The sequence below is a fragment of the Pseudomonas cichorii genome, from assembly GCF_015471405.1.
Lineage (GTDB): Bacteria > Pseudomonadota > Gammaproteobacteria > Pseudomonadales > Pseudomonadaceae > Aquipseudomonas > Aquipseudomonas serbiensis.
Window position 1 is genome coordinate 1 of record NZ_BLVZ01000016.1, and the last position, 57,134, is coordinate 57,134.

Sequence of the window (57,134 nt, forward strand, 5' to 3'; positions counted from 1 at the left end):
CGTAGGCGTTGGCCGCTGGCGTCGTAGATATAGCGCTCGCTGTCGTCGACGCCGGACTCGCGCACAACCGGCCTTACCTCCTGCAACTGGTTACGAAGGTCCCAGCTCAGGGTTTGCCCCGCTTGCAATGCCAGCAGGTTGCCGTTGCCATCAAAAGCTGCGGCGATGTCTTCTTCGCTGGGCGGTTGGTTATTGATCACTGGCAGGCTGCGATTGCTATGCAAAGCGGTCACCAGAGTCCGGGAATGATTTTGCGACCCGACATGAGTCAACTGCTTCAGATTGCCACCCGCATCGTAATCGTAGGTCTGCGTGTAATTGGCCAGTTGTGCGGGGTCTGCTGGGCTCTGAAAATCTGCAAAGACGGGGCCGTGATTGACCGTCGCCAGCTCTCGCCCCGTGGCTTCTGTCAGTTGATACAGCGTGTCGTATTGATACGTTGAAACCGGCTCTATGCGCTGATTGGCGAAGTACCGGATCGGCTGGGCACGATCTTCGATGCGGATGACATTACCCGTCGGGTCGTAGTCGTAAGCCAGGCCCTGCAATAACTCACCGGCGCTGCGTATCGCTTTCAACTCAAGCAGCCAGCCGTCTTCATCACCATACCGAGCAGTGGTGATTACGCCATTACCTGCCGTTTCCGACTCCACACGGCCTTGAGCGTCGTAGAGAATCTCATTGACCAGTATCTGCTCAGGCTGCCCGCTGAGTTGCAAATGGCAGGAGTGCAACTCACCTGCCACCGTTTGGGCAAAGCGCTGAACATTCCCCTGCGCATCGGTTTGCCCGATGACCTCGCCGAGCGGGTTATAGGCCCAGCTCGTGGTCGCGCCGCTACCGGATTCCAGCAAGGCGTCGCGCTCTGACAGCGATTCGGGCCAGTCGGGGCCGGTGAAGTCCTTGAGAAAATGCTGCGTCTGCTCGATCACTGCGCCGGTCAGGCCAAACTCGATATTAGAACACGTGCCTGCCGGGTCGTCGTGACGAATCAACTGGCCGCACTGGTTGTGGGGAACTGAATCAACATCGCCATACGCCAGACGCTCAATGCAGCGGTCATTTTCAAAAACACCTGTTGGTCTGAGCAGTTCATCATATTCCACACGCCGGACAGTGCCTCGACTGTCCCAGGCTTGCAGCACTTCGCTACTTTCGCTCAGCAACGAAACCCGCCAACCGGCATCGACGCTTTCGCTGGCCAGCACTTGAGCACTGAGGGAATGAACATTGACGAGATTGGCTGGCGCGCCTTCTTCCCAGAGCCTGGGATCGTGGCTGCCAATCGGCCGGCCAGCCGGATCAAAGAGCGAGCGATTGATACGCAAGGCAGGCGCATCATTGGCTTGCTTGCGGTACCAGGCCACGGAGCGCACAGACAGACGCCGCGGATCAACGACCGCGAGCGTCGGTGTGTCTCGATGTAGATCTGCGGATAAGCCATCCATGGCGTGAACCTCTGCCAGTCACTGCATGAAGGCTAGTTCAGCGGTTGCCAGCGCAGAGAAAGTTTCGGATAGGTGGAGTTTTAGGCGGCAAGCTATAAGCCTCAAGTTTCAAGCAACTTACTCACGTGCTGCCCGAAATTACAATCTGTAACTTATTTCTCAAAAAACCTTACGCCTTGAAACCATTAATTCTATACATATCCGTCTGTCGCCTCCTGTAACAAATAACAGTAGACATATTCTTCAAGACACTCTTAACCTTGTTCAAACATCATGACATGGAAGTAACATCTGGCCATCAAATAGACACCTACCACCCCGCATTAAAAACCCATATACCCTTTATAAATTTATTTCAGGATGAAATTAAATGAGCACTACCAAAAGCAAATCAGACGTTATAAACCTGCAAATCCAACTGAGTGACGCCACTCCCTCCGAGGCTATCACGGTGCCTTATGTACGCGAGGCAAACGAAACTTCAGAACTGGATGTCAGCATTGCAAACAGAGGGTTCACTCTGGTACTTCCGGCCTTCAAGGAAGAGATCTTTGATGAGCTGATCATGACTTTTTCCACACTGGACTATAGCGCTAATATCAACTCGAACTTGATTACGTTCAAATCAGGGGAGGCCTCGATTGATACCGTGACAAAAGACCAAATCACCGGCACGTTCAAGCGCGGAGACAAAGCCAGGATCCGGGTGTTTCTCAGGGTCTATGGTGACATCTGGATGGCCGGTAAAGACTCCATCGAGTACAACATCGTTTAAATGCTGCCGCGTGAATAGTTAACAGGTCAGGAATCCTTCGGGCTATCTAGCCACTCACCCCTGCAATGGGTAAAAGCCTGGCCCGGACAAGTGGCAGGTAAGCGTCAAGTTTCAAGCTATAAGCCTCAAGCCAATTGCGAACTTGTAGCTTGTAGCTTGTAGCCACACATACTCCCCCACTCGTCGCCCCATGTCATAAGCCTCGGCAAACAGGCTTGACTGAAAGTTACCGGGCTTGCTTAAGCCTCTCGACACGAGAGTAGCGATAAGACAGCACGTAATTACCAATCGATATAACACACCTATAAAAACACTCTATCTTTCAGGACAGTCAAAAATGAGCAGCGAAGGCATAGACGTTACTGGCGTAACGGTCGAGATCAACACCCCCGAAAATCCATCTGAAACCACACAATTCACAATACCGTTGAGTGACGGGGCCGTCTCCGAGTCTGTCACACAGCCCTATATACGCGAAGCAAACGAGCGCGCAGAACTGAGCGCCCTCATCGCCAACAAAGGGTTCACGCTTGTACTACCGGGCTTCGAGGACGGGGCATTCCATGAAGTGTTGATGACATTCTCCACCCCGGACAACAGTGGCAAAATCATCTCGACCCGGCTCAACCTTGAACAGGGAAAAGATTCGATTGATGCCGTCAAACAGAACGAAATCCTCAAGGCGTTCAAGCCTGGCGACAAGGCCAGGATTCAGGTCTTTCTCAGCATAACGCCTGATATCTGGGTGGCGGGCAAAGAGTCCATCGAGTACAGCATTGTCTAGGCTGCGACCTGAAGAATTAACCTCGACACAACAGGGACAGGCAGAATATCCCGTCATTCATGACTGCCATTGGTAAAGCCCACCTGCCTTTCGGTACGATGCCAGCTTCCATGCTGACGAGATGCACATCATGCTGATTGGTATTGTGCTTATCCTGACCTGGCTCATCCTGCTGCTGCGCTATCCGGCAAAGGCCTTGCCGGTATCACTGGCGGCTGCCGCAGGCCTGGGGGTAGTCGCTACCGTCGTGATCTGGCAGGACAGCCGCGAAGCGCGTCAACTGGAGCGCCTGGGGTTGCGTCTGGATTACGCGCCGCAACAATGCCCGGCAGGCAAACCCTTGCTGGTGCTCATCGACAATACCAACACGGTTCCCCTGCGCGAACTACGCTGGCGCGTGGCGGCCTATGCACCCGGCGATACCGTGAACCTCGCTGAAGATGCCTACACTGCACCGCATTACAGTGGCCCCGGTGTATTGCAGCCGGGCAGTCAGTGGCAGGACTGCCTGCCGTTGCCGCCGTTGCGGCCGGGCTATCGCCCACAAAGCCTGGAGTTTCGTCCCGAACATCTACAAGGCAGCTTCTCGGATTAAGGAAAACCAAATGCCCACAGCACTTATCACCGGCTGCTCAAGCGGCATTGGCCGGGCTCTGGCGGACGCTTTCAAAAACGCGGGCTATCAAGTCTGGGCCACGGCGCGCAAGGCTGAAGACGTCGCCAGCCTAAACGCTGCCGGTTTCAGCGCCGTGCAACTGGACGTCAACGACAGCGCCGCCCTTGAACGTCTGGCCACCGACCTTGAACAACAAGGCGTCGGGCTGGATGTGTTGATCAACAACGCCGGTTATGGCGCCATGGGGCCACTGCTCGACGGTGGCGTCGAAGCCATGCAACGGCAATTCGAGACCAATGTGTTTTCGGTGGTCGGCGTCACCCGAGCACTGTTTCCAGCCTTGCGGCGCAGCAAGGGGCTGGTGGTGAATATCGGCAGCGTCTCGGGGGTGCTGGTCACGCCATTTGCCGGCGCCTACTGCGCATCCAAGGCAGCGGTACATGCACTGAGCGATGCCTTGCGTCTGGAACTGGCACCGTTTTCGATTCAGGTCATGGAAGTGCAGCCCGGCGCCATCGCCTCAAGCTTCGCGAAAAACGCCACTCATGAAGCCGAGCAACTGATCAGCGAACAATCCCCATGGTGGCCCATCCGCGAAGGCATTCGCGCCAGAGCCAAAGCCTCCCAGGACAACCCGACACCCGCTACCGACTTCGCCCGGGAACTGCTCAAGGCCATCCAGCAGACAAACCCGCCCCGCCTGCTGCGCCTGGGCAACGGCTCGCGGGTCTTGCCGCTGATGTCATGGCTGCTGCCCAAAGGGTTATTGGAGGGAGGGTTGAGGAAGCGCTTCGGGTTGGACAAGGTGTTGTGAACTCGCGTACGGGCTGCCCCCTTCTCCCTCGAACCAACTCTCCCATGACTCGCCAGCGGGCGTGATAATTCTCAAAGGGATATACAGAACAGATCTCGATTTCTCGTACAACCGAGTGGTTTTTTCGCGCAGGAATTGACTCCCACGACGAGACATGCCACATAGCCATTATGCGCAAGAAGTTGCGCACTTTTTTGTGCATATCCTGTGGATAGACCTCTACAACCCTTGTAATTAAAAGCTCACAGACGAGTGCGCAAGAAGTTGCGCACCACTGCGCAACTTCTTGCGCACTTTTAAGGGGTTTTCCATGTGAAAATCATGAAAACCCGACAACAAAACACTTATCTATCTGATTTATATAGTAAATATATTATCTGGCACGAAGCTTGATCTGTAATCGCCACCCACCTGGCGAATTCGCCTCCCGGGACACTCAATGTTTCAGCAAGGAGAGCACCCATGGCTACACCCGCGTACATGTCCATCACTGGCGAAAAACAAGGCCTGATCACTGCCGGCGCATTCACCGCCGACTCCGTGGGCAACACCTTTCAGGAAGGCCACGAAGACGAAGTAATGGTCCAGGCTTTCCATCACGACGTGATCATCCCGCGTGACCCTCAGTCCGGCCAGCCTACCGGCCAGCGCGTTCACAAACCTGTGAAAATCACCAAAGTGTTCGACAAGTCCTCGCCTCTGCTGCAAGCGGCACTGACTTCCGGCGAGCGCCTGAGCAAAGTCGAAATCAAATGGTTCCGCACCTCCGCTCAAGGTACTCAAGAGCACTACTACACCACCGTTCTGGAAGACGCCATCCTCGTCAGCTCCAAGGACTACATGCACAACTGCCAGGACCCTGCGAACGCTCATTTCACGCACCTGGAAGACATCGAAATGACCTACCGCAAAATCACCTGGACCCACGAAGTGTCCGGTACTTCGGGCTCCGATGACTGGCGCTCGCCTGTCGCCTGATAACGGCTGACGCTTCAAGCATCGACCAGCTTCTGCTGGTCGATGTTGTTTACGCTCTTCCAGAATTGAGGAACAAGGGATGTTCGCGCCGGCCAATCAGACTCACTTCAGCCTGACCATAGAAGGACTCAACAGCGACCTTCAGGTCCTGTCCCTCACCGGCCGGGAAGCCATCAGCCAACCGTTCGTGTTCGACGTCGAACTGGTCAGTGAGCAGCCGTCCCTGGACCTCGAAACGCTCCTGCACAAACCTGCCTTCCTGCAACTTTCGCCTGACGGCAGTGGCATTCATGGCCAGATCTATCGCGCCGCCCAGGGTGACTCCGGCAAACGCCTGACCCGCTACTCGGTGACCCTGCGCCCGCAGCTGTCCTACCTGGCGCACCGCATCAACCAACGTATCTTCCAGAACCTCAGCGTGCCGAAAATCATCGCCCAGGTCCTTGAAGAACATGGCATCCAGAGCAACGCCTACGCATTCACAGTCGGGTCGGTTTATCCCGAGCGCATCTACTGCGTTCAATACGATGAATCGGACCTGCACTTCATCCAGCGCCTGTGCGAGGAAGAAGGGATTCACTACCACTTCCAGCACAGCAGCACGGGCCACAAGCTGGTGTTCGGCGATGACCAGACGGTGTTCCCGAAACTCGCACCCGTGGCCTATCAGCAAGACTCCGGCATGGTCGCCAACGACCCGGTGATCAAGCGCTTCGACATGCGCCTGGAGACTCGCACCAGCCGCACCACCCGCCGCGACTACGACTTTGAAAAACCACGCCTGACGCTGGAAAGCGAAAACCGTGGCGACGCCCTGCCCGACCTTGAAGACTACGACTATCCGGGCCGTTTCGTGGACCGCGAGCGTGGCAAGCACCTGGCCAGGCGCGCCCTTGAAAGGCATCGCAGCGACTACCAGCTCGCCGAAGGCAAAAGCGATCAGCCGCTGCTGGTCAGCGGCCACTTCCTTGCCCTGACCCAACACCCCAAGGCCAAATGGAACGACCTGTGGCTGCTGACGGAAATCTTCCACGAAGGCAAACAGCCGCAAGTGCTGGAGGAGTCGGTCAGCAGTGACACGACGACGCTCAAGGACGACTTCCATCAGGGCTATCGCAACCGTTTCCAGGCCACGCCCTGGGACGTGCCGAACCGCCCGCCGCTGAGCCACCCCAAGCCGCGCATCCTCGGCAGCCAGAGCGCCGTGGTCACCGGGCCGAAAGGTGAAGAGATCCACTGCGACCAATACGGCCGCGTCAAAGTCCAGTTCCATTGGGACCGCGAAGGCCAGGCCGACGACAAGACCAGTTGCTGGCTGCGCGTCTCCTCCGCCTGGGCCGGCGCCCAATACGGCGGCATCGCCATCCCGCGCATCGGCATGGAAGTGCTCGTCACCTTCCTGGAAGGCGACCCCGACCAACCGCTGATCACCGGCTGCCTGTTCCACAAGGAAAACGTCGTCCCCTATGAGTTGCCTGCGAACAAGACCCGCAGCACCTTCAAGACCCTCAGCTCACCGGGCGGTGGCGGCTACAACGAGCTGCGCATCGAAGACAAGAAAGGCCAGGAACAGATCTACCTCCACGCCCAGCGCGACTGGGACGAGAACATCGAGAACGATCAGAAGATCCGTGTCGGCAACGAGCGCCATGACACCGTCGAGCAGAACAGCTACAGCGAGTTCAAGGCTGAGGAGCATCACACGGTCTATGCAGACCGGAAGGTCGAGACGAAGGCGAATGACCATTTAACGGTGGCCGTTAATCAGCACATCAAGATAGGCACCGGCCAGTTCATCAATGCAGGCCAGGAAATCCACGTCAGCAGCGGCATGAAACTCGTGCTCGAAGCCGGCAGCGAACTGACCCTGAAAGCCGGTGGCAGCTTCATCAAGATCGACGCCAGCGGCGTGACAATGAGCGGGCCGGTGATCAACGTCAATGCTGGTGGTAGCCCGGGCAGCGGGACGGGTGCAGCGCCGTTGTTGCCGGGGCCGTTGAAGCAGGCGGATGCGGATAAGGCTGGGAAACTGCTGGTCCCGGCGCAGCGTCAGGCATTGATGCAGAAGAAGCCGATTTGTGCGGTATGCGAAGCTGCCAAGCTGGAGGCACAACAAGATGCTTAAGTCCGAATGGGCGCTAGAGCATGGCCTGCCCAAAAACCTGCCATGGAATGGCACGGTCGGTTTGCTTCTGGATGGTGTCAGCATCGAAAAGCTTCCACAGCATCTTTATCAATGGTCGGATAACCCAGTGTTTGAGCCGCTCTTTCTGGGTACACAGTGGGCCGAACTGGGTGATATTTCTCCTTGCCTCGTCCAGATAAAAACCCAGAACAATCCGATCCTGATGCAATTCCTGAGCGCAGCGCCCAAGGAATGGGGCTACCTTGTTTTCAGCGATCAACCTTGGGACAGCATGCTCACGCACTTACGCTGGCTTACCAGCGTGATGCATCCGCAGGGCGAAGAAGTGCTATTGCGTATAGCCGACCCAGCCGTAATGCATGCGTTGCTCGCACATGCCAACAACAGCAAGGATCCGATGCTGTTCGGCCCTTGTGCACAGGTCGTCACCGCCGATGCAGCGCTGGGTTGCTGGCATGTAGACCTGCGACCAGGCAAGGCTCTGGAGCCCGACCGCAGCAAGCTCTACCGCTTGAGCGACGATCAACTGAGCCAACTGGATGAAGTGAACTTTCGCAGCATCGTCCTCCGGCTCGATGAACACATGCACGAATACTTCCCGTCCTATCAGGCTCAAATGACGCCCCTGCAACGCTGGGAACATCTGCATACCCTGGCGTCGACTTCTTATGACCGAGGCTTCAACACCGAACTCGACATCACCCTCTACGCCAACATTCACGGGTTCCTTGGTGAACGAGCGCTGGAAGATCATCCAGACCTCGATGCAATTCTCAAGACCCCATCGGAACAAACGCCCGCTCAGCGACTCGAACGGGTCGCTGATATTGCACAGGAACGGGCTGAAGCCTTCAACAGGAGCCAAGGATGACCACGCCAACATCGGCCGGCAAAAGCCCGAACAACGTCGCAAAGAGCCGGGACGATGGCAAATGCGCCATGGGCGGCTGCCCCCTGATGAAAGCCAAGATTCAGCTCATCCCTCTGCGCTACGGCCTCGTCGAACGACTCGACCCGTCCAGCGAACTGGCAATGCCTTACAAAACCACTTCACGTCCATTGGGCATTCGCCTGATCCGCGACGGCTGGCTCTACGTCATCGTCGACAAGAAGCCTCAAGTCATCCTTCATGAATACCGGATTCAAGATGGCATCGTGACCCAATTGTTGTGGAACAAAAGCGAGGTCAGCGCCGATAAACGCACAAGCAACGTAGGCGAAGCCGCGCTGGTCTTCCCGCGCTCGGACACTCTCTATGTCAACTACTCCGAAGTGCAATGGACTGCCGCCAAATGCGCGCAGGTCATCAAGCACAAATCCGAGCGTGAGCACTTCATGCAGAAGGTCAGTCTTGCCAAGGCCGACCCGGAGAAAGGTGCAGCCAACCTGCTGACACCCAAGCAGGCAGAAAAGTGGGTAGCGGAGATTGCAGAACAGCCAAGCAAGACACCCGCGGTCGCAGGTGCCAAACCCGAGGAAAGCAAGGACTACCTCTGGGAGCAAGCGACTCAATTCAAGAAGACTCAACTCGGTGTACTGAAAAAGCAGGTCAAGGCCGAATACGAGCAGGACCACTTGTATCTGGTTCTGGAAGATGACATTGGCGTGCTGCGCGATCTTGCCGAACATCAGGATCTGGTCTCGGGCTGGATAAGTGACTGGAGTAATTCGCAGGAGACGCAGAAGAAATATGTCATGGGTTGCTACATCGAAACCCTGTACACCGTGACCGGCGACAACATTCTCAAGGCGTCGCAGAGCGATCCGCGCTTTGACAAGCTCAAGGATGAAACGAACGCCGAGCAACGGCAAACCATCGCTGATTACGTCAACCATAAAAACCAACAGAAGTTTGCCAATTTATGGTCAACACCGGTAAGCGTTGCCAGAGCAAAGATACGGATGCGAGAAAGCCTGGGGGCGCTCTATCCCAAGTACGAGGATCTGATCGAAACCATTGATGACAATGCCGAAGAGGCACTTGAAGGTGCAAAGATGGGTCAACAAGGCATCAATGACCTGGTTAACCGAACGCCCATGGAAGCATTCATCAAGGAACAACAAGCCCATCTGGAGCGTTGGAACAAACAGCTGGATTTGATCACCAAAGATCGCATCAAGCTGGTGACCGAGGAACGCTTCCACCGCTCAGCCTGGTATTTCGATCCAAAGCCTCAAGGACAACTGCATGAACTTCTGGCAACTGAGTATGCAGCTCTCAAGGATATCTGCCGGACCGACAGCGCCACTGAAAAACTTGCCAAACTGATTGAGCAAAAACCCGGACTTTCCTTGCCCGCGTTTATCACACTGAGCCAGGCTGACCAGAAAGACTTGCATGCAAAGCTTATGTCATTCATTAAGTCCCTGCGTGACACCCTCATGGTCAAAAACGATTATGCCGGTGCACAGCAGCTTAGCGGCAAGTTTGGCAATCTGCTGGCCGAGCATCTGCCAAACTCCCTGCAGCTTACCGATACCGACATAATGCTCGGCCAGCTACGTGATACCACTTACGATCCAGCGAAACAGTTACGCCTGGCAGGTGCACTCGATGATGCAATGCAGAGTTTGCGCAGTGGTCAGCCGTTCGACCCATCAAAAGTACTGCGCAATATTCCAGGGGCCTCCTGGATAAATATTTTGCAGGCCTTCAATAAAACCGGAATAACGCTTCAGTTCTCCTCGGCCAGCCAGGTCAAGAAATTCAATGAGGATGTCGCAAAACTGACCGAGCTCCGTCAGAAAATGCGATCACTCAAAAATCAGATCAAACAGACCTTGGCCAAAGAACATAAAGGCCAGGCCCCCAAAGGCAGCTACAAACCACTGGCAGCTCAACGCAAGGCCCTGCAACAGGCTGTCTTGCCCCTTGAAGGAAGCGTTGCTCAGGCCATGAGTCCCGTCGGTGATGGAGCGGGCAAAGCGGGCTTCAAGATCGCCGGGCTTAACAATGCCCAGTTGCTTGAGTTCGAGAGAATGGCGGCCGACTATCGGCTCAATCGTCCGTTCAAGGGAGTCAGCAGCGATATTTTCAAGCCTGTAGGGGGGGATTTATTTGCTTCGGCGGCGGCGGTTTTACAGATTATTAACTTTGTTACTGTTTCTAGCGAGCTCCTCAAGAAAAAGGAAGTAGACGCCTCCGATAAATTGAGTTTTCTAAATGCTCTTTTTTCAATGATCGGTGGAACTTTTGCAGCAGCACAAGGTATTGCAATCACAGGCCTTACGGTCGCCATTGGTAATTACGCAAGCAGGGCTGCTCAAATCAAAATGGCGGCGAGATTAGGAAAACTTACTGGTGGCTTGGGGCTCACGGCTTACCTTTCTAGCGCTGCCGCAGCTGGCTTCAGCATCGCGGGTGAAAAAGGGTCCTACGCACGCTGGTCAGAAGCATTGCGATCAGGTAACGGAGCGACATTAGCAGGAGCAAGCATGACTCTGGCCGGGGACTCCGGACAAGTGGTTGTCAATGGTTGGGCTGCAGCCAGAACCGCCCAATATTCCTACGGCGCAGTGACAAGTGTTACCCAGGCACGTGCGCTTGCTTGGGTGACAGCAGGTGGAAAACTGCTGAGCGTCGCCGCCCGTGCCAACTTGATTGGTCTGGTGCTCACAGGTCTCCAACTCGGTGGAGAATGGCTGTATAACCGCAACAATAAAACCAAGCTTGATAAATGGTTGCTGGAAAGCACGTGGGGTAAACAGAGCAAAAATCGAAACTTGTCTGAAGAGCGTCTCTCGCTTGCCGAGATTACCTCCTCGCCAACGGTCTCGCTAGAACACATCAATAACAAGCCCATGCTCATCGTGCGCTTTCCCGGTATAACAGCCAAAGAACTCAACGACGTGAACTTCGGCCTCAGCGCCTATTTTCTGCAAAATAGTCAACGCAATGACTGGGAAGCCTGGAGCGAACCGTTTCTGTACCAACTCGATCTGCTGAGTGCTCCCGACGCCCCGCTCAAATTAGGTCTGGAAATATTCCAGAACCAGGCCAATGCACAGCATGGTCTGGCTATTGTCTTGAAGTATCACCCGGTTCCCGGCGATACGGCTTACCGGGAGAAACGTTTTGAAACCACGTCGCTGGGTGGAAAGGATAACAAGCTGCTTTCAGAGGTTACCGTATTGAGGACTCGCACCACTGATGCTCCATGGCTACTGGTGAACAGCGATGTTCTATAGCCATCCCACTCGCCTACTACCTGGTTGAATCTATGTCTTCCAAACCCGATCAAAACGACGAACTTGACCTGAAACACAACTGCCCCAAGGCGGGTGAAATACGTCGTTTTGCCACCGGCGAAAGTGTGTTTCTTTCACCACTCCCCGTGCCTACCGGACACCCCCCAATGGATCTCGGGGGAAGTTTTCTTGAGGTCAATGACGTTTACTTAGACATGGGAAGTAGCAATCAAGGCAAGTCTTATCAGGCTCGACTGTGTGTAATGATGCCTATGTTTATGCTTATCGTATGCCTTATTGTGGCTCCTGTTTTAGCAGGTTTCGGAACATTTTTTAATCCGTTTGGGAGGACGTTCTGGTATTACTTCAGTGATTTCTTTGTATTCGGATTATGGTGTTCACTTTGGACAGGAGGTGCAGCAGCACTCATTGGTACATACGCCGTCGTCAGCACCACACTCGCTAAAGCCCGTACTCGACCGATACGCTTCAACCGTCAGCGCCGGGAAGTCTGCTATTTTCCGGACGGCTCCAATGAACCGGTCATTCAGCCTTGGGAAGACACCGTAGCATGGGTTTCGGTCAGCACCGGTTTTACCGGGGTGGGCGTGATGAGCAGTTACACCTTTGGCATGGCTATCGACGATCCGAAAAATGACAAGGTGCATTTTCTTCGGCAAGTCGTCATGACACCGATTCACGGGCTGGCTAAATGGGAAGCCATTCGCGTGTATATGGAAAAAGGCCCGGACTTCTGCCCCGGTAAGGCTACGCACGAAGGAGCACATACCTTCGATAAAGAACGCGAAGATATGCGCGAGGAATACCAACATAAAGAACGCTCCGCGTTAGGCGTTGGCTGGTGGTATTTAACTCATATCGTCACCCTGTGGCGCGTGCCGTACTGGATCGCCGCATGGGACCAGCGCTACACCATGAAAGCCCTGCCCGACTCCATTGCCGACTGGTCAAAACCGCTGCCCCCTGAACAATGGGCCACACCAAGCCCGGCCCTCAAACAGCAAAGCGCAGACCTCGAAAAAGCCTTTGCTCAGGGGCAGGATTTCATGACGTATTTCAAGGCCGACCTGAGCAATAACACCACAACCGCGTAGGAGCGACTTCAGTCGCGAATACTCTATACCAGACGCAGGTGATGGGCCGGGTTCACCGGCCTCTTCGCGAATAAATTCACTCCTACGGTGCCTGCACATTTTGGTTGAAACCTATGCCCTCCAACCCAACACCGCACGACGAACTGGACCTGAAACACAACTGCCCCAAGGCGGGTGAAATACGTCGTTTTGCCACGGGCGAAAGTCTTTTCCTGTCCCCTCTCCCGGTGCCTACCGGACAAATGCCCATGGACTTGGGGGGAAGTTTTCTAGAGGTTAATGACGTCTATCTGGATGTAGGCAGTAGCAACCAAGGCAAAGCGTTTCAAGCTCGAATAGCTGTGATGCTACCGATGTTGGCAATCATCGTATGCCTTTTCCTACTACCCGTTTCAATGGGGATTTTTGGAGAGCTCTTTAATCCATACGGAAGGAACTTCTGGTATTACTTCAGTAAGCTCTTTGCATATGGATTATGGCTTTCACTTTTGGGTGGAGGCATGGGTGCCCTCATCGGTCTTTACGCCGTCGTCAGTACAACCCGAACCAAAGCCCGTACTCGCCCGATACGCTTCAATCGTCAACGCAGGGAAGTCTGTTACTTCCCGGACGGCTCGGACAAACCCGTCATTCAACCCTGGGAAGACACCGTAGCCTGGGTATCGGTCAGCACCGGTTTTACCGGGGTTGGCGTCATGAGCACTTATACCTTCGGCATGGCCATCGACGATCCGGTGGGTGACAAGGTGCACTTTCTGAGGCAGGGCGTCCCCACGCCTCTGCATGGATTGGCCAAGTGGGAAGCCATTCGCGTCTACATGGAAAAAGGCCCGGACTTTTGCCCCGGCAAGGCCACCCACGAAGGGCCGCATACTTTCGATAAAGAACGTCAGGACATGCGCGAGGAATACCAGCACAAGGAACGCTCCGCGCTGGGCGTTGGTTGGTGGTATTTGAGCCATGTCGTCACATGGTGGCGTTTCCCGTACTGGGTCGCCGCATGGGACCAGCGCTACACCATGAAAGCCCTGCCCGACTCCATTGCCGACTGGTCAAAACCGCTGCCCCCTGAACAATGGGCCACACCAAGCCCGGCCCTCAAACAGCAAAGCGCAGACCTCGAAAAAGCCTTTGCTCAGGGGCAGGATTTCATGACGTATTTCAAGGCCGACCTGAGCAATAACACCACAACCGCGTAGGAGCGACTTCAGTCGCGAATACTCTATACCAGACGCAGGTGATAGGCCGGGTTCACCGGCCTCTTCGCGAATAAATTCGCTCCTACGGTGCCTGCACATTTTGGTTGAAACCTATGCCCTCCAACCCAACACCGCACGACGAACTGGACCTGAAACACAATCGCCCCAAGGCGGGTGAAATACGTCGTTTTGCCACCGGCGAAAGTGTGTTTCTATCACCACTCCCCGTGCCTACCGGACAACCCCCAATGGATCTCGGGGGAAGCTTTCTTGAGGTCAACGACGTCTATCTGGACGTGGGAAGTAGCAATCAAGGCAAATCTTATCAGGCTAGGCTTGCTGTCTCGTTGCCTATGTCAGCAATCATCGCCTTTGTAATAGTGCTTCCTGTTCTAATGGGCTTCGGTACTTTTTTTAATCCCTTTGGAAGAACGTTCTGGTATTACTTCAGCGATTTTTTTGTATTTGGATTATGGGTTTCAATATGGGCTGGAGGCGTGGGCGCCCTCATCGGCCTCTACGCCGTTGTCAGTACAACACGCGCCAAAGCCCGTACTCGCCCGATACGCTTCAATCGTCAACGCCGGGAAGTCTGTTACTTCCCGGACGGCTCGGACAAACCGGTCATTCAACCCTGGGAAGACACCGTAGCCTGGGTTTCGGTCAGCACCGGTTTTACCGGGGTGGGTGTCATGAGCACCTATACCTTCGGCATGGCCATCGACGATCCGGTGGGTGACAAGGTCCACTTTCTGAGGCAGGGCGTCCCCACGCCTCTGCATGGATTGGCCAAATGGGAAGCCATTCGCGTCTACATGGAAAAAGGCCCGGACTTCTGCCCAGGCAAGGCCACCCACGAAGGCTCTCATACCTTCGACAAGGAACGCGAAGACATGCGTGAGGAATACCAGCATAAGGAACGCTCCATACTGGGCGTCGGCTGGTGGTACTTGAGCCATTTCATTACCCTCTGGCGCGTGCCCTACTGGATCGCCGCATGGGACCAACGCTACACCATGAAAACCCTGCCCAACTCGATTGCCGAGTGGTCAAAACCGCTGCCCCCTGAACAATGGGCCACACCAAGCCCGGCCCTCAAACAGCAAAGCGCAGACCTCGAAAAAGCCTTTGCCCAAGGGCAGGATTTCATGACGTATTTCAAAGCAAACCTGAGTGAGGCAAAGACAGAAGAATCACAGAATGCTTGAGACACGGTTGCGTGCAAATCGCCGTTCAGGCTTCAAAAAAGAAGAATTGGCGACTGTCGATGTTTAAAAATCTGTTCAAGCGCAAGAGTGCCACCACAGAAACGGCACCAGACATACGCAATCAACGTCCTCGGGCCGGGGAGATTCGCGCTCAGGGCTTGAACGAAACCTTGTTCCTGTCACCTTTACCGGTTTACACGGGGCAGGTACAAGGCTCCAGCCGAAGCTTTTCGGAGATGAACGATACCTTTCTTGAGGTTGGTGGCAATAATTGGGGAATGGTGAGCCAAGGCAAAATATTGGCTGCGGCAATCTGGATGGCATTATTCACAGCCTTCGTGATGCCAAGCCTTGTGATCCTTTTCGGGGTGATTTTTTATCCTGAAAACTTCAGTGACCCATGGAGCGATCTACTCACCTTCTTACAAGTCACTGTTCTCGGCTCTCTCCTGTTTATTTTTCCAATCGGCGCCTACCTCTACGGTATGTTCTCCGACGTTATATTCTCTCGAAAAAAATATCCCCTACGCTTCAACCGCCAACGCCGCGAAGTCTGTTACGTTGATGACAAAACCCATCGCGTTCTGATCGTTCCATGGGAAAGCGTGGTCGCCTGGGTTGCCAATACCCAAGGCGTAACCAGTTACGGTGCCACACGCCAGTACACTTTTGGGATGGGGCTGGAAGATGACGAGCAGGACAAAGTGCAGTTTATCCTGCTGCCGCAACCAAGCGATGCTCATGCTCTAGGGATGTGGACTTCAATTCGCAACTACATGGAAGATGGCCAGTTAGTGGACGCGCCCAACCCGATGCATGCGGCACTGGGGCTAGTCCCCAGCGAAGATCGCCTCAAACCTTACGAAGGGCTGCACACCTTTGAAGTCGAACGCGAAGAGGCTCGCTGGATGTGCAACATGAACGACGAAGGCGCAAACCTTTCGGACGAGGAACGCGAAAATTACGGTTACCCCGAACGCACACCATGGCCGTTACGTCGCTGGTACATCTGGCGTGTGCTGAGTTTCTGGAAAATGCCTTACATGTTGGCTGAATGGAGCCACCGTGCAGGCCGTCCTGTTTTGCCGGAACAAGTACAAGTCTGGTCCCAACCGCTACCACCGGAACAATGGGTGAAACCAAGCCCCGAGTTGGTAAAAGCAAATGAGATGGTCAAAAACGCCATGGACAAAAAAGGCGCAACCTTTGTCGAGGCGTGCAAAGCAACAGGCCTGCATTGACGCACCGATCACCTGAGCAATAACACCACAACCGCGGAGCGACTTCAGTCGCGAACAACCTTTTCGGGCGCAACGATGACCGTACACGTCATCCCCGCCGCCAACAGCAACCCATCAGGCACCTGATCCAGGTGAATACGCACCGGTACGCGCTGGGCGAGGCGGACCCAGTTGAAGGTCGGGTTGACGTCGGCGATGAGTTCGCGGCTTTCGGGGTTGTCGCGGTCGTAGATGCCGCGGGCGATGCTTTCGACATGGCCCTTGAGCACTTCGCCGCTCATCAATTGCATCTCGGCCGGGTCACCCACGTGGACGTGGGGCAGTTTGGTTTCCTCGAAGAAGCCGTAGACCCAGAACGAGTTCATATCGACCACGGCCATCTTCGCTTCGCCTGCACGGGCATAGTCGCCGCGATGGACGTTGAGGTTGGTGACGTAACCATCAACCGACGCCAGCACGCGGGTGCGTGACAGGTTGAGTTCGGCCGCTTCCAGACGAGCCTGGGCCAGTTGGTAATCGGCAAGGGCCGAGGTGGCGATGTTGCTGGCGTCGTCGCGGTTCTCGGTGGAGACCACCAGGTTGTCCATGTCGGCGCGACGTTTGGCGTTGAGTTTGCGCATCTCCCAGGTGGCCTTGCGCGAGGCCAGCAAAGCCTCTGCTTCCTTGACCGCAATCCGGTAATGCTCGGGGTCGATCTGCATCAGCAGGTCGCCCTTTTTCACCTGCTGGTTATCACGTACCGGCACATCGATCACGGTGCCGGCCACTTCCGCCGCGACGTTGATGATATCGGCTCGCACCCGGCCATCGCGGGTCCAGGGTGTTTCCATGTAGTGCACCCACAAGGTCCGGCCGATGAAGATGGCAAGGGCCAGGACCAGCAAGGTGGCGATCAGACTGAAGAGCTTTTTCATCCAGAGGTTCTCGAACCGGGCATCAACGATAAAAGGGCAGCGCCAGCGCGCCGAAAATGCAGGTGAACAGGCTCAGGCGCAGCAGCGCCGGGTGCCAGAAATGTCGGTACAGATCGAACCCGGCCAGCAGTCGGTCCAGCGCCCAGGCCAGTACCAGCGCAATCAGGAACATCAGGGTGATGGTCGGCATGTACAGGCCGTGGAACGCGATTTCACGAGGCATGGACGACTCCTTGTGGGCGGCCATGCACGGCCAGTGGTGATTGCGGGTCCAGCAGCGAGGTACGGATGAAATGCAGGTAGCTTTTGACCCGGCGCAGCACTGAGGTGTCGAAGTGCGAGGCAAAGGGTTCGTCGGTCAGTTGCACACGACTGATGGCGTGATCGACCGCCACCAGACAGCGCTCCAGATTGCTGGCATCGGGCTGGATGAACAGGCGGATCAGCGACCGGCCCATGACCCGGATCGCAATGCGCCAGGACTGGTACTCGGCGTAGCTGGGATGGATCGGCAGGACTGCTTGCTCCCGGCGCAGCTCGATAATCGCGTGGCCGATTTCCAGCACCGTAAACATCCAGTGCAGCAGTTCACGCTGCACTTCAGGCCTGCCGACCGCCAGACCATAAGCCTGATGCATCAGGTCGCGGGTCTGGCTTTCAAAGCTGGAGCCCAGCCTCGGCAATGGTGCGCTGATGGCGAATATCACTTGCCGACGCAGGGCGTCCTTGAGGCGCTCCCACATCCAGCGGCTGTTGGGCGGCAGGATGATTGCGCCTGCTGCGGCGCAGAACAACATGCCGACGACCATGGCGATGTAATCGTTGATGAAGGTGTAGGGGTTGTAGAGCGTGAGGTTGTCCGGTACCGAGCCGATGCTGAAAAAGATCAGCAGGCCCAGCCCATAACCGGCCCATTGAGGACGCGAAGCCAGAAAGGTGCCGACCACCAATACCGGTGCCAGAAACACGCACAGCAATGGAAAGCCGTCGATGTGCGGGAATATGAAGAAGGTTTCGGTAAAGCCCAGAATCGCGCCCAGCAAGGTGCCGCATGCCATCTGGAACGACATGCGCCGCGGGTTGTTGGTGGTGGATGACAAGGCAACGGTCGCAGCCGACGCCAGGGTCATGATCGCGCCGCTGGGCCAGGCCGTCAGCACCCAGTACGCACTCAACAACGCTACGACTGTACTCGCACGCACACCGGCTGCCAAGGCAGTCATCCAACTGGTGCGCGGCACAAACGACTCTTCCCACTGTTCGCGCACATGGTTGTGATCAGCCAGTGAAGCATGGGTCTGGGCGTAGTCATGCAGGTCGTTGACGAGGCGATACAGCAACTCGAAAGCCGTGTGAAAATCCAGCAACTCGGCTTCATCCGGCCCGCTTTGCTCAAGCTCGGCACGCATGCTGCGAACCAGGTCGGGCAGTTCGGTTTTGAAGACTTCCAGACGTTGCACCAACACTGCCGCATCGCCAATGGTCAGGGACCGGTCGGCAAAGGCATCGAGTAATTGGGCCAAGGCATTGAGGCCCGGATCGACCCGGTTCATGACCGAATTCACCTGACTGGCTCGCAGCCGCGCCAGCAATTGATGCAGGGCATTGAAGCGCGTGGTGATGGCCATGAACTCGCTGTTAAGGCGATTGAGCCGCCCGTTGCGGCGGCGCATGTGCGGGTCTTCAAACACCGTTACGCTGCGCATCCCTTCCAGGCCGATGGCTTCGGCGACAAAGCGCACGTTGCCGGTTTCAAAGGCATCCCTCTCGCTGACGCCACGCAAGCCATCCACAACAAAACGGGCAAACACACCGAAGCGCTGATACAGCGCGTTGCGCATTGCAGCGGCGGAACTCTGCGGCAGGATCGCCGCCGTCACGGCAGTGGAGCAGACAATACCCAAAGCGATTTCCATCACCCGCCAGACCGCTGCCATGAACGAGCCCTCCGGGTGAGCCAGTGCGGGCAGGCCGACCATCGCTGCCGTGTAGCCAGCCAGCACAAAACCGTAAGCCCGAAAGTTGCGATAACGCGCTGCGCCTGCCGAACAGATCCCGACCCACAGCGCCAGGCACCCCAGAAACGGCACCGAGTTCTGTGCGAACAAGGCCATCAGCAGCACCATCATGGCCGAACCCGCCAACGTGCCGAGCAGACGGTAGAAGCTCTTGGCAAACACATGCCCGCTCTGTGGCTGCATGACGATGAACACAGTGATCATGGCCGTGCGCGGTTGAGGCAACTCCAGGCGCAACGCCAGCCAGTAAGTGAGGAACGCGGCAATCAACACCTTGAAGATATAGATCCAGGTGACCCCGTCGCTACGCGCCCAACTATTGAGCTCTCGCACCAGAAGCCGTAGGAGCGAATTCATTCGCGAAGGCCCCGGTAAGCCTGCTGAAGATGTAGCGTCTGGAATACTGTCTTCGCAGATAAGCGGAGCGCCGCCCGATCCGCTCCCACGAGGTGAGGTTTTATTCATCAGGAAGCCCGCCGCCCAGCGCCACCACCAGCCCGGCGTACACACTCAGGCGAGCGGCTTCGATCTGCTGCTGAATCTGTTGCTGACGAAACAACAGCGTCTGGGCATTGAGCACGTTCAGGTAGTCGGTCAGGCCGCGCTGATAGGCGATCAAGGCAATGTCATAGGTCTTCTGGGCTGCCGCGACGGACTCGGCGGCGAACACCTGCTGCTTGTCCATGGAGGCACGGCGGATCAACTGATCGGAAATGCTTTTGAGGGCCATCACCAGCGTCTGGTTGTAATGGGCCACGGCCAGGTCATAACCCGCCACGGCCTGGCCCAGCTCCGCTCGCAGGCGTCCGCCGTCGAAGATCGGCAGGCTGATGGCCGGGCCGGCTTTATAGCTGAGCTTGCTGCCGGTCAGAAACTCCAGCATCCCGCCGCCCGTGGCCATATAGCCAAGGCTGCCGACAAGATCGACGTTGGGATAGAAACCCGCATGCGCCACATCGACCCCACGTGCCTGCGCCTCGACACGCCAGCGGCTGGCAACCACATCCGGGCGCTGGCCCAGCAGTTGCGCAGGCAATGCCGAGGGCAGTTTGAGTGCAGTGTGCAGCGACAGGCTCGGGCGTAGCAGCGCAGCGCCCTCCCCCGGCCCTTTGCCCGCCAGCACGGCCAGTTGATTACGCTCCAGCGCAATGGCTTCTTCCAGTTCGTCGATTTGCCGATGGGTTTCCGGCAGCGGTGTTTCGGCCTGGCTGACCTCGAAATGCGTGCCGATGCCGCCTTTCAAACGACGCTGGGCCAGATCGAGAATCTGCTTCTGTTGGGCCAGCGTGGCCTGGACGATATCCAGCCGGGCGTAGTGCAGAGCCAGCTGGATATAGGCGCGGACGATATTTTCCTGCAATTCAAGTTGGGCCTGACGTTGCTCGGCTGCACTCATGTGCGCCAAGTCAAGCGCTTGTTCGCTGGCGTTGCTTTCGCGGCCCCAAAGATCAAGGGCGTAACTCAAACCCAGCGATGCATTGTTGTCCCAGGTGCGAGTATTGGCCAGTTCGCCAGGCCCATAGAATTGATCGGTCGGCCAGTCATGACGAGCCAGATTGGCACTGCTGTCGACATGCAGACCTTCGGCGGATTCGGCAATCCCGGCCAGCGCCTTTGCCTGGCGCACACGCGCGGCAGCCATCGCCAGGCTCGGACTGCCGAGGGTTGCCAGCTCGATCCAGCGATTGAGTTGCGGGTCGCCATAGGCACGCCACCACTGAGCGTCAGGCCAGTTGGCGTCCATGGCAGCGCTCTGGATAGCCTGATCGGTGGCCAGGCTTTCGAGGGGCAATGCCCTGCCTTGTGAGGTGATTCCGTCGGTTCCGATACAGCCGCTGATAGCTAAAGATACAACCCAGACACTGAGGAGCCTGAAGCCCCAAATGATGCGACGCGGCACAGCTGCGAGTTCCCGACTGGAAATGAAGCGCTATTGAGTGGCGCGATTCTAGGGGGCGGCCGTGACGGCGATAAGCTGGCGAATATGTGATTCTTTATTACAGAAACGGTGATAATCCCTTGCCATGTGCCAGTAACTTCATGTCACAATTTGACATGCCTTCAGAGAATTGCACATGGACACTCTGCAAAACATGCGCGCCTTCTGTTGTGTGGCGCAAGCGGGCAGCTTTACCGCAGCCGCAGCACAACTGGACACCACCACCGCCAACGTCTCTCGGGCCGTCTCGAACCTCGAAGCGCATTTGCAGACACGCCTGCTCAACCGCACGACCCGCCGTATTGCCCTGACCGAAGCCGGCAAGCGTTATTTGCTGCGCTGCGAGCAGATTCTGGCCTCTGTGGAAGAAGCGGAAGCCGAAGCCAGCGACGCCCACGCCCGACCGACCGGCCAGCTCAAGATGCATTCGATGCCCGGTGTCGGCCAGCATTACGTGATCGATGCCATCGCCCGCTATCGGCAGAGCCACCCGGATGTGTCCTTTGACCTGACCATGACCAACCGCGTGCCGGACCTGCTTGAAGACGGCTACGACGTGTCCATCGTTCTGGCCAGCGAACTGCCGGACTCAGGTTTTGTGTCGCAACGCCTGGGCATCACTTACAGCATCGTTTGCGCCTCGCCGGCCTACATCAAGAACTTCGGCATGGCCTACACGCCAGCCGACCTGCTGAACCACGCTTGCCTGCGCCTGGTCAGCCCGGTGTTCCCGCTGGAAAAATGGGTGTTCGACGGCCCACAAGGCCAGGAAATGGTCACCATCAACAGCTCGCCCCTGCTGGTCAACTCTGCCGATGCCATGCAGACCGCTATTTCCAGCGGCATGGGCATCGGCATACTGCCGATCTACTCGGCCATCGACGGGTTGCGTAACGGCACCTTGATGCGGGTCCTGCCCGACTATCGCTCCCAGGAGCTGAACCTCTACGCCATCTACCCGTCGCGCCAGTATCTGGATGCGAAGATCAAGACCTGGGTCGAATACCTGCGTGGTTCGCTGCCTGAAATCCTCGCCGCCGACGAAGCAGATCTGCATATTCATTCGATGAAATCGCTGGCTTGAGAGTTTGCGTGTGCAAAACCGGCTGCCCAAGGGCCGACAAGAATGTTAGCGTGCTACTCATTCAACCGCTCAAGAGTGACTGCCCCAATGAAAAAAACCGTACTCGCCTTTAGCCGTGTCTCCCCTGAAATGGCCGAACGCCTGTCGCAAGATTTCAACGTGATCGTGCCAGACCCGAAACTGGGCGACCTCAATGCCCAGTTCAACGAAGCGCTGCCCGAGTCCCACGGCATGATCGGGGCAGGCCGCAAACTGGGGCGCGAGCAGCTTGAAGGGGCCACGAAACTGGAAGTGGTATCGAGTATTTCGGTGGGCTACGACAACTACGATGTCGGTTACCTGAGCGAGCGCGGCATCCTGCTGACCAATACCCCGGACGTGCTGACTGAAAGCACCGCCGACCTGGGCTTTTCGTTGATCATGAGCAGTGCCCGTCGTGTCGCGGAGCTGGATGCCTGGACCAAGGCCGGTAACTGGAAGCGCAGCATCGAAGCGCCTCATTTCGGCACCGATGTACATGGCAAGACGCTGGGTATCGTCGGCATGGGCAATATCGGCGCCGCCATTGCCCGTCGTGGTCGCCTGGGTTTCAACATGCCGATTCTGTACAGCGGCAACAGCCGCAAGACTGAAGTCGAGCAAGAGCTGGGCGCTCAATTCCGCACACTGGATCAATTGCTGGCCGAGTCGGATTTCGTCTGCCTTGTGGTGCCGCTGAGCGAGAAGACCCGCCACCTGATCGGCCGCCGTGAACTGGCGCTGATGAAGCCCTGCGCAATCCTGATCAACATTGCGCGCGGCCCGATTGTCGACGAGCCGGCGCTGATCGAAGCCTTGCAGAACGGCACCATTCGCGGTGCCGGTCTGGATGTGTACGAGAAAGAACCGCTGAGTGAGTCGCCACTGTTCAGCCTGAGCAATGCCGTGACCTTGCCGCATATCGGCTCGGCGACTCACGAAACCCGTCAGGCCATGGCAGATCGTGCCTACCATAACCTGCGCAGCGCGCTGCTGGGTGAGCGGCCACAGGACCTGGTCAATCCGCAGGTCTGGAAGGGTTAATACCCTTTTCGCGAATGAATTCGCTCCTACCGTAGGAGCGACTTCAGTCGCGAAGCGGAGCGTTTGGGTATACCAATGACTCTTTTTGCGAAAGCTCTTTCGGCTTCCTGAACACCAGCACATTCCCCAGCATCACCAATGCCAGCCCGAAGAGTGCGGGCACTGTCCATTGGTAGCCTTCGACCCACGCCGAAATATTCAACGCCACCACCGGAAACAGCACGGTGCAATACGCCGCACGCTCAGGCCCCATGCGCCCGACCAGTGTCAGGTAGGCCGTGAAACCGATGACCGAGCCGGGTATGACCAGATACAGCAGCGAACCGATATAGCGGGTATTCCATTCAAAAACGAACGGCGCACCGCTGAACAGGCAATACACACCCAGTATCGTCGCACCGTAGAACATACCCCAGGCATTGGTGGTCAAGGGCCGCAACCCGGCCTTCTGTTGCAGGCTCGACAGCATGTTGCCCGCCGAGAAACACAAGGTTCCCAATAGCGCCAGACCCAGCCCGATAAAGGTCTCGCGGCTGGCACTGTGGTCGGCCAGTTCAGGCCAGAACAGGCACGCCAGCCCGGTCAAACCCATTGCGCCGCCAGCCAGAACATTGCGTGCCACTTTCTGCTTGAAGAAAACCCGTGCATTGAGCGCATTCCATAAGGTCGCGGTCGAGAACACCACGGCGATCAAACCGCTGGGGATCCATTGGCTGGCCGTGTAGAAGCACATGAAGTTGATGCAGAACAGGCACAAGCCCTGCGCCAGACAGATAAACTGCCCGCGACGATTGACCGGTTGCAGACGCCCGCTGAGCAATAGCATCGCAAACAGGATCAAGGCCGCCAGGCTGAAGCGGTAGAAGATGGACACCGCAATGGCGACCTCGCCCAGTTGCAGTTTCAGGGCAATCCAGGTCGTCCCCCAGATCAGGACGGTCAACAGATACAGCGAGATATTCATGACGCAGCTCCTCAATGAGCCTTGAGTCTGCGGGCGGACCATCGGCGTCGCTTGCACAATCTTGCGCATTTGATCGTGCAGGTGATGGCAGCCGTATCGCGCACGAGTAGGATGCAAGGCCTAGAGGAGTCGTTATGCCGCCCATTGAATCCATTCAGGTCTTTCAGGCCTTGAACAGCTCGCCACATGCCCGCCTGGAGCAGAGCGCGGTGCTGGGCGATGGATTGACGGCTGCGCTGTGGCAGAACCGGCACGACTCACAGGAATATCACGCGCCAACCCATCACACGCTGTCGTGCTATATCGCCGATGGCACGGGCACTTTTCGTCGTGATCGACCCGGCGAAAAAGGCGCGCCCGGCAAACTCTGCACGCTGCCGGCAGGTCATGAATCCGCCTGGGTCATCAATGGCGAGATCCGTCTGGCGCATTTGTATGTCAGCCCGGAGCAGTTCGCACTGGGTTGCGTCACCCTGCTGGACCGCGAGCCCCGTGAGATGCAGTTGCAGGAGAGCACCTTTGTCGAGGATGCCGAACAGGCCGGGCGTTTTCAGACGTTGATCCGGATGAACTGGGCCGAACCTGCCGAACGTTTGCTCACCAGCAGCCTGGCCCATGAAATGCTCAGCCATGCCCTGCTCGGTCAGGTCGGGTTGCGTGAAGGGTTGCGTCTCAAAGGCGGGCTGGCGCCGCATCTGCGTCGTCAACTGGTGGACTTTATCGAGATGCATCTGGCCGACCCGTTGAGCCTCGGACAACTGGCCGGGCTCTGTGCGCTGTCCGAGTACCATTTCGCCCGCATGTTCCGCGAAAGCTTCGGCCTGCCGCCGCACCAATACCTGCTGGCCCGCCGCTTGTCACATGCCCGCCACTTGCTGCGCCACACAGCCCAACCGCTGGGCGACGTTGCCCTGGCCTGCGGCTTTGCCAGCGCCAGTCATTTCAGCAATCGTTTTCGCCAGGCCATCGGGGCAACGCCCGGAGAATACCGACAAGCCTTTACCGCGTAGGAATGAGGCTGATCTCAAAAATCTGATGGATTGACTCACAATCCGTGGGAGGGGCCTTGGCCGCGACGACTTGCTTACAGGCAATATATTTTCAGCGTCTGAAACCAAGCTGTCGCGGCCAAGGCCCCTCCCACGGGTGATATGTATGCCTTAGCTGATCGGCATTACAGTAGGTGTTAAAACTCCAGCGTTGTGGAGATTTGCACCTGTCGCGAATCCCCTACCGAGACGAAGTAGCGGTTAACGCTTGAGGTGTAATACGTGCGGTCGAAGAGGTTTTTGACATTGAGCTGGAACCTGACTTTCTGCCCGTCCAGCCGTGTGTCATAGGTCGCGAAGGCATCGGCGACGGTGTAGGCCGGCAAGTTGAAGTCGTTGAGCGGATTGCCCGCACGCTCCCCCACATAATGCGCACCGGCACCCAGCCGCAGGCTGTCGCCGCCCATCAGGCTGCCCATGTCATAGACCGCCGACAGAGAGCCGCTGTGGCGGGCGACATTCTGCAATTGCTTGCCTTTGAGCAAAGGGTCTTCAAGCACTTGGGCATCGGTGAAGGCATACCCTGCGATCAGGCTCCAGCGCTCGCTCAACTGCCCGCTGAGGTCCAGTTCCATGCCTCGCGAGCGGACTTCACCCGCCGAGCTGTAGACCGTATTGGCGGTCACGGCATCGTAGTTGGCCACCAGCACATTGCGCTTCTTGATGTCGTAGAACGCCACGGTTGCGCTAAAGGCACCTGGCACATCCCACTTGGCGCCCAGCTCCCAGGATTTGGCACGCTCGGGCAAGGTCCCGGAATCCACCACATAACCGCCAGTCAGCGGTGCAATGCTGGAGTTGGGTTTGAAAGACTCACTGTAGCTGCCATAAAACGACAGTTGATCGGTGTAGCGATAGACCAGACCGGCACGCGGTATCCACTGACTGCCATTGGTGTCGGTATTGACCGTGAAGGGCCGACCTCTGCCCGCCACCTGATCGAAGGTCATGAAGCGCGCGCCGCCCAGCAGAATCCACTGCTCGTTCAGGTGGATCGAGTCCTGAAGGAACAGCGAATGACTGCGCAGTATGTCGCTCTGTGCGCTGTCCGTTTCGCTGACCGTCGTGCCCTCGACTTCCTGACCATAAACCGGGTTCAGGTAACTGAACGTGGTCAGGCTTCTCTGGCGGATCAGGTCGGAGCGATAGACCTTGCGATACTCATCGTCCAGCCCCATGAGCAGTTCATGTCGCAGGCCCGCCCACTGCACATCGCCCGCAAGGGTCACAAGGGTATAGCGATCAGTGGCCAGCGCGCCCCGGGTGCCATCCATGGAGCGAGTCAGGGTTCCATTGGTGGCGTTGACTGCCGTGACACGCACCTGGCTGGCATCGTAGGTTTCGCGGTTATAGCTGTAGCCCAGATGACCTTTCCAGCGCTCATTGAAATCATGATCCACCTCGAACCGATAAAGGTCCGAGCGCCCTTCCATGTTGTTGAAAGGCTCATCCAGCCGACGTGTGGCAGGGATATCCAGTGGATGGTTGGTCACCGGGTCGATAGCAGTGCCGCGATCGAAGGGATAGAGAAATTCCCGGTGCTCATAAGCAGCCACCCATTGGGTGTCTTCGCCGTACCAGGCCAGTGACGGCGCGACCAGCGATTCGCGATGAACACCGAAATTGCGCCAGTAATCTTCGTCCTGATGATCGACAATCATCCGCCAGGCCAGCGCCGAATCCCCCACGGGGCCTGTGCTGTCCAGCGTCACGCCGCTGCCATTCTTGCCTGCGCCATAGCTGGAGCCGCGGACCGTCAGGCTATTGCCGGCCTGCAATTGCGGCCGCTTGCTGACCACGTTGATGATCCCGCCAGGGTCCTGAATCCCGTAGAGCAGGCTTGCCGGTCCCTTGAGGACTTCAACCCGCTCGGCTGTGGCGTTCAGGTTGCGGCCCTGCACCACCGGCATGCTGTCGCGCATGATCGAGCCATCGCGGTTATCGCCAAAGCCGCGCTTCATCAGAGTGTCCTGAGTGCTGCCCAGCGTGTTGCCCTGGGTGACACCACTGATGTAGCCCAAGGCGTCATCAAGATTGCGCGGCACCTGATCGCGCAGCACCTGTTGCGGGACGATGCTGACGCTCTGGGGTGTTTCCAGCAAGGAGCCCGACGAGCGCAATACCGAGGCGCTGGCAGGCGGCTGATAGTTGCCGCGCTCCGTCAGCCGAGAGTCGATATGGGTCGCCGCCAGATTGAGAGCGCCCGCTTCGGGCAGTTGTGTTTCCAGGGTAAACGTCTGATCGCTGGCGCGGCGATAAGCCAGTCCGGAACCTCTCAGCAAGGTGCTCAATGCCTGCTCGGCGCTGAATTGCCCGTGGAGCGCCGGAGCATCGATGCGGTAAGGCGCGTCCTGTGTGTAGATCACGCTCAGGCCGGTGACGCGGCTGAATTCACTCAAGGCCTGGGGCAAGGGCTTGGCCGGAATCGAGAAGTCGAAGGTCTGTTGCGCGGCACAGACAGCGCCCTGAAAACAGATCCCCGCCGCCACGAATATCGTCCTGCCCAGCCAACCGCTCATTGCCTTGCGCCTCGCCGCCTTGAAATCCGGTCCGTGGAGGATTTCCTGTTTGCCACCCCGTCAGCGCAGAACAATGACCCGACCCAACATGCTGTAAGTCTCGAACCCCACCACCGATTGCAATGCGGCCAATACGGCCTGCGGGTCCTTGCTGGGGAAAGTACCGCTGATGCGTTTGGCGGCCAGTTGGTCGTTAAGCACCACAATGCGGCCAGGGTAATAACGGCTCAGGTCATTGATGACATCGGCCAGAGGCGTGCGGTAGTAATTCAGCCAGCCTTGTCGCCAGGCCAACTGGCTTTCACTGTCGATGTTTTTCGGAGCCGAAGTGGTCTTTTCGTCATAGGTCACTTGCTGACCCGCTTCCAGAATCCGTTGCTCCACACCCTTTGCCGCCTTGACCCCGACACGACCGGACAACACCGTCACCTGCGCGCCTTCGGGTTCCAGACGCACCTCGAACTGGGTGCCCAGCACGCGGGTTTCGCCGGTATGGGTATCGACCACGAAAGGTTCGCCGGTGTGGGTCACCTTGAAGAAGGCCGCGCCGCGCCGTAGCTGCACATGACGTTCGCCATGGCTGAAGTTCACGGCAATGGCACTGTCGGCATCCAGCGTGACCTGGGACTCATCAGCCAGCGTCAGGGTGCGGATCTGGCCGGGAGCCGAGACATGATCGGCGCCGAAATCGTCGGCCCAGCGTTGCGGCTGCCAGCCAGCGCCCATGGAAATCATCAGCACCAGGCAGGCGGCCATCGCCAGACCCACCGACCAGCGTTGCAGGTTGCGACGTGGCGGCGGTGCGTCCATGGCGCGCAGCAAGTCGTCCAGCGCGGCAGCATCTTCGCGGGCGAGCCGGGCAGCGGGGACTTCGCTCAACTCCCACAACACCTGGGCCCTGCCATAGGCTTCGACATGCGCCGGGTCGGCTTGCAGCCATTCGCTGAAGGCCAGTTGATCGGCATAGTCTGGCTGATCGTGCAGCACGCTCAGCCAGGCCAGCGCGGCTTCATCCTGAGCCGCAGTTGCAGACACAACAGGGGACGCATTCATCGACGAGCGTCTCCGGGCTTCGTTCGGATGGAACCTGCTGTTGTGGCGCCCTGTTCCAGGCTCGCCTTGCAGGCTTGCAAGGCGCGCATCATATGTTTTTCCACGGCACTTTGGGAAAGCCCCATGGCCTTGGCGATCTCGGCGTACTTGCGACCGTGAATGCGGTTGAGCAGGAAAATCTGTCGAGTCCGCTCAGGCAGCCCGCGCAAGGCAGCCTCGACGTGGCGCAAATCTTTGTTCGCCTCAAGCGCGGCACGCGGGTCGTTGCTGACGTCGTCGTACCCGGCCTCAAGGCTTTCGCTGATACGGCTGCGCACGCCTTCGCTGCGCAGATGGTCGATGGCGATATTGCCCGCACAGCGCAGCAGATAAGTGCTCAGTTCTTCGACCTGCACCAGAGGCCGACGCCAGAAACGCACGAACAAGTCCTGCACCAGATCCGCAGCCGTGGCCCGACAGCCTACCCGGCGGCTGACCAGCGCTTCCATCTGCGGACGCTGGGACAGAAACACCCGCAGAAAATGCGCACGACCACCACTGGCCCCCAAAGGGTCGGCGTCAGGCCCGATGTCGGGCAGGTCAGGTTCAGGGGGCATTATCACGATCACTTAAACCGGCAACAGATCAAAGACAGCAAACGGGCAAAGCACCAGCCCGAAACAGGCCAGTTTCAATACCCAGCGAGGTTTGAAAGGCATCAGAAAAACCAGCAGCACCGCGCTGATCATCAATACCGCAAACCACTGCGCCAAGCCTACCCCCCAACCGGCATCATTGACCGCAACGACCGAGGAGACGGCCAGAAAAAGCCAGCCCGCCAGCTTGAGCGCCCGGCTGCGACGCTCGGTCAGCAAGCCACTCAGCAACTCGCCGTAATGTCGTGGCATGGACAGGCACAAGGCCGTAAAACCGATGTAGCAGAACAACGCGGCCAGCAACATTCAGTTGGCCTCCTGGCGGCTGACCGGGATGGCAGGAGCGCGAGCATTCTTGCGCACAGGCTTATCGGCACGATCAGCCCTGAACTTCAACGCCGCCCACCCGAGGAACAACCCGGTGCCCAGAGCCGTCAGGTTGAAGGCTGGCAACACCCAGCTTCCCTGTTGCAGCGCGGCAATCAGGTAATGAGCGCCGGTCAGCAGGTCGAGCACCGGCAAGCCGACGAACAACAGCGCGCCCAATCCCAACTGCTCACGCCAGGCACTCTGACCGCTGCGCAATACCGCATGCAGAACCGACAGCCCCCAGACGATGAAAAACACATTCACTTCCCAGCCGGCACGCCCGGCAAACCCTGCCGGCAGAACCCGATTAGCCCAGAAGAAAGCCGCCACCGCGAGCATCAGGCCCGACATGCTGGCGATGTTCAGCACCTCGACCAGACGCAACTCGAAGGGCAGCACGCCGGTCTTGGCATGCTTGAGACGGCGCTTGCCCAGCCACATCACCAGCCCGGTGCCGATCATTGCAGTCCCGGCCACGCCGAAGATGAAATACAGCCAGCGCAGGGTTGGCCCGGCAAAGTGCCCGACATGCAGGCCGTACATGCCGCTGGAAATCAGCATCGGCACCGGACGCGAAGGGGTTTCGTTCTGCAAGGCGCCGCTCACGCCATTGAAAGTCAACGCGCCGCCGCGATCAGGCGTGATGCTGCCTTTGTCGTCACGGGTCAGCAGCACCGATGCATTGATGTCGCCGGGATTGTTGACCACCACCCTCCCCACCTGGTCGCCATTCCATCGCTCGCTTGCCGAGGCCAGAAGCGGAGCGAGCGGCAGCAATTGAGCAGGCTGGCCTTCAGGCTTGGGCATGTTCGAGCCGGGGAAGACTTCACTGTAAAACGCCTGCACATTGCCGTAGCTGGTGAGAATGCTGGCAGGCATGACCATCGACATGAAGATCACCAGACTGCTGTAGGTAATCATCAGATGAAACGGCAGAACCAGCACGCCAAGGGCGTTATGGCCGTCCAGCCAGGAGCGCTGACCCTTGCGCGGCCGGAAGGTGAAGAACTCCTTGAAGACCTTCTTGTGAACGATGATGCCGGTCACCAGCGTCACGAACATCACCATCGCCGCAATGGTCGCCAGCCAGCGCCCCCATGGATGCGGCATCTGCAACTGGTAATGGAAGCGGTAGAAGAAGTCGCCGCCGCGAGTCTCCCGCGCCTGCACCTCGGCACCGGTCTGGGTGTCCAGCACCTTGCGTACAAAGTTGTTGCGCTGACCGGGTTTGCCTTCAGGCAGCCAGCCCACCATCAGGCCCGGCGAACGCTCGTCCGGCATATTGATGAACCAGCGTGTGGCACCCGCCGCGTGTTGTTGCAGGTAGCTTTGCGCCAGACGGATATTGGCCTCGGCATCCACAGGACGGGCTGCAATTTCCGGCTGCATCCATTGGGTGATCTCGTCCTTGAAGTAGGAAAGCGTCCCGGTCAGGAAAATCGCGAACAGCAGCCAGCCAAACAGCAACCCGACCCAGGTGTGCAGCCAGGCCATGGCCTGACGGAAACCGTCCTTCATAGCAGCCACCGGTCACAGGCATAGGCGGCACCCAGAATTGCACAGGGCAATAACACGCCAACCCACGCCTGCAAGGCCGTGCGGCAGGCAAAGCACCAGAGCACGGCCACCAGATACACCAGGAACGAAAGCATCATGCCGGTGACAACCGCTTCGGCACGAGGAATGGGCAGCCATTGAGCGATGCAGATGCTGGTGACCGATGCCAGCAGATACCCCGCAAAAATCGCCGCCAGCGCACGAGAGGTGACGGCCAGCCGATAGGAAACCGAAACCCCGGCGCTTTTCGCAGGGCGCTTATTGACCGCTGAGCTGTTGAGGGCTGTGCCGTGCATCCGAGAACCTTTACCCGATCTTGAAAGGCAATGAAAAAGCATGGGCCTGCATGACAAATCCCCTGTCACCGGACCACCGAGCAGATAATTCGTACTTGGGCACGAGAATAAAGCGCAATATTAATGATAAATATTCTCATATGCAAAAGAGTCTGCCAGAATCTGCGCCATCAATGAGTCCCCGTGGATTTTTCTACGCGATGCACACCGCCCAGCCCGCTCTCAGTCATACCGTCGAAGGTTTGTACCAGGACCACCACTCCTGGCTCACGACCTGGCTACGGCGCAAACTCGGCTGCCCGCATAGCGCGGCGGATCTGGCTCAGGACACTTTCGTGAAGGTGATACTGGCCCGCGATACAGCGCAGATCATCGAGCCTCGCGCCTTTCTGACCACCATCGCCAAGCGGGTGCTGTGCAATCACTACAGGCGTCAGGATCTGGAGCGCGCCTATTACCAGGCGCTGGCCGATCTGCCGGAGTGCGTGGCGCCTTCCGAGGAAGACCGGGCAATCATTCTTGAAACCCTGGTGGAGCTGGATCAATTGCTGGACGGCCTGCCGGTGCCGGTCAAGCGCGCCTTCCTGCTCTCTCAGGTCGATGGCCTGAGCCATGGCGAAATCGCCTCGCAACTGGGGATCTCCATCGCGACGGTCAAGCGTCATATGAACAAGGCTGCGCTGCGCTGTTACTTCGCCTTATGAACATGAATGCCGAATCCCTGAACAAGTCAGACATTTCCCCTGCTGTGGCCAAGCAGGCCGTGGGCTGGATGATCGAAATGCAGGAAGGCGGCCTGGACTCCCGTCGCCAGCAGGCCTGGCAGCAGTGGCTCAACGGCAATAGCGAACACCAGCGCGCCTGGGCGCATATCCAGCGGGTCAACCAGCGTTTGAGCGGGTTGTCCTCTCCTCTGGCTCATGCAGCGCTCAATGCGCCGTCCTCCAGCAGTCGCCGCCACGCACTGAAACTCTTGCTCCTGCTGGGAGCCGGTTCGGCGGCAGGCTGGGGATTACGCGACCAGATCACGCTGCAACCTTTGCTGGCCGACCTGCACAGTGGCGTGGGCGAACAACGTAAAGAAACCCTGAGCGACGGCACACAGGTACAACTCAATACCGCCAGCGCCCTGGATGTACGCTTCGATAGCCAACAACGGCTCATCAAGCTGCTGCAAGGCGAGATTCTGATGACAGCGGCAGCCGATTCGCGCCCACTGAACCTGCTGACGGCCGAAGGCATCGTGCATGCCTCGACCACTGCCAGCCGTTTCAACCTGCGGCAACTGGACGGCCGCACGCAACTGGCGGTGCTGGCCGGCTCACTCGAAGTCAGCCCCAGCGGTCATGTCGGCCCGGCGTTACGCTTGCAGGCCAAACAACAAGTGACCTTCAGCCACGACGCCTGGGACCCCGTACGCCCGACAGACGCCAGCACAGGCGCGTGGGCCGAAGGCATGCTGGTCGCCTCGCAAATGAAGCTGGCGGACTTTCTGGCAGAGCTGGGCCGCTACCGTCGCGGGCGACTCAACTGCGATGCAAAGGTCGCCAATCTGCTGATTTCCGGCAGTTACCCACTGGCGGACAGCGAACGTATTCTCGACATGCTGGAAGTCGCCCTGCCCGTTCGGGTGCAGCGGTTTACCCGGTATTGGGTGAGTGTTCAGGCCAACGTGTGAGCCTTTTTTCGCGAATGAATTCGCTCCTACGAAATCCGTAGGAGCGAATTCATTCGCGAAAAACCCCGCCACAAAATTTTTTTCAAATCCGGTGAGCCGTTTTCAACCGCTCGCGTGACAGACAGGGAAAGCAACTCTAATCCTCCAGATCAAAGGACTCCCTGCATGTCGACCCGATCGCCCCAACTGTCACCACTGGTTCGCACCTTGCGGCATATCATTTTCGGCGCGAGCCTGTCGTTCGGCGGTCTGTCGCTGGCGCATGCCGAAGAAGCCAGGGCTTATCACATTGCCCCAAGCGAACTCGAAACCGCGCTGAACCAGTTTGGGCGGGAAGCAGGTGTGCTGATTTCCTATGGCTCGCAAGTCACCAGCGGCCTGAAAAGCCGCGGGCTGGAAGGTCAATACACAGCCGAGCAAGGCCTGGCCGCCTTGCTGGAAGGCACAGGCCTGCAAGCTCAGGCCGATGGCAATAACGGCTTTACCCTGCAGCCGGTCAGGACGGCGGACAGCGGGCCTGTCGAGCTGGGCGCATCGACCATTGTCGGCGACTGGCTGGGTGAAGCTCAGCAGACCAACGTATTCGAGCATCCCGGTGCCCGTGACGTGATTCGTCGTGAAGAATTCGAGCGTAACGGCTCAACCAACGCCCGCGAAGTGCTCAACCGCATCCCCGGCGTCAATGCGCCGGACAATAACGGCACCGGCAGCCACGACCTGGCGCTGAACTTCGGCATTCGCGGCCTCAACCCGCGCCTGGCGTCGCGCTCCACGGTCTTGATGGATGGCATCCCGGTGCCGTTCGCGCCTTACGGCCAACCTCAGTTGTCCCTTGCTCCGATCAGTCTGGGCAACATGGATGCCGTGGACGTGGTGCGTGGCGGCGGTGCCGTGCGCTATGGCCCGCAGAACGTCGGCGGGATCGTCAACTTCGTGACCCGCGCCATCCCGGATGCGCCCACCATGAAAGGTTCTGTGCAGACCGAAATCAGCCCGTCTTCCAGCCAGGACGGCTTCAAGAAAACCGGCAACCTGTTGCTCGGCGGTACTGCTGAAAATGGCCTGGGCGGCGCGATTCTGTATTCCGGCGTGCGCGGCAGCGACTGGCGCGAGCACAGCGATACCCAGATCGACGACCTGATCCTCAAGGGCAAATACCAGATCGACGACGCCAACAGCCTCAACGCCATGGCGCAGTATTACGAAGGCGAAGCCGAGATGCCCGGCGGCCTGAGTGTCGCGGACTACGATGCCGACCCGTACCAATCGACGCGCCTGAAAGACAAATTCTGGGGCCGTCGCACCCTGGCCAACTTCGGCTATCGCTACGAGCAGGACGCCCGGGTTTTCACCGCCAACACCTTCTTCACCAAGACCCTGCGCAGCGGGTATCTGGAACAGGGCAACATCGTGACCCTGTCGCCACGCGAGTACTGGGTACGTGGCTTTGAAACCCGTTTTTCCCAAGGCTTCGCACTGGGCGAGAGCTGGCATGAAGTGGGTATCGGCTATCGCTACATCAACGAATCCGGCCATGAAGTGCGCTACAACGAAACAACTGCGTCACAAATCATGCCCAGCACGTCGAGCACGCAAGACCGCGACACCCGTGGTTACACCGATGCCAAGGCGTTCTACATCGATGACCGCATCGATATCGGCAAGTGGACCATCACGCCCGGCATTCGCTACGAGATGATCGACACGGCGCAGTCCAACAACCAGACCAACGTCAAATACCAGGGCGACTACAACACCGCACTGCCGGCCTTGAACGTGCTTTACCACGTGACAGACACCTGGAACCTGTACGCCAACACCGAGGGCTCGTTCGGCAGCGTGCAGTACAGCCAGATGCCTAACCGCGTCAACGGCGGCGAGGTCCAACCGGAAAAGGCGCGTACCTGGGAACTGGGCACCCGCTATGACAATGGCGTGCTGCGCGCAGAGCTCGGTGCATTCCTGATCAACTTCGATAACCAGTACGACACCAATCAGACCGACAACCGGATCATCGCTCGCGGCGAAACCCGCCATCAGGGGATCGAGAGCAGTATCAACTATGCCTTGAGCGACCTGAGCCCGGCGCTGGATGCCTACGAGGTTTACGCCAGCTATGCGTATGTGGATGCAACCATCCGCGAAGACGGCCCGAACAAAGGCAATCGTGTGCCCTTCTCGTCCAGACACAAAGGCACCTTGGGCGTGAGGTACACCGAAGGCCCGTGGAAGCTGAACCTGGACAGCTCGTTCCAGAGCGACCAGTTCGCCGACAACGCCAACACCGTGGCAGAAAGCGCCAGCGGCAACACCGGCAGAATTCCCGGCTACATGCTGTTCAGCACCCGCGCCGGCTATGACTTCGGCCCGAAACTGTCGGACCTGAACGTGGCGGTGGGCGTGAAAAACATCTTCAACCGCGAATACTTCACCCGCTCATTCGACGACAACAACCGCGGCAAATACGTGGGTGAGCCACGCACGGTGTATGTGCAGACGTCTGTGGCGTTTTAAGGGGGCAGATTCATTCGCGAATGAATTCGCTCCTACAGCGCGTAGGAGCGACTTCAGTCGCGAAGAGAGTGAATGAGAACACATTGCATTCAAACAATATTTTTGCTGCGAAATATTTCTTCCATTTAGGGGTTGAATTGTTGGCTCATTGGCGCCAACACTGTGCTTGAGCGCAAACAAAATCGAGCTCCGACAGAAATCGATCAATGAGCCTCACACGAGCAAGCCCTAATAAGGATTAACTATGCAAATCCAGGTCAATAGCGATAATCACATCGAAAGCAGTATCCGACTGGAGGAGTGGGTTCGTACCACCATTGAAAGCACGCTCGAACGCTACGACGAATACGTAACCCGCGTCGAAGTTCACCTCAGCGATGAAAACGGCGAAAAACCAGGTCCGCATGACATCCGCTGCCAGATAGAAGCCCGTCCAAAAGGACACCAACCGATTTCCGTCACCCAAAAGGCCGATACAGTGGATCAGGCCGTTGATGGTGCAGCCGCAAAACTCGATCACGCCCTTGAGCACCTGTTGGGCAAACTGCGCAGCAAACGTGGCGGCGCACCACTGCCCCAAGATCAGGATGAAGATTCGGTCAGTCCGGACGCCCTGCTGGAGGAAGAATTCCTTGAGAAAGAACTGGAAAAGGAAGTCGCTCGACTGGGCTGATTTCCACTCTCTGACACATTGATCGCGTAACCAAGGGCGGCCCTGAAAAGAGCCGCCCTTTCTGTTTCAGCGCAGCGGCTTCACCACAATCAGCAAGTCAGTGAAACGCTCGATACGGATCGGCAGATTATCGCTCAGCGTGGCAAGCGCAGCATCGGTGTCATCCAGCCGGAACAGGCCGGAAACCCGCATTCCTTCCAGCTCTTTCGAGTCGAAATGCACCAGGCCGTGTCGATAACCGGCCAGCGTTTGCAACACCTCGCCCAGTGGCCGGTCATCGACCTTGAGCAAGCCGCGTGTCCATGCCGCCGGGTCGCTGTTGCCTATCGAACGGGGCAACTGCACGCTTCCGTCCTTGAGCAAGGCCTGCTGGCCAGTCGCAACTTTCACGACATCTGCACTGTTGGCCCTGGCCGCAATGGCAGACTCCAGCACGCTGACCGTGGTCCCTTCAGGGCCACGACGCACCAGAAAACGAGTCCCCAATGCGGTGATGGTGCCTTGATCGGTGCGCACCACAAAGGGGCGCTGTGCATCCTTGGCAACCTGAACCCACAGTTCACCGCGCAGCAGCTCAAGCTCGCGTTGCCGTCCGTCGAATTTTACATCCAGCGCCGAATCACTATTGAGTTGCACTTCACTGCCATCGGAAAGTAGAAACTCACGACGCTCTCCGACATTCGTGTGCTGATCGGCCATCCAGATCGGCATGCGCTCGACGCTCATCCAGCCGCCCATCAAAACGCCCAGCAGCGCAACGACCTGCAACCCTCGAAAAGAGGCTTTTACCCCCGAATGCGGGAATGTCTGACGCAATGCGAGCCGGGCCGGTTCGCCCGGCAAGTCATCGAAACTGCCCCATAAAGACTGCATGCGTGCCAGCGCCAGAGCATGTCGGGGATCGGCTTCACACCAGCTATCGAAGGCCTGGCGATCAGCCGTGCTGACAGCCTCGTCATTGACCAGCGCAAGCCAGGACGCCGCTTCGCTGATCATCCGTTCGCTGGGTTCGTGCTCATTGCTCACGAGAGATGGCCCGAACCGTGCAGTGTCTTGTAGCAATGCACCATCACGCTGGCCATGTATTGTTTGACCATGCTGGAGGAGACACCCAATTGAATGGCTATTTCGCTGTAAGTCAGACCCTCAAGGCGGTGCAGCAAAAATGCCTGGCGCGGCCTGGGAGGCAAGCCGTCGAGCATTTGAGCGATTCGCTCCAGCATCTGCAACGCGACATGAATGGCTTCGGGGTTCGGAGTACAGGCGTCGTCGGCATGCAGCGCCAGCGCATCCAGATAGGCCCGCTCGATCTTGCGACGCCGGGTGCCATCGATCAGCAAGCGCGTCGCGGTAGTGGCAAGAAACGCTCGCGGCTCCTTGAGGTTGAGCGGTTCGGCCAGCATCAGGATACGCACGAAAGCGTCCTGGGCCAGATCCGCAGCACGTTGCGAGCAGCCAATCTTTTTTCGCAGCCAATTGTGCAACCAAAGGTGGTGGTCACTATACAGCTCTGTCATTTGCTGCCGCCGACTAGACATGAGGTCGTCATCAACTGCGGAAAAGTCGCGCATGCGTCAATGCTTCTCAAACACGAAAAATTATCATTAACGCGAAAGATGACAGCAAAACCTGCCATCAGCAAGCACAAGAGAAATCTTGCCGATGGTCAGCCACTGAGAACTAAAGGGACTAATACCCGGTCAACTTATGCAGTACACATAGACAGGTAGACGATATGGATAATCCTTTTCAGATGATCACCGATACCTTTCATCCCGATTACCGGGTGAATCTGAGCATCCAGGGACTGGATGGCAGCATCATGCTGACACTGTCGAACGAAAAGGGCGTAGTCGCCAAGCGCCTGATCAGCGCCGCCCAACGCAACGACCCCGAACGCTTGCGCCGCCTCATAGAAAGCGTGCAATTCGGCATCGCCATTGAGCGAGGCGACAGCGCCCTGAAAATCCTCACCGCCATGACCGATGGCGTCACCCTCAGCCAGCTGCCGATTCTTACGGGCGGTCACTGGCGACCAGATCGCCATGAGCAGACGGCGGGCATTTAAGGTCCTCTGTGTTACTTACGCTAACGAAAATGCCCTGATTGCAGGGCATTTCTTACGGACTTCTCCCTTTCATCCGCGTGAAGTTTCCTAGAAAATCCTATGCCCTTGCGTGGGCGTTTTTGGCTCTCTAGGCTGTGTCGGTCACTGCTCATCAGTGATCGGGTTTAGCAGCCTGGGGATGACTAGCCACGCAAGAAACGTCCTTATGGCGGCTTTGCGTGGGGCACCTTCGGGTGCGCCGGTTTTGGCTAGTTTCCCCGGTCTGCTAACCCGCGACAAAGCCGCCACCCTCAATCGTTTAGCAGCGACTGTACGGTGGCCCCATGAGGAAACTGGTTATGAAAAAAGTAACGCCCGATCCACCGCCGTCTTCTCTCGAAGAATCCCTGCTATACGTCTCCGACCTGCTGCGCTGCGCAGCGGCCACCGCCTACGAATCCGGCGACAGCCTCAACGGCCCGAAACGCGATTTGGCTTTTTCAGTCGTTCACCTGATCGGCATTGCCCGAACCGAACTGGATCGGTCGTTGGAGCGGGTTGAGCCTCGGTAAGGCTGTACACCTGTCACTTGTGGGAGCGGATTCATCCGCGATGACGTCATTGAAGGCGATAAATCTTCTTCAAATGTACGAGCCTCTCGCGAATGAATTCGCTCCTACCAAATGCACTTAAATCAAACCTCCCCCTTCTCCTCCGTCACCGCCCCTTTCACATTACTGAACGGGTCCGGAATCTTCGCCGACGGGTATTTATACGACGCATAACGCACCACCAGAATCGAAATCGCCAGCAGCAGGATACCGCCGCACAGGTAGATGATCCCGATACTTGGCGGGTTGTGGTGGGAGACGTCCGAGATCTGCGCACTCAACGTCAGGCGAACGAACTGTCGCATGGGCGTGATTTTGTAAACAGCTTCTTCCATGAGCAGATCGTTCAGGGAAAACCTGCTCTGCAACGGATCAATGCGCAGCATGGTTTCCAGAAGTAAGTTTTCTGCCTGCGCATGCCAGCGTACACAAGTCGGAGAAGCTCAGTGGGCTAAGAGTCAGGCGACCATGCTTATTCCAGCCCAACTTTGGACTTACTCAGCGATTCTGTTAGGCCACCAAGGCGTTCAAGTTAACTCATTAAGAAATAAATAATAAATATAGCAGGAAGGGGTGAATAATTATGTTTTTATGCATAGCCTCACAGGGAATGTCAATCCGGCACTAGCAAAAACCTAGAACTCTTCAATAGCGTAAACAGCCAAAAAATCTAAAAAATATAACTGAGCGTAAAAAAAAACAAAAAGCACTTTTGCGCCTAACCAAAAACATGCTATAAATGTTAAAAGCTCTGTCATTACCGCAAAAGGACTTAAAGTTGAAGACCATCAGTTTCGTTAACATGAAAGGCGGCGTAGCAAAAACAACGTTAGCTGTAAATATTGCTGATTGCTTAGCTCGTAGACATGAACTTCGAGTCCTAGTAATAGACCTAGATCCACAGTTCAACGCAACACAGTGCATTATGTCTGGCACCGAATATGTACATCACTTGCAGAGCAATGGGCATACAATTATTCACTTGTATGACGACTCCCCTCACCCAGTAGTTGGAGCCGTAAAAGGTGCGAAATTGTCAGAGATAGTTACTGTTGACAAAATCACACCGATTGAAACAAAAGAAAACCTGCATCTTCTACCCGGGGCTCTTGAACTATACCGTCTAGAAATGACAAGCGGTCAAGGAAGAGAGTTCCGGCTAAAAAACTATGTTGATTTCTTAAAAGAAAATGATTTATACGACATCGTTATTATTGATACTCCACCTACGCCATCCGCATGGATGTCCTCTGCGTTAATAGCATCTGATTACTATTTAGTCCCGGTAAAAGCTGAACCCTTATCAGCTACCGGCATAGACTTACTCCGCTCGGTGATCAGCAGAGTCAGTTCAAACTATGGACTCCGACTGGAATGTGCTGGAGTTGTATTCACAATAGCCGAAGAACATACCGTTGTATTTAAGGAAGCAAAAACATTCGTGGATACATCTAGCCTCTGGAAAGGAAAACGCTTCACCAAACACCTCCCCAAGAGGACGGCTGTTGCCAGAGCACAAGGACACCAAGGTTTTATTTTAGACATGCAAGACACTGACTTAAAGCGTGCAATTACACAAATATCTGCTGAGCTTTTAAGTAGACTAGAGATGGAGGAATAAAATCATGCTATCGAAAAGCGAAATAAATAGAGCCAAACGTTTCGTAGAAGAATTATCTTGGCTGATGGAAAGCTATAACAAGGTAGATTTAAAATCACTAAGCAAGATAATTGAGGAGCTTCCTACAGACTCATCTACTCCCCATCTCACATCTCAAAAATCTGAGCAGGCACGTCCAAAGATTAACTTTCTTACCGGCGTATTGCCTAGTCTTTTCATGGACCCACACCTATTTAAAAGCAATGAAGAAATTTCAGAGTTTGCCAGTTCAATCCTGGGAATAAATGTTCTTAGATATCATAAAAAATCACGCTTTGAAATAATCGGCCATATTGTCTGTGAGACGATAAGTCTTGATGACAAAGGGCTTGATCGCGTAACACGAGCGCTATCAATACTTTCAACTGATGAGCATAAGAGAAAGCAAGTGGCACATAAAAAAACTGAAGGCTTTTTTGGGTGGAACGATGTTATACAAGAATTGAGTGGTGAACAGCCGTGACACGCGAAATCCAGCAAGATTTTGAAGCAGTAAAATCCTTTATCTCGGCGTACACGCTACAACCATTACTTAACGATGCAGAAGCAATGAAAAAGATCAGCTCATCGCACGCAAAATATTACGCAGTATTAACGCTATTCCACGAACTAAAACATACTCCCCCGAAAGTACCATTTCAGCATAAAGACGATAAAACATCAGACCATTTGGAGAGTATGTTTTGGCTATATCTCGAGGAAACCATTTCCGAACTAGGCAGCACTTTATTCCTGATATCCAATGGCTTTTACAAAGCTGCAGGATTGGTCTTAAGAAGTTCTCTAGAGAACTTCTTCAAACTATCTGCATCCTTTCATCACGCGGAAATTTATACAACTAAAAGCACCTACGAGGTGATTGAGCTAGCCAAAAAATCTAAAATATTTGAAAGCACTAATGGCGCTAAAATCTTCAACTCCTTACACTCATCATACGTAGAACTTTGCAAAGCAGTTCATACTGCCACGATCGAAGATATGCAAACCGTATCAGCACTAGGTCACTTCCCACACATCGACAAAGTAAAACTAGACAAACTTTCCACTCATTACACATCAATAACATCTAAATTCACTGACTCACTTTGCCTATTGTTTAAAGATACTTTTCATAAAATCCACTTCAAAAATAGAGATATCATTCAAGCAGGCCTATCAAAACCTACACTGAGGGCAATTTATACAAACGTATAGCACCTACTTTATCAGCAACAGCCACCGCACATAGAATGAGAGTTAGCAGTCCAACCAAACTTTATTTAGAGCAACCATAAAAATTATTTCTCAATTACATATCACCCCATATTACTTAACACCACTCCTAAAAATCGAATTTTTTATAAATAGCAGAGAGCCACATGATCTAGCCACACCAAGCTAATTAATAGCTATTTCATAGGACTCCCCTCCATATTTATAATATACGTTGTGAGTATCAGCCCCCCCCTAAAGCACACCAACTCAACTCACTCCGCTCTTTCTTTAACCGAAGGATATTTTGAGGACGAATATCTAACCACCAAAATTGAAAATGCCAGCAAAAGCACACCACCACATACATAAAGAATTCCAACATCAGCTTTATGGTGTGACACGTCGCTAATCAAAAGTCTTATCAGTGCTGTGACGCCGATATAAAGCAAAAATCTCAGGGGCATATGATTCGTTTTAAAATATATTCCAGTCATCGCCAGCAACTCTAGATATATAAAAAGCAAAAGAATATCATCTACGCTAATTTTATCCTGCTGAAGCATTTCAGCGAACGTTGAAATCCCTGCCCACATCGTAATAACGCCAATGCCAAATAGTGCTAAATAATGAAATGATTCAACTCCCAGATTACCTAAACTATTAGCCGCAGCGTGCAGTTTTCTACGTAAACTTTCAGCCCATTTTACTTCTGTCATTTATTAAACGCCTTCTACAAACAAAAAAATCAAAAATGAACATAAGAGTTCATAGTAAGAAGAGGGGCATGCACACTACACCACGACAGTCCTAGGTCTCATGAACGGCTGGCATTCGCGATGAGAAATATTAGTCACGTAGACCTTCTTCCAGAAGTAAATCCCCGTCATCGCACCCAGTTCCAGGTAGATGAACAGCAGCAGGATGTCATCGACCGTGATGTTGCCCTTCTCGACCATCCCCAGAAAGGCGACGACCGATGCCCAGGCAGTGATGGCGCCGATGGCGAACAGTGCCAGGAAGTGGAAGCTCTCCACGCAGAGATTCCCCAGCGATTCGGCCTGCGAATGCACTTTTTGCCGCATCTTTTCTGCCCATTTGTTTCCCATGACGCTCTACCTCTGAACCTGAATTTTTACCAACCGGATGATGCTGTATGCACATGACACTCTGCACTGCTGCTTTTTAAAGCAGGAACAGGGCCATAGGCTATGGTTGAGAGCGCGACGGGTTGTCGCAAGGCACACCGGGCAGACAAAAAATGTGTTTTAAGGCCACTATTCAAGGGAAGCGGATTGGCTTATGCTAACCACTGTACAAAAATACAGTATTCATTAAATTTATCGCAAGGGCATGTGAGGTAGTGAATGGCCGTCGAAGTGGTATACCGCAGCAGCCGAGATCTGGAGCGTTTGTTCATGGATAAAGCCGAAGCTGATCGTCATGACAAGATGCTTGAACTCGCTGAGTTGCTGGCAACAGTGTTGAACAAGGCCGTGCCGTCGCTGACGGAAGCCCAGGTTGAAGAAGCCGGGATTTACATGGCGAAAAACCGCGATATCTTCGCCCGCGCCTTCAAGAGCCAGCCGGATGCCTTGAATGAGTTGCTGAGTGAAACCGAAGCTGAAACCGAGTGAATCGGGGGTTCGTGAATGAATTCGATCCGTGTAGGAGCGAATTCATTCGCGAAAGATGCAACCTGTTACACCTCCATCACTCCGGCTTCTCCAGCTCATCCACCAGCGCCTTGAAGAAGCGCGCCGCCTCGCCTCCCGTTACGGCCCGATGATCGAAGGTCAGTGACAGCGGCAGGATCGGGTGGATAACAACCTCTCCGTTCATGGCCACCGGCTCTTCACGAATCCCACCTGCACCAATGATTGCGACTTGCGGCGGCACGACGATCGGGTTGGCGTAGCGCCCGAACAAGGTGCCGAAGTTGGACAGGGTGATGGTTGCGCCCATCATTTCCTGCGGCGGGATGGAGCGGGCTTTTACGTCGGCTCGCAATCGGCTCATGCCCTCTTTCAGGTCAGCCGCCGTTCGGTTGCCCACATCGCGCAGCACCGGTACGAACAAGCCATCGGGTGTGTCTACAGCGATGCCAAGGTTGAGGGTTTCATGCTGCTTGATCGACAGGGATTTGCCGTCGAACCAGCTATTGAGCACCGGTTCCACCTTGCAGGCTTCGGCCATGGCCTTGCCCAAGCGGATCAATGGATCACGGGCCTGCGCCCAGCGATGCAAATCAGCATCACCAAAGATGGTCACCGGCACCACTTCGGCATGGGACTTGGCCATGTTCAGCGCCATGCTGCGCCGCACACCGCGCAAGCGCTGGCCGCCAAAGCGGTCGCGTTCGATCTGTGCCGCCCGTTCGACATCGGCGCGAGTGATCAGGCCGTTATTGCCTGAGCCAGCCAGGGCATTCAATTCCACACCCAGTTGCCGGGCCAGTTGGCGCACTGCGGGCGTGGCTTTTACGGACAGATGTTCACGGGTCGAAGGCGCTGCACCGACACAGAACTGATCGTCCTGGCTGCCACCACCTTCAAGGCGTCCAACTACGGTGCCCGCATCGCCCTCGCCTTCAAAGGCCATCAGGGGTTCGCCCACATGCAGAACATCGCCGTCGCCGCCAAACAGCTTGGCCACCACGCCGTCATAAGGTGCGGGGATATCGACGATGGCCTTGGCAGTTTCCACCGAAACCACCAGTTGATCGGCATGTACGGTGTCACCTTCCTTGACGTGCCACTGAACCACTTCCGCTTCTTGCAGACCTTCGCCCAGATCGGGCAGTTTGAAATATTTCATCGCAAGCCTCCTTGGGCATCAGGCGAAATCGAGCACGGTGTCGCAGGCATGCAGAATGTCTTCAACTGCCGGGATATAGAGCTGTTCCAGCCGGTACAACGGCGGTGGAATATCCGGGGCAGTGACACGCTGGATGGGTGCCTGCAGATCCATGAAGGCCCGCTCGTAAAGGCTGGCGGCGATTTCAGAACCGACGGCACATGAACGCGGTGCTTCGTGGATGATCACGCAGCGCCCGGTCTTGCGCACGGAGGCTTCAAGGGTGTCGAGGTCCAGGGGTTTGACGCAGGCCACATCGATGACTTCTGCCGAAACACCGCGCTCGGCCAGCGCACTGGCAGCCTGCAGGGTTTCATGCACACTGGCGCCCCAACTGATCAGGGTGATGTCGCTGCCTTCACGCAAGGTGAAGCAGCTATCCAGCGGCAAACGCTTGCCGTCATCGATAAGGGGTTGCGGGTTCATGCGATAAAGCCGGGTCGGCTCCAGGAAGATCACCGGATCGGGGTCGTCGATGGCCGCCAGCAACAATCCATAGGCGCGGGCGGGTGACGAAGGGATGACGACCCGCAAGCCTGGTACGTGAGCGAACATGGCTTCGGTGCTTTCGCTGTGATGCTCGGGAGCACGAATCCCCGCGCCCATTGGCGTGCGCAGCACCATCGGGCAGGAAAGGCGCCCACGGGTGCGATTGCGGATGCGGCTGGCGTGGGAAACCAGATGCTCCATGGCCGCATAGATGAAGCCCATGAACTGGATTTCCACCACGGGTTTCAGACCCTGAGCCGCCATACCGACCACCAGGCCACCGAGCATGGTTTCAGCCAGTGGCGAGTCGATCACGCGCTTGAAACCGAAGCTGTCACGCAGCCCCTGAGTCGCGCGGAACACGCCGCCATTCACGCCGACGTCTTCGCCCAGTACCACGACGTTTTCGTCTTCGGCCATGGCCCGGTGCATCGCCAGGTTCACAGCTTCCAGCAGACTGACTTTTTCATTGGCCATGATGATCACCTCCGGCTCGCCGTGCAGCACGTTCCATGAACCACTCATGCTGTTCCGCCAGCGCGGCGGGCCATTTGGCGTAGACGTGTTGCATGACGGACTCGGGAGACTGGGTGCCGGTGCTTTCAAATACTTCTACCGCCATTTGCACCAGGCCCTGACACTCGCTGATCAGGGTCTGCTCGCGCCCTTCGTCCCACACGCCCTGGCTGACCATATAGGATTGCAGCCGTTTGACGGGCTCTTCCAGCCAGGCCTGCTTGACCTCTTCGCCGGAACGATAGCGGGTTGCGTCGTCGGCGGTGGTGTGGTCGCCGAGTCGGTAGCTCAGGCATTCGAGCAATACCGGACCTTTACCTTTGCGCGCCCGTTCAAGGGCAATCTGAATGCGGTCGTAGACGGCGACGATGTCGTTGCCATCGACCTGCTCACCATGGAACCCCGCTCCAATGGCCTTTTGAGCCAGGGTCGGCGCGCCGCACTGAATGCGCCGGGGAACGGAAATCGCCCATTGGTTGTTGTTGACGACAAACACCACCGGCAATTGCCAGGCGCCCGCGACATTGAGGGCTTCGAGAAAGTCGCCCTTGCTGGTCGCGCCATCGCCACAGGTGGTAACAGCCACGCGATGTTCGCCTCTGATCTTGAACGCACTGGCTACACCGCAGGCATGCAAGGCCTGGGTTGCAATCGGTACGCACAGGGGAAAGTCCTGGGCCACGGCAGGTTCGGCATAGGCGCTGCCTCGTTCGTCTCCGCCCCAGTAAAGAAGGATTTCTTCCATGCGCACGCCACGCATCAGTTGCACGGCGGTGTCACGGTAATAAGGAACCAGTACGTCTTCAGGATGCATCAGGCTGCCAATGGCAACACCAATGGCTTCCTGGCCAAGGGTTGGCGCGTAGGTGCCGATGCGGCCGGTGCGTTGCAGGGCGACGGCTTTCTGGTCGAAAAGCCGGGTCAGCACCATTTGCCGGTAAAGGCGGGTCAGCAGGTTGAAATCATCGGCCCAAGGGGGAAGCTCTCCGGTCAAACGACCGTCGGGGGCCAGGTAACGGGTGTACGCAAGCTCGATCTTATTGGACATTCGCTACTCCTATCACGCGGGGTATGCGTGATGATCATGACTCGCGGCTTTTGGCTGCGAAGATCAGGTCGAAAGGCACCGGGATGGTGGGCCGTCATTCGACATTCAACAGGCGTTCTGCCAATTCATCGGCGATACACGCGGGTGAGCGCTTTTCGGCCTGAGAATGGGCATACACCTCCGTCAATCGTAGTCCGATTCGTAAAAGATGCGCGGTGATAGCGTTCTGATTTTCTCCTTTGTGTTTGAGTGCTACATAAATGAGCCCGCCGGAGTTGATGACATAGTCCGGCGCATAAAGAATACCGCGTGCTTCAAGCTGCTCCGCGACCTGCAGACTGCTCAACTGGTTATTGGCGGCACCGGCCACGGCAGCGCAACGCAGTTGCGGCACACTCTGGCAGTTCAAGGCGCTGCCCAGAGCACAAGGCGCCAGGATGTCGCAAGGCGTGCTCATCAGAGCCTCGCACGCGACAGGGTGAGCACCGAACTGCTCCATCGCCAGTTGCACCTTGCCGCTGTCCAGATCGCTGACCAACAGATCGGCACCTGCCGCATGAAGCATTTCAGCCAGGGCGTAGCCCACATGACCCAGCCCCTGAATCGCAACGCGCAAACCTTCGAGATTATCGCTGCCCAGACGCGCCATGGCCGTGGTGCGAATACCTGCGAAGACGCCCATGGCGGTATAGGGTGAAGGGTCCCCGGATTCACTGGTGCTGGTGACATGGCGGGTATGCAGGGCAATGCAGTCCATATCTTCGCTGGAAGTGCCGCTGTCCACAGCCGTGATGTAACGACCATCCAGGGTTTCAATGAAGCGGCCAAAGGATTCAAAGACAGCAGCACGACTGTAGAGGTGTGGAGGCCGCATGATCACCGCTTTCCCACCCCCCAGAGGCAAGCCGGCGAGAACCGCTTTGTAGCTCATGCTTCTTGCCAACTGGATAGCATCTTCGATGGCGCTCTCTTCATCTGGATAGGTCATATAACGACATCCACCCAGAGCTGGCCCCAGGCGGCTGCTATGAATCGCGATGACAGCCTTGAGACCTGTCTGCGGGTCGCAGACCAGATGAAGAGCTTCGGTACGTGACCGTTGCATGAGAGCAAACATTTAATAGTGCTCCCCGGTTCTTGTTAATAAAGCGAGTATAGGCGCTACCGGGGAAAGCAACTGACCATTCAGGCATATGCAAGCACCGCTGGACGAAAGCCGCAGCCAGGGTTAAAAAAGGCATGGTTGTGAGTGTTTCAGACGAACGAGCCCACACGGAGTGGCCAATGACTCCACGACAAAATTGCATGGCGTGCCTGCAACGCACACCACCCTCAGTGTTCGAGGCCGCGTTATGGATTTCGGCCGAGCATGAGCCACAGTTCTTGCCTCATCTGGCGACAGAAGAGATCAACCAGTTGCAGCGCCAGCTCAGTGCAGCGCTGCCGGTCCTGCCTGAGTCGGAACTGGCGCAGCCCTTGTTGCGGCAGCTCAACAGCCTTGGGTTCAAGCAGGACGACTGGAACCCTCCCAAGCCGGAATCGGCCCTGCTGCACAAGATCGTGCAACGCCGTCAGGGCCAGCCACTGGGTATTGCACTGATTGCGATGGAACTGGCCAGGCGCCTGAACATCACGCTGGAGGGCGTCAATTTCCCCGGGCATTTTCTGCTGCGCGTGCCGGGTGCCGATCACCTGCTGGACCCTTGCAGCGGGCGCCGGCTTTATCCCAAGGATTGCCGTGAACTGCTGGTGCGCCAATTCGGGCCGGACATGCAACTGCGGGTCGAGCACATGGCCCGTGCCACCCCCCTGGATATGTTGCAGCGCATGTCACGTAACTTGCGCCATTTGCATCTGGTCAATGACAACTTCATTGCCGCACTCAAGGATGCCGACCGGATAGTCGAACTGGGCCATGCAACCAGCCACGACCACCTGGCTCGCGCCGGCCTGTATCAGACCCTTGAATGCCCGCAGGCCGAACGCTTCGACCTGGAGCATGCACTGCTGCTGAGTAACGATCCCGTACAACGCCTCAAAGTGATGGAGAGGCTGAGTCAACTACCGCCCAACAGTGCATTTCATTGACGGCAGGGCCTGATATTTTTACTTGTCAGGCCTCGGAATCAAGGGAGGCCTTCCGAGTTTCTCTGCTTCCTTGATTTTCATCACCTCCATGCTCGTGCCGGTGGTAGCAAAGGTGTACAGGTTCTGCATGACATGGATGGCCTTGACGTAATCGGGCAGCAGAATCTGTGCATAAGGGTCGCCCATCAAGGCCTTGCTTTTCATCTCGGCAATTCGTTCGGCAAAAAACTCCAGAGCATTTATTTGCTTGTCCGGGTTTACAACTTTGCCCTTCTTGTCGAACTCGTCCCCGGTACGGCTCAAGAGCTCTGCCGTGTGATTATCGATCAACCCGCCGTTATAAAGCCTCATACCCGCCCTCGTCAGTTCCTTGGGCGTGATCTGCTCGGGATTGAAGCCCTTGAAAAGCGGCTTCATGCCTCTTTTTTCCATCACCAGCAGGCTGATGGCACCAAAGTTCGTGCTGCTGGCCTCGCTCAGGATCTGGCTGACCTGGGGCGCGTTTATCTTGGGGGCTTCTTTCTTGGGAGGTGCTTTTATAGAAAACTGTGGCAGGTTGCCAACAATAGACTTTGGCATTTGATACTCCTTATTCATCGAGTGGGCACTCTTTGAATATCGGAGCTGGGGAATATCAATTGATAGCCGGATAAAAATCCATCCGCGTCCTACATATGTAATACATATATCTTACATATCAAAAAGAAAAAGCCTTTCTTGCACTTAAAAGGCGCTGAAATGCATGAACATTCCCGCGCCAATTCAATATAAGGGTCTTACCCCAGATGCTTGATGAACTCCGCCAGCCAGGGCTCGGCATCGCTTTCCGGCGTAACGCTTTCGCTCGCATCCAGACGCAGCATTTCCTGCACTTCAACTGCGCCCAGTTCGGCGAACAACTCGCGTATCTGTTCGCCGCCGCCACAGAAAGTATCGCCATAGCTGGCATCGCCCAGGCCAATCACACCGGCGGGCAGGCCTCTCAGGAAGGCAGGCAGACTGTCACGGAGCTGTGAGTAGATGGGCAGGATATTGTCGGGCAGTTCACCCATGCCAGTCGTTGAGGTCACGGCCAGCAAGGCCTGAGGCTCGAAAGCCTGTAACTCGGCCAGTGTGATGCGCGAGTTGTGCAAGGGTTCATGGCCCGCATCGCGCAGAATCGCGCCTGCATGACGGGCAACCTCTTCGGCCGATCCATAGACCGAGCCGGAAATGATAGCGACTCTCATGACAAATCCTGTGGCAGAGTAAAAGAGTCGGACATTATGCCTTATCGATCCGCCTACTGAGATTGCATTTTGCCGCCGTAGCCTATTCCCGGGGCTCACGCAAAATTTCCCGGAAAGATTTTGAAAAAAATGACGAACGGTCAGAACAGAACAAGGAATTAACGGTCTTTCTCCTCATCGTCTACCGGTCCGTACGAGTTCATCATGCAGCCCGATTCCATCCTCACGCAGGCTGAGCTGGATTTCATCCAGAGCATGCAGCACAACCCAAGGCTCAACGTACGTGACAGTACGCGCAGCCTGATGGTGAACGGCGGCGTGCAGATCCAGAATCTGCTGACACGTCTGGCGGCCCATGAGCAGGTGACGCTCCACGCCCAGTTTGAAGATCAGCAAATGAACTTCCCTCTGCATCTGGTCGAGGATGAGTTTCATGCCTTGCATCTGGAACTCGGCACACCCAGCATCTATGAAGAAGGTCCGCGGGTCCGTCCATGGCGCCTTATCCTCGCGGAGCCACTTGCACTGGAAACCGAAAAGGGCTCGCTGACCTCACTCTGGATTCATGAGGTGTCTTTCAAGGGTGTCTTGCTTGAGTACCGCAAGCAGAGAAAATTGCCCAAGCAGTTCAGCGCCTGGTTCAATCCACTTGGAAACGCCCCGATTCCGATAAAGGGAACGCTGGAGCGCGTGACTGAAAACGGCATGGGGGCTTATCGACTGAATCAGGACAACAAGGAAGACGCGGAGCGTTTGCTTCGATACCTGCACAAGCAGCATCAACGCCTGCACCCCACCATGCACCGATAACCTCAGATAGCTTCCTACAGCGTTTTCAGGAACAATCCTTGCTTGTTTTCAAACGAAGCTGACACAGCCCCACCACCCCGGAGCCGTGTCATGTGACTTCCCTACCCGGGAATCTCACTCGTCTATCGGAGATACACAATGTCTACCCATCCCGTCACCTTGATGGTTGCACGCCGCGTTGCCCATGGCCGTTACCAGGAACTCATGACCTGGCTGCATGAAGGCGAACAACTTGCTACCGATTTTCCCGGCTATCTGGGCTCCGGTGTCCTCGCGCCGCCTCCCGGGGACGATGAATTTCAGATCATTTTCCGCTTCGCCGATGCCGAAACCATGCACGCATGGGAGCACTCAGCCTCTCGACGCTCATGGTTGGTGCGTGGAAGCGGGCTTTTTGCCCAGCCTTCGGAGCGCCGTGTCAGCGGAATCGATGGCTGGTTCGGTACGGCTAACCAACGCCCTCCGCGCTGGAAACAGGCCGTGGCCATCTGGCTGGCCTTCTTCCCCGTCTCGCTGATCTTCAATTTCCTGCTGGGGCCGTTGCTCAGTCATCTGGAACTGGCGCCACGCATCATGATCAGCACCCTGATTCTTACGCCGCTGATGGTTTACTGGTTCATTCCACTGTCTACCCACCTGCTGGCCAGTTGGCTGAACAAGATACCTTCCGCGCCTGAAGCGACAGGTAAATCGGTTGGCAGCAATTGAGATAGCGTTGTGTAAAACTCGGGTTTCAAGAGCTTGCCCGCACTCTTGGCATAACTTCAGTTATGCTTGGGCCTTTGAGTCGGGCAGGTTTTATGCTCGAAAAACCTTGAAGCCAACTGCACCGCATGAATAAAACGATCCTTGTAACCGGCGCCAGCCAACGAGTCGGCCTGGAACTTGCCATACGGTTGGCACAGGCAGGCTATAGCGTCATCAGCGTCAGCCGCACCTTGAAAGAAACCTCGCCTCATCCCGATATCGTGCAGTTTCAAGCCGATCTGGGAGTGGAGCAGGATCGTCTGGCGCTGATCGACTACATCAACTCGAACTACGATGGCCTGCGCGCAATCATCCACAACGCCTCGTTGTGGCTGGACGATAGCCTGGAAAACCTGAACACCATGTTCAAGCTCCACGTCGAAGCGCCTTACCATCTGAACCTGGCATTGGGCCAATTACTGGCCAGCCCGGAAAAAACCGACATCATCCACATATGCGATGACACCTCGTCTCGTGGCAGCAAAAGCCATATTGCCTATGCCGCCACAAAGGCCGCCCTGCAAAACATGGTGCTGTCGTTCGCCGAGAAATATGCTCCGGACATTCGTGTAAACGCGATCTTGCCGGGGCTGCTGATCCTCAAACCGGACAGCGATGAGGAATATCGACGCCAGACGCTGAAAAAAGCGCTGCTGCAATTCGAGCCTGGCGCAGAGCCCTTGATCGAAGCCGTCTTCTATTTGCTGGAAGCCCGATACACCACAGGAAGCAGTGTCGTCATCAATGGAGGTCGACACTTGAAGAAAGGGAGATCCGGTGAATGACTCATTGCCTCCCCTTGCCCCCTAGCCAACAGAGCCCATCATGACCGAGCAACAACGCCTCGAACTTGAAGCCGCCGCCTTCCGCCGTCTGGTCGCGCACCTGGACAGCCGCAAGGACGTCCAGAATATCGACCTGATGAACCTCTCCGGTTTCTGCCGCAACTGCCTGTCCAAGTGGTACAAGGCCGCTGCCGACGAGAAACAGATCGATGTCAGCCTCGATGAGGCACGCGAAGTGGTTTACGGCATGCCGTACAACGAGTGGAAAGCCCAATACCAGAAAGAAGCCAGCGCCGAACAGAAAGCGGCGTTTGCCAAGGAAACCAAGCATGACTGATCTGAACACCCTGCGTACCAGCCTCAAGAGCGGCGAACACGCCTTTGCCGATACCCTGGCATTCATTGCGGCGGGCTATGACTATCAGCCTCAAGCGTTCAAGAACGGCAGCGTCGAAAACGCAGCCGGCCAGAACGAAGGCTCGTGCAAGACACTGGGCCTGGCCCTGCTGGAAGGTTTGAGCGACGATGAAACCCTGCTGGCTTTCGGCGAGCACTACCGCTCGGTACAAGCCACGCCAGAAGGCAACGACCACGGCAATATCAGGGCATTGATCGCCCACGGCCTGGCCGGTGTGAAGTTTGAAGGTGAGCCCTTGAAGCGCAAGGGTTGATAACGCCGTAGGAGCGAATTCATTCGCGAAGATTTTCGCGGATAAATCCGCTCCTACGGGGCAGATCAGAACGAAGCGTTCGCCAGACCGTCCAGGTAACGCTCGACATCCAGTGCAGCCATGCAGCCCGCGCCGGCAGAGGTGATGGCCTGACGGTAAACGTGGTCAGCCACATCGCCCGCTGCAAACACACCTTCCACGCTGGTCGCAGTGGCATTGCCTTCACGACCACCCTGCACAACCATGTAGCCGTCTTTCAAGGCCAGTTGACCTTCAAACAGCGAAGTGTTCGGGGTATGGCCGATCGCGATGAACACACCGTCGACTTTCAGCTCGTCACTGGTGCCGTCGTTGTTCTTCAGGCGAGCACCGGTCACGCCCATGTTGTCGCCCAGCACTTCATCCAGGGTTGCGTTCAGCTTGAGTTCGATCTTGCCTTCGGCCACACGAGCGTGAAGTTTGTCGATCAGGATCTTCTCGGCACGGAAAGTCTCGCGACGGTGAACCAGAGTTACCTTGCTGGCGATATTGGCCAGATACAGCGCCTCTTCCACAGCAGTGTTACCACCACCGACCACAGCCACTTCACGGTTGCGATAGAAGAAACCATCGCAGGTGGCGCAAGCGGAAACGCCCTTGCCCATGAACGCTTCTTCCGACGGCAAGCCCAGGTAACGAGCGCTGGCGCCAGTGGCGATGATCAGAGCATCGCAGGTGTAGACCGCTCTGTCGCCAGTGAGGCTGAATGGCTTGCCAGCCAGATCCACGGAATTGATGTGGTCGAACACGATCTCGGTTTCAAAACGCTCGGCATGCTCACGCATACGCTCCATCAATGCTGGACCGGTCAGGCCATGGGGGTCGCCCGGCCAGTTATCGACTTCAGTGGTAGTGGTCAATTGACCACCAGCCTGCATGCCGGTGATCAGCAAAGGCTTGAGGTTGGCACGTGCGGCATAGACCGCAGCGCTGTAACCGGCAGGGCCGGAGCCGAGAATAATCACTCGGGAATGACGTACGTCGGACATGACACACTCCTATCGACCGACCGGTTTGCCGCGGTCGGAACGGCTGGATAAAAAAGGACTGCCGATACACTTGGGGAAGTGCTCTGTAGCTCGGCAATCCTGAAAGTTCTGAAACTGCGAGCCCCTGCCGCAGCAACACATTACGCGCTCTAGATGTTCGACGAGGTCTGGTAATCGGCAACGCCCTGAGGGCCAGCCGTCATGCCTTTTCTACCAGCACCCTCATTGATGACTCCATCAAGAGTTGCAAAGGATAGGTCAAGAAAGTGATGCAGAGCCTATCGGGGTGAAGAAGGGTAAGGAAATATCGATTCACAATCCACCTCATAGTCCACTTCTATGCACAACGGCCATGCCGATACCGCTCAATGAGCCGCTGACAGCTCTTTCAAGCGCCCGGCAAAGTCGGTAAGGTCGAGCGTTTTCCATTTTTCGGAGGCTGCCATGCCCGCCCCTGCCCTCACAGGCCCGCAATACCTGAAAGAAGGCCTGAAACTGGTCCTCAGCCCTGGCCTGCGCCTGTTTGTCCTGCTGCCGCTGAGCATCAACCTGGTGCTGTTCTGTGGCCTGATCTATCTGGCCCTGCATCAGTTCGGCATCTGGGTCGATGCTTTCATGCCGACCTTGCCGCACTGGCTGAGCTTTCTGAACTACATCCTCTGGCCGCTGTTCGTGGCACTGGTGCTGTTTATGGTGTTTTTCACCTTCACCATGATAGCCAACATCATCGCCGCCCCGTTCAATGGCTTCCTGTCCGAGAAAGTCGAAGCCGTGATTCGCGGCAAGGATGAATCACCTGACTTCAGTTGGGCCGAACTGGCGGCCATGATCCCCCGCACACTGGCCCGCGAGGCTCGCAAGCTGGGCTACATGCTGCCGCGCATGCTCGGGCTGTTCATTCTGTCCTTCATCCCGGTGGTCAACCTGATCGCCGCCCCGCTCTGGCTGCTCTTCGGGATCTGGATGATGGCTATCCAGTACATCGACTACCCGGCGGACAACCACAAGCTGGGCTGGAACGAAATGCTCGACTGGCTGAAAAGCAAGCGCTGGCAAAGCCTGAGCTTCGGCGGCATCGTTTATCTGGCGTTGCTGGTACCGATGCTCAATATCCTGATGATGCCAGCGGCAGTGGCTGGGGCGACGTTGTTCTGGGTGAGAGAACGCTGATTTTTACAGGAGCGCATGGATGCGCTTCTGAAACCTATAAAAAGAAATATCCTACGCAATGAAAAGAACACGCTTTAACCCCCCCTATAAAACAACTAAAAAAACCACTGGCAATACATTACCGCCATGGGAAAAACCTTGCCGTGATATCAATATAAAACAAGCTGTAGGATCTTTATGTAGGACACTTATTAAAACCCTTTAAACACTAAGCATCGCCCACCGTCAAAAACAAATTATAAAAACTGGCACCCTCTTTGCTCTCCTGCAATAAACCCACAGGAGGCAACACCATGGAAGTCAAAACAAAAACTGCCGCAACACAAACCGCTTACAAACCTGCCGCGCTGGAAAAAATGCCAGAACCGCGCTCAAGCCGTTTTGCCCAGGTTTTCAGTGACGTTAAAAAAGCGGCACAAGGCCCCGGCACGGCAATCATTCCCTCAGCCGCAACGCTGACCCGTCTGGTGCAACCACGATCCACTTACTTCCTGCAGAACATGAGCCCGGAACAAAGGAAGTCCGCCGTCAACGACAAAGACTTCGAGCCCAGGCCTGCGGCTCTGGAAAGAGTGGCTAGCCAGCAGAGCCGTCAACTCAAGCACGATGCTGTTTAACCTGAGCGGAGTCGGAAAATGCAAACTCATACCGATTCGCCATTTCCCAATGTCACCTGCTTGGGCCCGCGATCAAAAGCCACGGCTACTGCGCAAACTGAAGAAGGGATGTCATTCAAGCAAGTGTTGGATGCGACTCAGAGCGAGGGTTCGATAGTCAGTCAAGGAAAAAGAGACACGTATCCCAGGGGATCAACATTCCGGTCTGAACTCCTTGACGAGGCCGGCAAGGACCCGACTCAAGCAGCAAAAATGGCATATGAGTACGCTTATAACTCGTTGGTATTTGAGTTATTTGATGTTACTGACTACCCAATCATCCGCTATACCACAACCGGCCAGATAGTCACTGACGAAACAAGATTGTATTTTGCAAAAACGATGTCTTCAGTGCAAAAGCTTCGCGGAGAACTTTACGAAACAGAGCTTTTTAAAGGTACACCACCTGCGAAAATCCTGGAGAAAATCTTGGATTTCAATGACAGCCTTCCTCAGAAGTTCAAAGACATGGCCCACTGGTAGCAAGCCATCCCCCTCTCAGATTGAGAGGGGGATAGTGATTACCAATCTACTGTAATGCGGCCAAATTGCCCGGCGACAGGCACAGGGCCTGCACCACTCACCTTGATTGAATAATAAAAACCTCTATTGGCAAGCTGACCTCTAAAAACCTGGGTAGAGCCGACACGCATACGAGAAATATCAATGCAGTTATTGACCTGACACAATTTAACC

55 protein-coding genes and 5 pseudogenes (1 of these 60 running past the window's edge) are annotated in these 57,134 nt (G+C 56.3%); 34 read left to right on the top strand and 26 right to left on the bottom strand.

The genetic code is table 11. From position 1 onward, the window contains the following. Positions 1–1,448, bottom strand: a pseudogene (locus JL015_RS22405) (RHS repeat protein); the annotation flags it as partial. Positions 1,449–1,818: 370 nt separating this feature from the next. Between JL015_RS22405 and JL015_RS22410 the strand changes: the two are divergent. The 12 genes from JL015_RS22410 (at position 1,819) to JL015_RS22465 (ending at position 16,512) form a co-directional block, all read left to right on the top strand. Further along, positions 1,819–2,223, top strand: coding sequence for a hypothetical protein (locus JL015_RS22410; protein ID WP_025258708.1), 405 nt, complete (start codon positions 1,819–1,821; stop codon positions 2,221–2,223). A 337-nt stretch (positions 2,224–2,560) separates the two neighbouring features. Further along, a complete protein-coding gene (locus tag JL015_RS22415; protein WP_025258707.1) occupies positions 2,561–3,007 on the top strand; it encodes a hypothetical protein in 447 nt (148 codons plus the stop codon). Between the two features lie 130 nt (positions 3,008–3,137). Continuing rightward, the gene (locus JL015_RS22420) at positions 3,138–3,602 is read left to right on the top strand and encodes a multidrug transporter (protein ID WP_095067213.1); all 465 of its coding nucleotides are present in this window, start codon (positions 3,138–3,140) and stop codon (positions 3,600–3,602) included. 10 nt (positions 3,603–3,612) lie between these two features. Next, positions 3,613–4,437: an SDR family oxidoreductase gene (locus tag JL015_RS22425; protein WP_201019995.1), complete on the top strand. Its 825-nt coding sequence runs from the start codon at positions 3,613–3,615 to the stop codon at positions 4,435–4,437. Between the two features lie 462 nt (positions 4,438–4,899). Next, positions 4,900–5,415, top strand: coding sequence for an Hcp family type VI secretion system effector (locus tag JL015_RS22430; protein WP_025258081.1), 516 nt, complete (start codon positions 4,900–4,902; stop codon positions 5,413–5,415). 79 nt (positions 5,416–5,494) lie between these two features. Beyond that, a complete protein-coding gene (tssI, locus tag JL015_RS22435; protein WP_201019996.1) occupies positions 5,495–7,540 on the top strand; it encodes a type VI secretion system Vgr family protein in 2,046 nt (681 codons plus the stop codon). Continuing rightward, positions 7,533–8,432, top strand: a complete 900-nt coding sequence (locus tag JL015_RS22440) for a DUF4123 domain-containing protein (RefSeq protein ID WP_201019997.1) — start codon at positions 7,533–7,535, stop codon at positions 8,430–8,432. The genes tssI and JL015_RS22440 overlap by 8 nt, the downstream gene beginning before the upstream one ends. Beyond that, positions 8,429–11,749: a toxin VasX gene (locus tag JL015_RS22445; RefSeq protein WP_201019998.1), complete on the top strand. Its 3,321-nt coding sequence runs from the start codon at positions 8,429–8,431 to the stop codon at positions 11,747–11,749. Before JL015_RS22440 ends, JL015_RS22445 begins: the two co-directional genes overlap by 4 nt. 32 nt (positions 11,750–11,781) lie before the next feature. Next, positions 11,782–12,864 (top strand): DUF6708 domain-containing protein, encoded by a 1,083-nt coding sequence (locus tag JL015_RS22450; protein ID WP_374063462.1) that lies wholly within the window; start codon positions 11,782–11,784, stop codon positions 12,862–12,864. A gap of 500 nt (positions 12,865–13,364) precedes the next feature. After that, positions 13,365–14,063, top strand: a complete 699-nt coding sequence (locus JL015_RS22455) for a DUF6708 domain-containing protein (RefSeq protein ID WP_307726274.1) — start codon at positions 13,365–13,367, stop codon at positions 14,061–14,063. A 497-nt stretch (positions 14,064–14,560) separates the two neighbouring features. Next, positions 14,561–15,271 carry a DUF6708 domain-containing protein gene (locus tag JL015_RS22460; protein ID WP_307726275.1) on the top strand — a complete coding sequence of 237 codons (711 nt, stop codon included), beginning with the start codon at positions 14,561–14,563 and terminating at the stop codon, positions 15,269–15,271. A gap of 11 nt (positions 15,272–15,282) precedes the next feature. Continuing rightward, on the top strand, positions 15,283–16,512 hold the full coding sequence (locus JL015_RS22465; protein WP_236250259.1) for a DUF6708 domain-containing protein: 1,230 nt from the start codon (positions 15,283–15,285) through the stop codon (positions 16,510–16,512). Positions 16,513–16,556: 44 nt separating this feature from the next. On the opposite strand, the gene JL015_RS22470 is transcribed toward JL015_RS22465, so the two are convergent. The 4 genes from JL015_RS22470 to JL015_RS22485 form a co-directional block, all read right to left on the bottom strand. Continuing rightward, positions 16,557–17,426 (bottom strand): efflux RND transporter periplasmic adaptor subunit, encoded by an 870-nt coding sequence (locus tag JL015_RS22470; RefSeq protein WP_201019999.1) that lies wholly within the window; start codon positions 17,424–17,426, stop codon positions 16,557–16,559. Between the two features lie 22 nt (positions 17,427–17,448). Beyond that, a complete protein-coding gene (locus JL015_RS22475; RefSeq protein WP_025258695.1) occupies positions 17,449–17,649 on the bottom strand; it encodes a DUF1656 domain-containing protein in 201 nt (66 codons plus the stop codon). Further along, a complete protein-coding gene (locus tag JL015_RS22480) occupies positions 17,639–19,801 on the bottom strand; it encodes an FUSC family protein (RefSeq protein WP_201020000.1) in 2,163 nt (720 codons plus the stop codon). Before JL015_RS22480 ends, JL015_RS22475 begins: the two co-directional genes overlap by 11 nt. A gap of 100 nt (positions 19,802–19,901) precedes the next feature. After that, positions 19,902–21,344, bottom strand: coding sequence for an efflux transporter outer membrane subunit (locus tag JL015_RS22485; RefSeq protein ID WP_201020001.1), 1,443 nt, complete (start codon positions 21,342–21,344; stop codon positions 19,902–19,904). 175 nt (positions 21,345–21,519) lie between these two features. Between JL015_RS22485 and JL015_RS22490 the strand changes: the two genes are divergently transcribed. Both JL015_RS22490 and JL015_RS22495 read left to right on the top strand, forming a co-directional pair. Continuing rightward, entirely contained in the window at positions 21,520–22,467 is a 948-nt protein-coding gene (locus JL015_RS22490; RefSeq protein WP_201007318.1) for a LysR family transcriptional regulator, read from the top strand. Between the two features lie 87 nt (positions 22,468–22,554). Continuing rightward, positions 22,555–23,529, top strand: a complete 975-nt coding sequence (locus JL015_RS22495) for a 2-hydroxyacid dehydrogenase (protein ID WP_201020002.1) — start codon at positions 22,555–22,557, stop codon at positions 23,527–23,529. Between the two features lie 43 nt (positions 23,530–23,572). Here the strand turns inward: JL015_RS22495 and JL015_RS22500 are convergent, their stop codons facing one another. Beyond that, positions 23,573–24,493, bottom strand: a complete 921-nt coding sequence (locus JL015_RS22500; protein ID WP_201007314.1) for a DMT family transporter — start codon at positions 24,491–24,493, stop codon at positions 23,573–23,575. A 134-nt stretch (positions 24,494–24,627) separates the two neighbouring features. On the opposite strand from JL015_RS22500, the gene JL015_RS22505 reads away from it, so the two are divergent. Beyond that, on the top strand, positions 24,628–25,503 hold the full coding sequence (locus tag JL015_RS22505; protein ID WP_201020003.1) for a helix-turn-helix domain-containing protein: 876 nt from the start codon (positions 24,628–24,630) through the stop codon (positions 25,501–25,503). Positions 25,504–25,679: 176 nt separating this feature from the next. On the opposite strand, the gene JL015_RS22510 is transcribed toward JL015_RS22505, so the two are convergent. From JL015_RS22510 to JL015_RS22535, 6 genes are read right to left on the bottom strand one after another with little or no spacing between them, the layout of a single operon-like run. Beyond that, a complete protein-coding gene (locus JL015_RS22510; protein ID WP_201020004.1) occupies positions 25,680–28,061 on the bottom strand; it encodes a TonB-dependent siderophore receptor in 2,382 nt (793 codons plus the stop codon). Positions 28,062–28,121: 60 nt separating this feature from the next. Then, positions 28,122–29,114 (bottom strand): FecR family protein, encoded by a 993-nt coding sequence (locus JL015_RS22515; RefSeq protein WP_201020005.1) that lies wholly within the window; start codon positions 29,112–29,114, stop codon positions 28,122–28,124. Continuing rightward, positions 29,111–29,710: an RNA polymerase sigma factor gene (locus tag JL015_RS22520; RefSeq protein WP_201020006.1), complete on the bottom strand. Its 600-nt coding sequence runs from the start codon at positions 29,708–29,710 to the stop codon at positions 29,111–29,113. Before JL015_RS22520 ends, JL015_RS22515 begins: the two co-directional genes overlap by 4 nt. Positions 29,711–29,722: 12 nt before the next feature. Then, positions 29,723–30,055 carry a DUF3325 domain-containing protein gene (locus JL015_RS22525; RefSeq protein ID WP_201020007.1) on the bottom strand — a complete coding sequence of 111 codons (333 nt, stop codon included), beginning with the start codon at positions 30,053–30,055 and terminating at the stop codon, positions 29,723–29,725. Further along, a complete protein-coding gene (locus JL015_RS22530; protein ID WP_201020088.1) occupies positions 30,056–31,612 on the bottom strand; it encodes a PepSY-associated TM helix domain-containing protein in 1,557 nt (518 codons plus the stop codon). It lies immediately after the preceding gene. Between the two features lie 20 nt (positions 31,613–31,632). Further along, a complete protein-coding gene (locus JL015_RS22535) occupies positions 31,633–31,971 on the bottom strand; it encodes a DUF3649 domain-containing protein (RefSeq protein ID WP_201020008.1) in 339 nt (112 codons plus the stop codon). 200 nt (positions 31,972–32,171) lie between these two features. Between JL015_RS22535 and JL015_RS22540 the strand changes: the two genes are divergently transcribed. From JL015_RS22540 to JL015_RS22555, 4 genes are all read left to right on the top strand, one after another. After that, positions 32,172–32,675, top strand: a complete 504-nt coding sequence (locus JL015_RS22540) for a sigma-70 family RNA polymerase sigma factor (RefSeq protein ID WP_201020089.1) — start codon at positions 32,172–32,174, stop codon at positions 32,673–32,675. Continuing rightward, entirely contained in the window at positions 32,672–33,649 is a 978-nt protein-coding gene (locus JL015_RS22545) for a FecR domain-containing protein (RefSeq protein WP_201020009.1), read from the top strand. Before JL015_RS22540 ends, JL015_RS22545 begins: the two co-directional genes overlap by 4 nt. Before the next feature lie 165 nt (positions 33,650–33,814). Beyond that, a complete protein-coding gene (gene fecA, locus JL015_RS22550; RefSeq protein ID WP_201020010.1) occupies positions 33,815–36,163 on the top strand; it encodes a TonB-dependent Fe(3+) dicitrate receptor FecA in 2,349 nt (782 codons plus the stop codon). Between the two features lie 244 nt (positions 36,164–36,407). After that, positions 36,408–36,836, top strand: a complete 429-nt coding sequence (locus JL015_RS22555; protein ID WP_025258680.1) for an HPF/RaiA family ribosome-associated protein — start codon at positions 36,408–36,410, stop codon at positions 36,834–36,836. Positions 36,837–36,902: 66 nt separating this feature from the next. Here the strand turns inward: JL015_RS22555 and JL015_RS22560 are convergent, their stop codons facing one another. Both JL015_RS22560 and JL015_RS22565 read right to left on the bottom strand, forming a co-directional pair. After that, positions 36,903–37,862: a FecR family protein gene (locus JL015_RS22560; protein ID WP_201020011.1), complete on the bottom strand. Its 960-nt coding sequence runs from the start codon at positions 37,860–37,862 to the stop codon at positions 36,903–36,905. Continuing rightward, the gene (locus tag JL015_RS22565; protein ID WP_201020012.1) at positions 37,859–38,407 is read right to left on the bottom strand and encodes a sigma-70 family RNA polymerase sigma factor; all 549 of its coding nucleotides are present in this window, start codon (positions 38,405–38,407) and stop codon (positions 37,859–37,861) included. Before JL015_RS22565 ends, JL015_RS22560 begins: the two co-directional genes overlap by 4 nt. A 164-nt stretch (positions 38,408–38,571) precedes the next feature. Between JL015_RS22565 and JL015_RS22570 the strand changes: the two genes are divergently transcribed. Together JL015_RS22570 and JL015_RS22575 are read left to right on the top strand one after the other, a co-directional pair. Further along, entirely contained in the window at positions 38,572–38,904 is a 333-nt protein-coding gene (locus JL015_RS22570; protein WP_025258677.1) for a DUF3509 domain-containing protein, read from the top strand. 338 nt (positions 38,905–39,242) lie between these two features. After that, positions 39,243–39,455, top strand: coding sequence for a DUF6124 family protein (locus JL015_RS22575; RefSeq protein WP_095067161.1), 213 nt, complete (start codon positions 39,243–39,245; stop codon positions 39,453–39,455). A 122-nt stretch (positions 39,456–39,577) separates the two neighbouring features. Here the strand turns inward: JL015_RS22575 and JL015_RS22580 are convergent. Together JL015_RS22580 and JL015_RS22585 are read right to left on the bottom strand one after the other, a co-directional pair. Beyond that, positions 39,578–39,766, bottom strand: a pseudogene (locus tag JL015_RS22580) (phosphate-starvation-inducible protein PsiE); the annotation flags it as partial. After that, positions 39,755–39,889, bottom strand: a pseudogene (locus JL015_RS22585) (IS5/IS1182 family transposase); the annotation flags it as partial. The pseudogenes JL015_RS22580 and JL015_RS22585, both read right to left, overlap by 12 nt. A gap of 383 nt (positions 39,890–40,272) precedes the next feature. On the opposite strand from JL015_RS22585, the gene JL015_RS22590 reads away from it, so the two are divergent. Genes JL015_RS22590 through JL015_RS22600 form a run of 3 tightly spaced genes read left to right on the top strand, consistent with a single transcriptional unit; the run spans position 40,273 to position 42,348 of the window. Continuing rightward, a complete protein-coding gene (locus JL015_RS22590) occupies positions 40,273–41,115 on the top strand; it encodes a ParA family protein (protein ID WP_201020013.1) in 843 nt (280 codons plus the stop codon). A gap of 4 nt (positions 41,116–41,119) precedes the next feature. After that, positions 41,120–41,617: a hypothetical protein gene (locus JL015_RS22595; RefSeq protein ID WP_201020014.1), complete on the top strand. Its 498-nt coding sequence runs from the start codon at positions 41,120–41,122 to the stop codon at positions 41,615–41,617. Beyond that, the gene (locus JL015_RS22600; protein ID WP_201020015.1) at positions 41,614–42,348 is read left to right on the top strand and encodes a hypothetical protein; all 735 of its coding nucleotides are present in this window, start codon (positions 41,614–41,616) and stop codon (positions 42,346–42,348) included. Before JL015_RS22595 ends, JL015_RS22600 begins: the two co-directional genes overlap by 4 nt. Before the next feature lie 272 nt (positions 42,349–42,620). On the opposite strand, the gene JL015_RS22605 is transcribed toward JL015_RS22600, so the two are convergent. Continuing rightward, positions 42,621–43,064 (bottom strand): phosphate-starvation-inducible protein PsiE, encoded by a 444-nt coding sequence (locus JL015_RS22605; protein ID WP_201020016.1) that lies wholly within the window; start codon positions 43,062–43,064, stop codon positions 42,621–42,623. Positions 43,065–43,217: 153 nt separating this feature from the next. Next, a pseudogene (locus tag JL015_RS22610) lies at positions 43,218–43,454 on the bottom strand (phosphate-starvation-inducible protein PsiE); the annotation flags it as partial. A 258-nt stretch (positions 43,455–43,712) separates the two neighbouring features. Here JL015_RS22610 and JL015_RS22615 point away from each other — a divergent pair. Beyond that, positions 43,713–43,982: a YebG family protein gene (locus JL015_RS22615; RefSeq protein ID WP_025258668.1), complete on the top strand. Its 270-nt coding sequence runs from the start codon at positions 43,713–43,715 to the stop codon at positions 43,980–43,982. Between the two features lie 76 nt (positions 43,983–44,058). On the opposite strand, the gene JL015_RS22620 is transcribed toward JL015_RS22615, so the two are convergent. The 4 genes from JL015_RS22620 to JL015_RS22635 form a co-directional block, all read right to left on the bottom strand. Further along, on the bottom strand, positions 44,059–45,162 hold the full coding sequence (locus tag JL015_RS22620; RefSeq protein ID WP_201006597.1) for a dihydrolipoamide acetyltransferase family protein: 1,104 nt from the start codon (positions 45,160–45,162) through the stop codon (positions 44,059–44,061). Positions 45,163–45,180: 18 nt separating this feature from the next. Beyond that, a complete protein-coding gene (locus tag JL015_RS22625; protein ID WP_025258666.1) occupies positions 45,181–46,167 on the bottom strand; it encodes an alpha-ketoacid dehydrogenase subunit beta in 987 nt (328 codons plus the stop codon). After that, positions 46,157–47,254 (bottom strand): pyruvate dehydrogenase (acetyl-transferring) E1 component subunit alpha, encoded by a 1,098-nt coding sequence (gene pdhA, locus JL015_RS22630; RefSeq protein ID WP_201020017.1) that lies wholly within the window; start codon positions 47,252–47,254, stop codon positions 46,157–46,159. Before pdhA ends, JL015_RS22625 begins: the two co-directional genes overlap by 11 nt. 94 nt (positions 47,255–47,348) lie before the next feature. Next, positions 47,349–48,371, bottom strand: coding sequence for a Leu/Phe/Val dehydrogenase (locus tag JL015_RS22635; protein WP_201020018.1), 1,023 nt, complete (start codon positions 48,369–48,371; stop codon positions 47,349–47,351). Positions 48,372–48,538: 167 nt separating this feature from the next. Here JL015_RS22635 and JL015_RS22640 point away from each other — a divergent pair, with 167 nt between their 5' ends. Further along, on the top strand, positions 48,539–49,342 hold the full coding sequence (locus JL015_RS22640) for a SirB1 family protein (protein WP_201020019.1): 804 nt from the start codon (positions 48,539–48,541) through the stop codon (positions 49,340–49,342). Between the two features lie 18 nt (positions 49,343–49,360). Here the strand turns inward: JL015_RS22640 and JL015_RS22645 are convergent, their stop codons facing one another. Continuing rightward, positions 49,361–49,921 carry a hypothetical protein gene (locus tag JL015_RS22645; protein ID WP_201020020.1) on the bottom strand — a complete coding sequence of 187 codons (561 nt, stop codon included), beginning with the start codon at positions 49,919–49,921 and terminating at the stop codon, positions 49,361–49,363. A 197-nt stretch (positions 49,922–50,118) separates the two neighbouring features. Next, a complete protein-coding gene (locus JL015_RS22650) occupies positions 50,119–50,571 on the bottom strand; it encodes a flavodoxin (RefSeq protein ID WP_201006592.1) in 453 nt (150 codons plus the stop codon). 204 nt (positions 50,572–50,775) lie between these two features. On the opposite strand from JL015_RS22650, the gene JL015_RS22655 reads away from it, so the two are divergent. From JL015_RS22655 to JL015_RS22675, 5 genes are all read left to right on the top strand, one after another. Next, positions 50,776–51,381 carry a hypothetical protein gene (locus tag JL015_RS22655; protein ID WP_201020021.1) on the top strand — a complete coding sequence of 202 codons (606 nt, stop codon included), beginning with the start codon at positions 50,776–50,778 and terminating at the stop codon, positions 51,379–51,381. Positions 51,382–51,519: 138 nt separating this feature from the next. Further along, entirely contained in the window at positions 51,520–52,089 is a 570-nt protein-coding gene (locus JL015_RS22660) for an antibiotic biosynthesis monooxygenase (RefSeq protein WP_201020022.1), read from the top strand. Positions 52,090–52,214: 125 nt separating this feature from the next. Then, on the top strand, positions 52,215–52,913 hold the full coding sequence (gene folM, locus JL015_RS22665) for a dihydromonapterin reductase (RefSeq protein WP_201020023.1): 699 nt from the start codon (positions 52,215–52,217) through the stop codon (positions 52,911–52,913). 40 nt (positions 52,914–52,953) lie between these two features. Continuing rightward, entirely contained in the window at positions 52,954–53,250 is a 297-nt protein-coding gene (locus JL015_RS22670) for a DUF1244 domain-containing protein (RefSeq protein ID WP_025258657.1), read from the top strand. Then, positions 53,243–53,584 (top strand): HopJ type III effector protein, encoded by a 342-nt coding sequence (locus tag JL015_RS22675; RefSeq protein ID WP_201020024.1) that lies wholly within the window; start codon positions 53,243–53,245, stop codon positions 53,582–53,584. The genes JL015_RS22670 and JL015_RS22675 overlap by 8 nt, the downstream gene beginning before the upstream one ends. A 65-nt stretch (positions 53,585–53,649) precedes the next feature. Here the strand turns inward: JL015_RS22675 and trxB are convergent, their stop codons facing one another. After that, positions 53,650–54,612, bottom strand: a complete 963-nt coding sequence (gene trxB, locus JL015_RS22680) for a thioredoxin-disulfide reductase (protein WP_201020025.1) — start codon at positions 54,610–54,612, stop codon at positions 53,650–53,652. Between the two features lie 401 nt (positions 54,613–55,013). Between trxB and cysZ the strand changes: the two are divergent. The 3 genes and pseudogenes from cysZ to JL015_RS27785 all read left to right on the top strand — a co-directional run. After that, a pseudogene (gene cysZ, locus JL015_RS22685) lies at positions 55,014–55,782 on the top strand (sulfate transporter CysZ); the annotation flags it as partial. 293 nt (positions 55,783–56,075) lie between these two features. Then, positions 56,076–56,399, top strand: coding sequence for a hypothetical protein (locus JL015_RS22690; protein WP_201020027.1), 324 nt, complete (start codon positions 56,076–56,078; stop codon positions 56,397–56,399). Positions 56,400–56,417: 18 nt separating this feature from the next. Beyond that, entirely contained in the window at positions 56,418–56,921 is a 504-nt protein-coding gene (locus JL015_RS27785; RefSeq protein ID WP_236250260.1) for a hypothetical protein, read from the top strand. Between the two features lie 38 nt (positions 56,922–56,959). Here JL015_RS27785 and JL015_RS22700 read toward each other — a convergent pair whose 3' ends face one another. Beyond that, positions 56,960–57,134 carry the final stretch of a flagellar protein FlhE gene (locus JL015_RS22700; RefSeq protein WP_236250261.1) on the bottom strand. Its footprint extends 245 nt past the window's final position, so only the last 175 of its 420 coding nucleotides appear in the window; its start codon lies beyond the right edge, outside the window — the gene reads right to left on this strand; the stop codon is at positions 56,960–56,962.

Bases quoted from the DNA above. Each gene is read 5' to 3' on its own strand.
- JL015_RS22410 (WP_025258708.1), top strand. From the start codon at position 1,819: ATGAGCACTACCAAAAGCAAATCAGACGTTATAAACCTGCAAATCCAA.
- JL015_RS22415 (WP_025258707.1), top strand. From the start codon at position 2,561: ATGAGCAGCGAAGGCATAGACGTTACTGGCGTAACGGTCGAGATCAAC.
- JL015_RS22420 (WP_095067213.1), top strand. From the start codon at position 3,138: ATGCTGATTGGTATTGTGCTTATCCTGACCTGGCTCATCCTGCTGCTG.
- JL015_RS22425 (WP_201019995.1), top strand. From the start codon at position 3,613: ATGCCCACAGCACTTATCACCGGCTGCTCAAGCGGCATTGGCCGGGCT.
- JL015_RS22430 (WP_025258081.1), top strand. From the start codon at position 4,900: ATGGCTACACCCGCGTACATGTCCATCACTGGCGAAAAACAAGGCCTG.
- tssI (WP_201019996.1), top strand. From the start codon at position 5,495: ATGTTCGCGCCGGCCAATCAGACTCACTTCAGCCTGACCATAGAAGGA.
- JL015_RS22440 (WP_201019997.1), top strand. From the start codon at position 7,533: ATGCTTAAGTCCGAATGGGCGCTAGAGCATGGCCTGCCCAAAAACCTG.
- JL015_RS22445 (WP_201019998.1), top strand. From the start codon at position 8,429: ATGACCACGCCAACATCGGCCGGCAAAAGCCCGAACAACGTCGCAAAG.
- JL015_RS22450 (WP_374063462.1), top strand. From the start codon at position 11,782: ATGTCTTCCAAACCCGATCAAAACGACGAACTTGACCTGAAACACAAC.
- JL015_RS22455 (WP_307726274.1), top strand. From the start codon at position 13,365: ATGGGTGCCCTCATCGGTCTTTACGCCGTCGTCAGTACAACCCGAACC.
- JL015_RS22470 (WP_201019999.1), bottom strand. From the start codon at position 17,426: ATGAAAAAGCTCTTCAGTCTGATCGCCACCTTGCTGGTCCTGGCCCTT.
- JL015_RS22475 (WP_025258695.1), bottom strand. From the start codon at position 17,649: ATGCCTCGTGAAATCGCGTTCCACGGCCTGTACATGCCGACCATCACC.
- JL015_RS22480 (WP_201020000.1), bottom strand. From the start codon at position 19,801: ATGAATTCGCTCCTACGGCTTCTGGTGCGAGAGCTCAATAGTTGGGCG.
- JL015_RS22490 (WP_201007318.1), top strand. From the start codon at position 21,520: ATGGACACTCTGCAAAACATGCGCGCCTTCTGTTGTGTGGCGCAAGCG.
- JL015_RS22495 (WP_201020002.1), top strand. From the start codon at position 22,555: ATGAAAAAAACCGTACTCGCCTTTAGCCGTGTCTCCCCTGAAATGGCC.
- JL015_RS22500 (WP_201007314.1), bottom strand. From the start codon at position 24,493: ATGAATATCTCGCTGTATCTGTTGACCGTCCTGATCTGGGGGACGACC.
- JL015_RS22505 (WP_201020003.1), top strand. From the start codon at position 24,628: ATGCCGCCCATTGAATCCATTCAGGTCTTTCAGGCCTTGAACAGCTCG.
- JL015_RS22510 (WP_201020004.1), bottom strand. From the start codon at position 28,061: ATGAGCGGTTGGCTGGGCAGGACGATATTCGTGGCGGCGGGGATCTGT.
- JL015_RS22515 (WP_201020005.1), bottom strand. From the start codon at position 29,114: ATGAATGCGTCCCCTGTTGTGTCTGCAACTGCGGCTCAGGATGAAGCC.
- JL015_RS22520 (WP_201020006.1), bottom strand. From the start codon at position 29,710: ATGCCCCCTGAACCTGACCTGCCCGACATCGGGCCTGACGCCGACCCT.
- JL015_RS22525 (WP_201020007.1), bottom strand. From the start codon at position 30,055: ATGTTGCTGGCCGCGTTGTTCTGCTACATCGGTTTTACGGCCTTGTGC.
- JL015_RS22530 (WP_201020088.1), bottom strand. From the start codon at position 31,612: ATGGCCTGGCTGCACACCTGGGTCGGGTTGCTGTTTGGCTGGCTGCTG.
- JL015_RS22535 (WP_201020008.1), bottom strand. From the start codon at position 31,971: ATGCACGGCACAGCCCTCAACAGCTCAGCGGTCAATAAGCGCCCTGCG.
- JL015_RS22540 (WP_201020089.1), top strand. From the start codon at position 32,172: ATGCACACCGCCCAGCCCGCTCTCAGTCATACCGTCGAAGGTTTGTAC.
- JL015_RS22545 (WP_201020009.1), top strand. From the start codon at position 32,672: ATGAACATGAATGCCGAATCCCTGAACAAGTCAGACATTTCCCCTGCT.
- fecA (WP_201020010.1), top strand. From the start codon at position 33,815: ATGTCGACCCGATCGCCCCAACTGTCACCACTGGTTCGCACCTTGCGG.
- JL015_RS22555 (WP_025258680.1), top strand. From the start codon at position 36,408: ATGCAAATCCAGGTCAATAGCGATAATCACATCGAAAGCAGTATCCGA.
- JL015_RS22565 (WP_201020012.1), bottom strand. From the start codon at position 38,407: ATGCGCGACTTTTCCGCAGTTGATGACGACCTCATGTCTAGTCGGCGG.
- JL015_RS22570 (WP_025258677.1), top strand. From the start codon at position 38,572: ATGGATAATCCTTTTCAGATGATCACCGATACCTTTCATCCCGATTAC.
- JL015_RS22575 (WP_095067161.1), top strand. From the start codon at position 39,243: ATGAAAAAAGTAACGCCCGATCCACCGCCGTCTTCTCTCGAAGAATCC.
- JL015_RS22595 (WP_201020014.1), top strand. From the start codon at position 41,120: ATGCTATCGAAAAGCGAAATAAATAGAGCCAAACGTTTCGTAGAAGAA.
- JL015_RS22605 (WP_201020016.1), bottom strand. From the start codon at position 43,064: ATGACAGAAGTAAAATGGGCTGAAAGTTTACGTAGAAAACTGCACGCT.
- JL015_RS22615 (WP_025258668.1), top strand. From the start codon at position 43,713: ATGGCCGTCGAAGTGGTATACCGCAGCAGCCGAGATCTGGAGCGTTTG.
- JL015_RS22620 (WP_201006597.1), bottom strand. From the start codon at position 45,162: ATGAAATATTTCAAACTGCCCGATCTGGGCGAAGGTCTGCAAGAAGCG.
- JL015_RS22625 (WP_025258666.1), bottom strand. From the start codon at position 46,167: ATGGCCAATGAAAAAGTCAGTCTGCTGGAAGCTGTGAACCTGGCGATG.
- pdhA (WP_201020017.1), bottom strand. From the start codon at position 47,254: ATGTCCAATAAGATCGAGCTTGCGTACACCCGTTACCTGGCCCCCGAC.
- JL015_RS22635 (WP_201020018.1), bottom strand. From the start codon at position 48,371: ATGTTTGCTCTCATGCAACGGTCACGTACCGAAGCTCTTCATCTGGTC.
- JL015_RS22640 (WP_201020019.1), top strand. From the start codon at position 48,539: ATGACTCCACGACAAAATTGCATGGCGTGCCTGCAACGCACACCACCC.
- JL015_RS22645 (WP_201020020.1), bottom strand. From the start codon at position 49,921: ATGCCAAAGTCTATTGTTGGCAACCTGCCACAGTTTTCTATAAAAGCA.
- JL015_RS22650 (WP_201006592.1), bottom strand. From the start codon at position 50,571: ATGAGAGTCGCTATCATTTCCGGCTCGGTCTATGGATCGGCCGAAGAG.
- JL015_RS22655 (WP_201020021.1), top strand. From the start codon at position 50,776: ATGCAGCCCGATTCCATCCTCACGCAGGCTGAGCTGGATTTCATCCAG.
- JL015_RS22660 (WP_201020022.1), top strand. From the start codon at position 51,520: ATGTCTACCCATCCCGTCACCTTGATGGTTGCACGCCGCGTTGCCCAT.
- folM (WP_201020023.1), top strand. From the start codon at position 52,215: ATGAATAAAACGATCCTTGTAACCGGCGCCAGCCAACGAGTCGGCCTG.
- JL015_RS22670 (WP_025258657.1), top strand. From the start codon at position 52,954: ATGACCGAGCAACAACGCCTCGAACTTGAAGCCGCCGCCTTCCGCCGT.
- JL015_RS22675 (WP_201020024.1), top strand. From the start codon at position 53,243: ATGACTGATCTGAACACCCTGCGTACCAGCCTCAAGAGCGGCGAACAC.
- trxB (WP_201020025.1), bottom strand. From the start codon at position 54,612: ATGTCCGACGTACGTCATTCCCGAGTGATTATTCTCGGCTCCGGCCCT.
- JL015_RS22690 (WP_201020027.1), top strand. From the start codon at position 56,076: ATGGAAGTCAAAACAAAAACTGCCGCAACACAAACCGCTTACAAACCT.
- JL015_RS27785 (WP_236250260.1), top strand. From the start codon at position 56,418: ATGCAAACTCATACCGATTCGCCATTTCCCAATGTCACCTGCTTGGGC.